Consider the following 55,414-nt stretch of genomic DNA (forward strand, 5'->3'; position numbering starts at 1 on the left):
CCACAGCCACCCCCCCCCCCCCCCCAACCCTCTTAGAGTGGGTTTGTGTGTGTCCTGGGGGGTCTCTGCCGGTCGGGGGGGCGCGGGGGGGGGGGGGGGGGGCGCCCCCCCCCCCCCCCCCGGCCACCCGGCCGCCGAGGTCACCGCTCTGACGTCATCGGCGCTGTTCACCGCGGCGTCCGGCCGTCCCGGCCGTGCCCGGCGGGACCTGAACGAGGCACGCTCGCGGCTGCACGCCGCGGGCATCGCCGCGCTCGCGCCGCAGTGGGAGCAGGCCGCGCTCGTCTGCGACTGGGCGTCCGGCGACCGGGAGGCGGCCCGGGCCCGTACGGCGCGGCTGGAGGAGATGCCGCCGCCGGTGCCCGCGGCCGTGACGCTCGCGATCCGGGCCGAGGTGCTGCGAAAGAGCGGACGGCTCGACGCCGCCCGGCGGATCGCCGGCGCTCTCGACGGCGCGGCGCCCGTCGCGTTGGCCGCCTGGGCGCTCGCCGGGCTGGACCGCGAGCCCGCCGTCGCGCTGAACCGCCTGCGGACCGCGACCGCGGCGGCGTGGCGCGACGGCCACCAGGGAGTCGTCCCGCTGCTGCTGCACCGCACGGCCAAGATCGCCTTCAGCGCGGGCGCGACCGGGACGGTGGCCGAGGCACACGCGGGGTTCGCCCGGCTGGGGCAGGACGACCCGCTGACGCGCGTCCTCGCCGGCCTGACCGAGGCCCGCGCCACCCGGGACGCGGGCGCCGCACGCCGCGCGCACGAACTCGCCACGTCGGCGGGCCTGGGCGCGCTGACCGGCGACTGCCGGGAGGTGCGCGAGCACCTGGGAGACGGCTGCGGTACGGAGCCTCCGGGCGGCGGGGGGCCGCTCCTCACCCCACGGGAGCGGGAGCTCGCGGGGCTGATCCGTGCGGGCCGTACCAACCGCCAGATCGCCGGGGCCATGCACCTGAGCGTGAAGTCGGTGGAGGCCTACCTCACCCGCGTGTACGCCAAGACGGGGTGCGCGTCCCGGCTCGAACTCGCCCTGGCCCTCGCGGAGGGCCGCATCGACGCCGACGGGACACCGGTCTGACGGGGGCTCGCCGCCGCCCCGTGACCCGCGGGGCGACGGCGAGCCGTCTTCATCGGGCGATCAGCGGTGGTCCCAGTGATAGCGGCCGATCCGCGGGTCGTAGCGGTAGTAGCCCCACCGCGTGTCGTGGCGGTAGTAGCCCCAGCGCGGGTCGTAGTGGTCACCGTTGCGCGGGTTCGAGCGGGGGTCGTCGTGGCCCCACCGCGGGTTGCGGCCGTGGTCCCAGCCGTGGTCATGGTCGTGGTCGTGGTGGTTCGAGGCAGAGGAGGCGTGGCTCGCGGGCGCGGCGGCCTGCGCCGCCTGCGCGGCCCCCGCCAGGGCCCCGACGACCATCGCCGGGCCGGCGAGCAGGCCGACGACGGTGGATCGAGCAGACTTCATGGATCCCCCAGATCAGTTGTCTGTACTAACGATCCGCTGTCTACCCAGGGTGACGGAACGGCAAGCCCAAGAATTGTCAATCAAAGTGCGCGATAAAAGTCCGTCATATTCCCCAAGAGGCCGCCATAGGCCACCATTTCTCTGCCCTTTCACCGGACCCGGCCCGCCACTCGCGACCGTCGCACCATCACCGAGGTGCTGGCCGCGTGCGTGCGAGCCCACTCCCAGGACCACCCGCCCATGGGCTCGCCCTCTCGGCGGCCGGCCGGCCGTCGACGTCGAGGCCGACGTCGAGGGTGCCGACCTGACCGGCACGGACCTGACCGGGGCCGATCTACGCAGCGTCCACGGTCTCAGCGCGGCCCAGGTCCGCCGGGAGGCACGGACCGACGCGACGACACGGTTCTGAGCGCGCCGGCTACAGGTCGATCGCCTCGAACGCCGCCGCGTGGCGGGTGCCCATCCGGGCGCCGGCCGGGCGGGTGACCTTCTCCAGGATCTCCTCCGGGTCGCTCGTCGCGTCCGGGCCCAGGCCGGCGAGGTACGCGGCGTGGGCGCGGAGCGAGGCGACGCCCGCGGCGAAGGTCTCGGTGACGTCGGCGCCGTGCGTCGGGTACGGGCTCTCGGCGACCAGAATCCGGCCCGCCCGCCAGGGCGGCAGGCCCTCGTCGAGCAGCTCGCGGAAGACCCAGCGGTTCGCGGCGTCGCGTACCCCGTCTATCACCGCGCGGCCCAGCGCGATGTGGTCGGCCTGGTTGGGCACGCCCGGTGCCCAGACGTCGTGGTGGTTGCCGGTGATCACGACGTCGGGGCGGTGCCGGCGTACGGCGCGGGCGATGTCGCGGCGGAGGCCGAGCCCGTACTCCAGCGTCCCGTCCGGATGGCCGAGGAACTCGACCACGTCCACGCCGACCAGCGCCGCGCTCGCGCATTCTTCGGCCTCGCGGAGCGGGCCGGCCGTCTCCGGCGGGATCGCGTCGATGCCCGCCTCGCCGCTCGTCGCGAGACAGTAGACGACCCGCTTGCCCTGCCCGGTCCACCGGGCGACGGCCGCCGCGGCGCCCCACTCCAGGTCATCGGGGTGCGCGACGACGGCCAGCGCGTTGGACCATGACTCGTCGACCGTCTCCAGGGGCCCGTCCGCGTCGCTCATCCCGCGACCTTACTAAGAGGCGGACGCGGGCTCGTCAGCGCGCCACTGGCCCATAGCACGGGGGAGACCTCCTCCGAACCGGGCGTGGTTCCCCGTTAGAGTCTGATTCTGGAATCGGGCGTGACGGGGTCGACGAGAGGGCAGCGCGGATGACTGACTGGATGGCGAGCGCCGCGGACGCCGAGCCCCCGGAGACGTCCGTGACGCTCGATCCGGACATCCCGAGCGTGGCCCGCATGTACGACTTCTTCCTCGGCGGCAAGGACAACTTCGCCTCCGACCGCCGGGCCGCCGAAGAGGTCAGCCGCGCGCTTCCCAGCGTGGCCGGGGTGGCACGATCCAACCGCCTCTTCCTGCAGCGCGCCGTGCGCTTCGTGGCCGAGTCCGGCATCGACCAGTTCCTCGACCTCGGCGCGGGCCTGCCGACGCAGGGCAACGTGCACGAGATCGCGCAGTCGGTCCACGCGGACGCCCGCGTGGTCTACGTCGACAACGACCCCGTGGTGAGCTCCCACGGGCGGGCGCTGCTCGCCCTCGACGAGCAGACGGCGGTCGTCGAGGCCGACATGCGCGACCCGGACGCCATCCTCGGCGACCCGCACGTGACCAAACTGATCGACTTCGACCGGCCGCTCTGCGTGCTGTTCGTCGCCGTGCTGCACTTCATCCCCGACCAGGAGGACCCGGCGGCTCTCGTGCGCCGCTACCGCGACGCGCTCCGCCCCGGCGGCCAGGTCATCCTCTCCCACGCCGCGGTCGAGGAGCGGCGCAACGTCGAGGTCGGCGCCGCGTACCGCTCCGCGAGCGCGAGCTCTCCCTTCGTCGCCAGGACCCGCGAGCAGGTCACGTCGTTCCTGGACGGCATGGAGATCGTCGATCCCGGGGTCGTCCTGCTGCACGAGTGGCGGCCGGAGGGCGGGGAGTTCCCCACCGACGCCGGCTGGACCGCCGTCGCCCGCAAAACCGTCTGACCTGCCCGCCCGCCAGGAGGCGGCGGACGCGTCCCGCGGTGACACAGGGCGTTAACTGTTAAGAACCTTGACAGAAATCTCGCCTGGTCTGACCATGGTGCGCACGCGGATCCGCAGCCCTGATCGTCCAACGTCGTGACATTCCTCCTGGCCGTGCGCCAGGGCTTCGGCGCGCCCGCCTGCCCCAGGGCGGAGCGCGCCGTCGCGTCACGCCTCTCGATGCGGAGCCCCCTCCATGCGACCACGTACGCTCCCGCGTGCGGTCCTCGCCGCGACCGCCCTGATACTCGCCGCGTTCGGCCTCGTCACCGTCAACGTGACGGCCGCCGTCGCGGCGCCGTTGCCCAGTCATGTGTTCGCCCCCTACTTCGAGGCCTGGACGGGCGACGACCCGGCCGCCCTCGCCCAGCAGTCCGGCTCGAAGTACCTCACCATGGCCTTCATTCAGGCCACCACCAAGGGATCGTGCACGCCGTACTGGAACGGCGACGGCAACAGCCCGATCGCCTCGTCCTCCTTCGGCTCGTCGATCGCCTCGATGCAGGCGGCGGGTGGCGACGTCATCCCCTCCTTCGGCGGCTACACCGCCGACAACACCGGGACCGAGATCGCCGACAGCTGCACCGACGTCGGCCAGATCGCGGCCGCGTACGAGAAGGTCATCACGACGTACGGCATCACCCGCATCGACCTCGACACCGAGGACAACTCCCTGAACAACACCGCCGGGATCGACCGGCGGAACAAGGCGGTCAAGCAGGTCGAGGACTGGGCCGCGAGCACCGGCCGTACGGTGCAGTTCTCCTACACGCTGCCGACCACGACCGGCGGGCTCGGCCAGAGCGGCCTCGCCGTGCTGCAGAACGCGGTCGCCAACGGCGCGCGGATCGACGTCGTCAACATCATGACGTTCGACTACTACGACAACGCCGCGCACGAGATGGCCAACGACACCAAGAGCGCCGCCAACGGCCTGCACGGCCAGCTCGCCGCGCTGTACCCGGGCACGAGCTCGACGGCGCTGTGGAACAGGATCGGCGTCACCGAGATGCCCGGCATCGACGACTTCGGGCCGGCCGAGACGTTCACCACCGCCGACGCCGCACCGGTCGAGCAGTGGGCCGCCGGCACGGGCATCAACACGCTGTCGTTCTGGGCGCTCCAGCGCGACAACGGCGGATGCCCCGGTACGGGGGGCGCGGGCAACTGCTCGGGCATCTCCCAGGACACCTGGTTCTTCAGCCACGCGTTCGAACCGTTCACCGGGGGCGGCGGCACGCCCGGCAACGACTTCTCGGTCTCGGCCTCGCCGTCCTCGGCGGCCGTGAACCCCGGCGGCTCGACCACCGCGACCGTACGCACGGCGGTGACCTCCGGATCGGCGCAGTCGGTCGCGCTGACGGCGAGCGGCGCGCCCTCCGGTGTCACCGCCTCGCTCAGCCCCGCCTCGGTGACCGCGGGCGGCACGTCGACGCTCACGCTGACGACGACGTCGGCCGCCGCGCCCGGCACCTATCCGATCACGGTCACCGGGAAGGCGGCCTCGGGCAGCCACAGCACGACGTTCACCCTGACCGTCAACGGGTCCGGCGGTGGCTCGCTGGTCAACGGCGGTTTCGAGTCGGGCCTGTCTCCGTGGACCTGCCAGCCCGGGGGCACGACCGTCGGCTCGCCGGTGCACTCGGGCGCCCACGCCCTCCTCGTCGCGCCGACCTCCTCCCAGACGGGTGAGTGCGGCCAGACGCTCACGCTGCAGCCGGGCCACGCCTACACGCTCACCGGCTGGGTCCAGGGGAACTACGCGTACCTGGGCGTCTCCGGCGGCGCGACCGCGAGCACCTGGGCCTCCTCCGCGGGCTGGACGAAGCTGACCGTGCCGTTCACCACGGGTTCGTCCGGGGCGGTGACGGTTTACATCCACGGCTGGTACGCCCAGGGCAACGTCTACGCCGATGACCTGGGCGTCTCCTGACAGATCCGGATGCACGCGGATGCGGGCGGCGGCCACGCCGCCCGCATCACGGCGTGCCGATCTTTCTCGATCCGGCGGAATGGTGGAAAACTTCACCCATTGAGTGCTTTCGTACGGTGACAGAGGCAGGAGGCGGAACGTGACACAGGACCCCGGGTGGTTCGTGCATCTCGGCAGGCTGTCGGCGGCGACCGAGGGCGCCGTCGAGACCGCCGGAGGTCTGCGGAAAAGGACCGGCGAGCTGGCGCCGGGCTGTGTGGCCGCGGTCTCGGGCCATGAGGGAATGCAGTGCGCGGCGGCGCTGGCGCAGTGCCACGGGCGCTTCACGAACCATCTGCACGGGCACGCCGACGCCATCCACGGGATCGGCGCCCGGCTGGCGGAGAGCCACACGACCTACACGCTCGCCGAGACGAAATCGGGCGAGGAGACCAGAACCCCGTCAACGAGCGTCTGAATTAGGGATCATGACGGAATGGTCACCTACCGCCAGCTGAAGGACGCCAACCCGGCGATGTTCCACCAGAGTGCCGCCGCGTGGAAGGACTGGGCGGACACGGCCCTCCAGCACGCGGGGTACCTCAACGACCGTGTCGGCCAGCACATCACCGAACCGCACTGGGGCGGCCTCACGTCCGAGCTCGCCCGCGGCAGGGTCGCGGACGCGCACGTCGACCTGTCCGCCTCCGCGAGCCAGCTCAAGACGGTCGAGACCGTGCTCATCCAGGCCGGCCAGGACTTCGAGGAGGCCCAGAACGACCTCGTGACCGCGACGAACGAGGCGACGCAGGCGGGCTTCAACGTCAGCGACTCGGGCGACGTCACGGTGCCCGCGACGCTGACGAAGGACAAGAAGCCGGACGAGGTCACGACGATCAACAACCACGCCTCGACGCTCCAGACCCGCATCACCGCCGCGGTCTACCGGGCGACGCGCGTGGACGCGGGCGTGACCAAGGCGCTCAACGCCCTGGATCCCAGCAAGGCGGGCGGCCGGAACGGCGCGAATGGCGGTGGCAGCGGTGGCAGCGGTGGTGGCCATGGCGGCGCCGGCTGGAACGGCGACTACGGGTCGAGCGGCGCGCCGCCGATGCAGCGTCCCAGCGGGCAGGTGGCGGACTGGATCAACCAGGCGATCCAGATCCTGCGGCAGCAGGGCATCAACCTGAGCCCGCAGGACGCCGGCTACATCGCGACCATCATCCAGTACGAGTCGGGCGGGAACCCCAACTCCATCAACCTCTGGGACTCCAACGCCGCGGCGGGCCACCCGTCCAAGGGCCTGATGCAGACGATCGACCCGACCTTCAACAGCTACGCGCTGCCCGGGCACACGAGCGTCTACAACCCGGTCGACAACATCATCGCCGGGACGAGGTACGCCCTCCACCGGTACGGGTCGCTGTCGAACGTGCCCGGCATCCGCAACATCCTGCACCACTCGGGCGGTTACGTCGGCTACTGAGCCGCGCGTTCCCGCAGGACCTCCATGATGTCCTGGTGGTTGAGGTAGAAGACGACCTGGAGTGACCCGTCCTCGGCGCGATGCAGGACGTACGCCGAGGACAGGGTCAGGCTCTCGTCCGTCACCGGCTCGGTCTCCCACTCGGTGTCGACCAGGACGTAGCGGTCGTCGAGCGGGGTCTCGGCGATGCGGGTCAGCCGCATCCCGGTCGCGCCGATCGAGGCGAAGAGCCTCTCGCGGGCCGGGAGCGCGGCGAGGAAGGCCGCCTTGGGCACCGCCCGTACGCCGCCCGGCTCGGCGCTCATGAACGTCTCGGCGAACTGCCCGGAGATCTCGTCCAGGTCGAGCCGGTTGCCGGCCGTCTCGAACCGGGCGAAGAAGTCCCGTACGTCGTCACTGATCTGGTCGGGCACGTCCCGCTCCTCCTCGTGGTCGTTCACAGGTCGTCCGCGAGCCGTTCGAGCAGCGGGACGACGGCGAGGACCTGCCGCCGCTCCCGGTCGTCGAGGACCCGGTCCATCGACCGGGCGAACTGCGACATGATCGACTGCTCCCGGCTCTCGAGCAGCCGGCGGCCGGCGCCGGTCAGGGCGGCGATCACCCGCCGTCCGTCATCCGGGTCGGGCGACCGGGTGATCAGCGCCCGCTGCTCCAGGCTGGTGACGACCGGGGCGATCGCCTGCGCCGTGACCCGTTCGTCCGCCGCGAGGGCGCCGGGCGTCATCGGCCCGTGGCGCTCCAGGCGGGACAGCACGGCCAGCTCCATGAACGTGACGTCGTCCTCTCCCGATCGGGCCGCGTAGAGCTGCCGCAGGCGCCGTGAGATCCGGCCGATCGTCAGCCGCAGATCCCGCACTGTCTCGTCCATTTTCCTTAATATAGCTTAATTAATCTGGATTAAACAACGTATCTCCGTCCACGGGTCGAACTCCTTTCACCGACGGGACGTCCCATGAATTGCCGGACCCGCCACGGGGCGGACCGGCGGAGATTCGCGTTGGGGGTTGCATGCGTACGGGGGCTTCGCGGTGGCCGCTGGTCGGGTGCGAGGGGGAGCTGGACGTCTTCAAGCGGGTGTGGGCGGACCGGCAGATCCAGGGGGTGGTGATCTCCGGCGGGGCGGGGGTGGGGAAGTCACGGCTGGCCGAGGCGTTCCTCGCCCGCGCCGTACGCCTGGGCGCCCGGGGCGGGCGCGCGACGGCGACCGCCGCCGCCACGCCGGTGCCGCTGGGCGCGATCGCCCACCTGATCCCGGCCGGGGTGGACCTGGCCGATCCGGTACGGGGCTTCGCGGCGGCGGCCGAGGCGCTGGCCGGGCGGCAGCCGTACGCGCTCCTGGTCGACGACCTGCACCTGCTGGACGCCGCGTCGACGGTCCTGCTGCGGCAGCTCATGGACGCCCGGGTCATACGCCTGATCGGCACGGTCCGCTCGGGACAACCGGGCGGCGCGGCATCCGCGGCGCTGGCCGGCGGGAGCGCCGTCCACCGCGTCGACCTGACCGAGCTGGACCCCGTGCGGACCGGGGCGGTGCTCGAAGCGGCCCTCGGCGGCCCCGTCGCGCGCGGCGCCCGGCACGCGCTGCACACCGCCACCCGGGGAAACCTTCGCTACCTGCGGGAACTGGTCACGTGGGCGGTCCAGTCGCAGGCGCTGACCTGCGACGGGGAGATCTGGGAACTCGCCGGGGACCCGCCGGCCGGGCCCGCGCTGACCGACCTCGTCGAGGCCCGGCTGGCCGCCGTACCGGCCGGTCGGCCGGCGCTCGAACTCCTGGCGTTGTGCGAACCGCTCGACGCCTCATCCGTCGCCTCCCCTGAGACGCTGGCCGACCTCGATGCCGCGGGCCTGATCCGCGCCGGCCAGGACCGGCGCCGCACGACGCTGACGCTGGCCTATCCACTGCACGGGACGGTGCTGCGCGCCGGCCTGTCCCCGCTGCGCCGCCGTACCCTGCTGCTGGACCAGTGCGCGCGTACGCGGGCGGCCGGCGCCCGGCGCCGGGGCGACGCCATGCGCCTCGCCGCGTGGGAGCTGACCGCGACCGGCACGGCCGGCCCGGCTCTCCTGGCGGCGGGCGCGGCGCAGGCCCGCGAGGCCGGCGACTTCGGCGCGGCCCTCAGGCTGCTCGGCGCGCTGCCGCCGGAGGAGCACACCGTCGCGACCCGGACCCTGACCGGCGAGGCGCTGTCGCGGCTGGGCCGCTGGGAGCAGGCCGAGGCCGTACTCGCGAAGCTCTCCGACGAGCCGCTCGGTGAGGCCGAGGTGCTCGCCGTCGCGCTGATCCGGGTGATCAACCTACTGTACGGCGGCGCGGGCGTGAGCGAGGTCCTGGAGGTCACGACGGCCGCGCGTGGCCGCGTGGCGACCGCCGCCGGCCGTCGTTCGCTGCGCGTCCACGAGGGGTACGCGCGGATCGCGCTGGGCCAGGTCGGCGCCGGGCTGACGTTGCTGGCCGACCTCGCGCCGGAGACCGTGGACGCCGAGGCGTGGCTCGCGGGGGCGCGGGCGAAGGCCGTCGGCCTGGCCCTGACGGGCCGGAGCGACGAGGCGGCCCGGTGGTCCGAACACGCCCGCGCCGCGTACCGGTCGTGCGCGAGGCGCCCGCTCTCCCACCCGGCGGCGCACGGCACGGACCGGGTCCTGGCGGCGACGGAGGCGGGCCGCCTGACGGAGGCCGTCGGGCTCACGGAGGGCGAGTCCCGCCGCGCGTATCCCCGGCCCGACGGGCCGCCTGCGCGGGGCGGAGAGGATCCCGGCGGCGGCGTCATGCGGCCGGCGGCCGGAGTCGCGTCGATGGGCGAGGCCGGGCCCGATTTGGAGGGCGGCTTCGCGGCCGGTGCCGGCGGTGCGGGGGAGGACCCCGGCGGGGTTCTCGCGCGGGTCCAGACCGGGGTCGTGCTCGGGCGGGCCGCGTGGCTGGCCGGGCGTCCCGGTCTCGCGCGGCGGTGGTGGGCCGAGGCGTCCTCCCTCGCCCGCGGCGCCGGATACGTCCGGGCGCTCCGGCTGCTCAACGCCGGTCTCGCGGCGTGTGCCGCGTCGGTCGGTGACCTGGCCGCCGCCGACGCCGCGCTGGCCGAGAACGCCACGCTGCCCCTCCTCACCCCGCTCTTCCTCTCCGTCGCCGAGGAGCGCATCGGCGAGGCCTGGCTACTCGCCGCGCGCGGACGGCAGGCCCAGGCCCGCGCCGTACTGACCGACGCCGCCGGGATCGCGCGGGCCACCGGTCACGTCGCCAGTGAGGCGCTGCTGCTCACCGACGTCGCCCGGCTCGGCGGCGCCGCCGAGGTCGCGGCCCGGCTCGCCGACCTCGCCGACGTGTGCGACGGAGACCTGGCGCCCGCGCGGGCACGGTTCGCCGCCGCGCTCGCCGCCGGGGACCCCGGCGACCTGCTCACCGCCGCCGGCGTCCTGGCGAACACCGGGCAGGAGCTCGCCGCCGCCGAGGCCGCCGCCGCGGCCGCGGCGCTCTGGCGGCGTACCCGCGAGCCCGGCCGTGCCGCCGCCGCGGCGCGGGAGGCCGCCGCGTACGAGACCCGCAGGCCGGCGGTCCGCACCCCTCTCCTGGCCGGCACCGAGACCCCGGCGCCGCTGAGCGCCCGCGAACAGCAGATCGCGGAGTTCGCCGCGGCCGGCATCGCGAGCAAGGAGATCGCCGAGACGCTCGCCCTGTCCGTGCGCACGGTGCACAACCACCTGCAGAAGATCTACCGCAAACTCGGGATCAACACGCGGCGCGAACTCCGCGAGATCCTCCACCCGCACGCCGTGGTGCCCTGCCGGGTGTTCCCGCCGATGCTCACGATCGGCCCAATAAATCGCACAGACCGCGACCGGCGCCGCCCCTCGCACGGCCGATCGCGATAGTCCTCGTCTGCAACGTGGCGTAGCCGCGCATGTCGTCGCTGGATTGGGGGCGTTCTCCACGGGTACTTGGCGCCTCCGACGAGTTGTAACGCGACGTCGCGGAAGGGGGAGGCACGGTGAGCGAACCAGGCAACGTCCGTCCTGGCCGGAGAACGGCCGGACCGGCGGAGGACGCGTCGACCGGCGAACTCGTCGCTCAGGCGAGCCGGCAGATCAGCGATCTCGTACGGCAGGAGCTGGCGCTGGCAAAGGCCGAACTGGTCGAGAAGGGCAAGCACGCCGGAATCGGCACAGGTCTGTTCGGCGGCGCGGGGGTGGTCGCCGTCTACGGCGGCGCGGTACTCATCGCCGCAGGGGTCGCGGCACTGTCGCTCGTATGGCCGGTGTGGCTGTCGGCGCTGGTCGTCGGCGTGGTGCTGCTGGCCGTCGCGGGCGTGCTGTCGCTGGCGGGCCGCCGGCAGTTCGGGCAGGCGGTACCCCCCATGCCCGAGCAGGCCACCGCGTCGGTGAAGACCGACGTACACGAGATCAAAGACCACCTCAGCGAAAGGCATCAACCATGACGCAGAGCGGTTCCCCGAGCGAGGAACGCCCGGCGACGGAGCCCGCGCGGCCGGACCGCGAGGAGCTCGCCGCCGGGATCGAACAGACCCGGCAGGACCTCGCCGAGACCGTGGAGGCGCTGGCGGCGAAGGCCGACGTGCCCACGCGCGTACGGGGCAAGGCGACCGAGGTGCGTGAGCGGGTCGGCGGGTCGTTCACCTCGCTGACGAACACGGCGCGCGAGAAGGCGCCGCGCGTACGCGAGCGGGCCGGCCGGGCCGTCCCCGAGCCGGCCCGCCGTACGACCCGCAGGGCCGCGAGCGCCGTGGGCGAGCGCCCGGCGGTGCTGTACGCCGTGGCCGGGGCGTTCGCCGCCGCCGGCCTGTGGGTATGGCGGCTGAGGAGGCGCTCATGAGCAGACCCGACTCGATGTCCCGGCCGATCTCGGCGGCGCTCGGCATGGCCGGCGGCCTGATCGCGGGCGCGCTGTTCAAGCGCACGTGGAAGCTGGTCGCGGGGCAGGAGGACACCCCGGACGCCGGCGACCTCGACCGCGGATGGACCGAGATCCTGATCGCCGCGACGATCCAGGGCGCGATCGCGGGCGCGGTGAAGGCCGCCCTCAACCACGGCTATCTCGTGCACCGGCGGAGCGACGGCAAGGCCACCTGACCCTTCGGACACCTGACCCCCCCGGCCGACGGGGCCGACGAGCCGACAGGGCCGCGAGGGCCGGTCCGACCACCGGCCGGCCGGCGGGCCGGACCGAAACCGGCGAACCGCGCCGCGCGAGCGGGGCCTGCCCCTGACCCCACCGCGATCCTCGCGGGCGGGCGCCGGCCGCCGATGGGCGTCTGCGAGGCCGCGCGGCAGGCCGGGCCCCAGGTCCCCGCGTGACCTGAGCGGCGGCGACCGTCACGGGCCGCCGTACACGGCGATCGTCGTACGGCGGTGAGGGCGAGCCGCGCGCCCGGACGTCCCCGCAGCGGACACACGCCGCCGGGCCCGGCCGGCGACGTCGAGCCCGTCGCGTACGACGACGTTCTCCACCCCACCCGATGGCCGGGACCCCGGTCACCGGACGACACCCCCATCAACCCCCCGCCGGTGATCCCGGCCAGACCGGAGGACTCCGGATGAGCGACCGCACCAGCACGGACGACACCACCGACGCGCCCGCCTCCCCGACCGACCTGCCCGCCTCCACCTGGTGGGGCGCGGTCAAACGCTCGGTGTCGGAGTTCCGCCGCGACAACATCACCGACTGGGCCGCCGCCCTCACCTACTACGCCATCCTGTCGATCTTCCCGGCGATGCTCGTGATCGTCTCCCTGGTGGGGCTGGCCGGGAAGTCGGTGTCCCAGTCCCTGATCACCAACGTCGGCGACCTCGCCCCCGGAGCGGTCGAGCAGGTGCTGACGAACGCGATCACCGAACTGCAGCGCAGCCACGGCGGCGCGGGCCTGATCGCGCTGATCAGCCTGGGCGCGGCGATCTGGTCCTCCTCGGGGTACGTCGCGGCGTTCATGCGGGCCTCCAACGCGATCTACGACGTCGGCGAGGGACGCCCGATCTACAAGACCCTGCCGATCCGGGTCGGCGTCACACTGACGACGCTCGTCCTGCTGTCGGCCTGCGCCATCGCGGTCGTGATCAGCGGCCCGATCGCCCAGCGCGCCGGCGAACTGGTCGGCGCGGGCTCGGCGGCCGTCCGGGTCTTCGGCATCGTCAAGTGGCCGATCATGCTCGTGATCACGAGCTTCCTGTTCGCCCTGCTGTACTGGGCGGCGCCCAACGCGAAGCAGAGGTTCCGCTGGGTCACCCCGGGCGGCGTCCTGGCGATCGTCATCTGGCTGGCCGCCTCGGCCGGCTTCGCGTTCTACGTGGCGAACTTCAGCTCCTACAACAAGACGTACGGCAGCCTCGCCGCCCTGATCATCTTCCTGGTGTGGGTCTGGATGTCCAACGTCGCCATCCTGCTGGGCGCCGAACTGAACGCCGAACTCGAACGCGGCCGCGCCATCGCCGCGGGCCTGCCGAAGACCGAGGAACCCTACGTCGAGCTGCGCGACACCCGCGCCCTGGACGACCCGGAGCCGGACGCCAAGTGATCCGCCGAAGCTGAGAATCCGCTGTGAGTCCGTTCCGTACCGCCGCCTCGGTGTTCCCCATCCGCGCTGGTCGGCGCCTCCGTGCGGCCGCGCGGTTCCCAGGGTTCTCACAGGTCTTCCCAGAGCGTGGTCAACGGGCGGGAGCAGCCTGAGGTCCTCCATCGACCAGGAGGAACTCACGCGATGTTCTCGACCAGGACGGTCGCGCGGTGATCGAGCTGCGCGGTCTCACCAAACGCTTCGGGGCCACGGTCGTCGTCGACGATCTGACGTTCACCGTCGAGCCCGGTGCGGTCACCGGGTTCCTCGGCCCGAACGGGGCCGGCAAGACGACGACCCTGCGGATGGTCCTCGGGCTGGCCGCGCCGACCAGCGGCTCCGCGCTCGTGGCCGGGCGGCGTTACGCCGAGCTGGCCGATCCCGTACGGGAGGTCGGCGCGCTGCTCGACGCCAGGGCCGTGCACGGCGCCCGTACCGCACGTGACCATCTCCTCTGCCTCGCCCGCGGCAGCGGCATCGCGCCGGGCCGGGTGGAGGAACTGCTCGGGCTCGTCGGCCTCGAACAGGTCGCCCACCGGCGGGTGGGCGCGTTCTCCCTCGGCATGAGCCAGCGGCTCGGGATCGCGGCGGCGCTGCTCGGCGACCCCGGGATCCTGCTGTTCGACGAGCCGGTCAACGGGCTCGACCCCGAGGGGATCCGCTGGATCCGCCACCTGATGCGCGACCTGGCGGCCGAGGGCCGCACCGTGCTGGTGTCGAGTCACCTCATGTCCGAAATGGCGCTCACCGCCGACCACCTCGTCGTGATCGGCAGGGGCCGGCTGATCACCGACACCGGCGTGGAGGAGTTCACCCGCGCCAACGCGGCCTCCGCGGTGCTGGTCCGTACGGAGGAGGCCGGGGCGTTCGCCGCGCTGCTCGCCGACGCCGGGGGAGAGGTGCGGACCGGACCGGAGGGCGCCCTCACGGTGTCCGGGCTGGACAGCACCCAGATCGGGCGGCTGGCCGCGGCCGGCGGCGTGGCGCTGTCGGAGCTGACGCCGCATCGCACCTCGCTGGAGGAGGCGTTCATGGCGCTCACCCACGACACCGTGGAGTACACGACCGAGGGGGCATCCCGATGACGAGCCGCACCGCCGACGCCGTCCGCTCGGAGTGGACCAAGATGCGTACGCTGCAATCGACCGTCTGGACCGTGCTCGTCACGATCGCCCTCGGCATCGGGTTCGGCGCGCTGCTGAGCCTCGCCGGCGCGCGGAAGTACGCCACGCTCGCGCCCGCGGACCAGGCGCACTTCGACCCGGCCGCGACGAGCCTGGCCGGGCACGTCATGGCCCAGCTCGCCATCGCCGTCCTGGGCGTCCTCGTGATCACCTCCGAGTTCGCGACCGGCATGATCGGGACCAGCCTCACGATCGTGCCGAGACGCGGGCGGCTGCTCGCCGCCAAGACGGTGGTGCTCACCGCGGTGGCGCTCGTCGTCGGGGAGGTCATCGGGTTCGGCGCGTTCTTCGTCGGCCAGGCCGTCCTGGCCGGTCAGGGCGCCCCGCACACCACGCTGGGCGAGCCGCACGTCCTACGCGCGGTCGTCGGGGCCGGCCTCTACCTCGCCGCCGTCGGGCTGCTCGGCGTGGCGGTCGGCACGCTCGTCCGCGCCACGGCCGGCGCGCTCGCGATCATGGTCGGGGCCACGCTGCTCGTGCCCGTGTTCACCCCGGCCCTGCCGGACTCGTGGGCGCGCGTCGTGGGCAGGTTCTGGCCCACGATGGCGGGCGAGCGCGTCATGACGAGCCGGCCCGACGGGCACTTCCCGGGCCCCTGGGCCGGGTTCGTGCTGCTGTGCGCGGCGGTGGCCGTGGTCCTCGCCGTGGCACTCCGCGTCTTCCGGACCCGCGATGCGTGAGGCCGGGGCTCCCGCGACGGCGTACGGGCCATGGCCCGCCGGCCGAGCCGAGGGCGCGATCGCGCTCGCCTGCACCGTGATGCGGCGAGCCGGTGCGGCGGCGAGCGCGTACGAGGCGCTCAACGTCTTGAGGACCCACGATGCGTGAGGCCGGGCGGGCGGCCGGCGCGGTCGCGCTCGCCTACGTCGTGATGGGGCTCGTCGCGGCGGCCGGGCTGTGGCTCATCGGGGCCGGCCCGCCGGGCCGGCTGACTCTCGCCGCCGTGGCGCTGGCCGGCGGCGGCGCGGTCGAACTCCAGGGCGCGCTCCACCCGGCCGCCGGGATGGGCGCGAGCGTGCACGGCGCGCTCCGCGTCATGCCGCTGGGGGTCTCCCTGTCCGGCGCCGTGGTCCTGGCCCTCCTGCTGCGGCGGCGCGCCCCGGACGTGCGGTCGCTGGTCACGACGGCCGTCGCGGTACCGCTCGCCTTCGCGCTGCCGGCCCTCGCCGCGCACGGGCGGCTCACCCTCGCGTCGCCGTGCGCGCACCGCGCGTACGGGCTGGGCGGCTGCCAGAGCGGGCGGGCCGCGCTCGGCGGGATCGCGCTGGACTACCACGCGGACGTCTGGAGGACCGCGCTCGGCGGCCTGGTGTGGGCGCTCGTCGTCATCGCCCTGGCGTCGATCGAGCACGTACGGCTGCCGGGCGGGCTGCGGCCCGCGGTCACGGCCTCGGTCACGGTGCTCCTCTGGGCCGCCCTCGCCACCGTCATCGCGGGCCTGGCCCTCGCGGCCGGCAGCGGGACGAAGTCGGGCGCGGCGCTGCTGCTCGGCCCCAACGCGGCCTTCGCGGGAGCGTCCACGGGGATCGGCGTGCCCTGGGCCGCGGGACCGGCGACCCGTGACACCGGATGGACCCTCGCCGGCATCGCGCACGACCACGGGCTCGCCTGGCTCGTCCCGGTGGCGTTCGCGGCGGTGGTCCTGCTCGCCGCCGGCGCGCTGACCGCCGCGCATACCCCTCCCGGTGCCCCGTGGCCCGCGAGAGCCGGCCGATCGGCCCTCGCCGTGGGGACGCTGGTCGCCGCCATGACCGCGGTGGCCGGCGGCTCGGCTCACCTGAGCGTCTCGGTCCTCGGCTTCACCCTTCCGGTCATCGTGCTGCGCGCCGCCGGTGACATCCTTGTGGCGCTGGTGCTCGGGGCCGCCGCCGGCGCGGTGGCCGGGCTCGCAGGAGGCGCGCTGACAGAGGCCGGCCGCGGACGGGTGAGGGCGAGATGGAACACAGAGAAGGCCCGGAGGTGATCAGCCTCCTCGTGGTCGACGACGAACCGGTCGTACGGGAACTGCTGTCGGCCAGCCTGCGGTTCGCCGGTTTCGCGGTGACCTCGGCGGCCACCGGCGCCGAGGCGGTGACCGCCGCCGTGAGCGAGCGGCCCGACCTCATCGTCCTCGACGTCATGCTGCCCGACATCGACGGGTTCGAGGTGGTCCGGCGGCTGGGCGAGCGCGGCGCTCGTACGGCCGGCGGCCCCGGTCACGTCCCGGTGCTGTTCCTCACCGCACGCGACACGACGCAGGACAAGATCGACGGGCTCACCGCCGGAGGCGACGACTACGTCACGAAACCGTTCAGCGTGGAGGAGCTGATCGCCCGCATCCGGGCGATCCTCCGCCGCGCGGGCGGGCCGGCCGGCGCGGACACGCTGACCGTCGCCGACCTGGTGGTGGACCGCGCCGGGCATCAGGTACGCCGGGCGGGCCGCCCGGTCCGGGTGTCCCCGACGGAGTTCCGGCTGCTGCTCCTATTGGTGGAGAACGCCGGCCGCGTCCTGTCCAAGACCCAGATCCTGGACCGCGTCTGGCAGTACGACTTCGGCGGGGACGAGAGCATCGTCGAGTCCTACATCAGCTACCTGCGCCGCAAGGTCGACACGACCGAGCCGAAGCTCATCCACACCGTCTGGGGCGCCGGCTACGTCCTGCGCCGGCCGGCCCCGTGATGGCCCGGCGCCCGTCGCTGCGCGCCCGGCTCCTCGCGATCACGATGGCCCTGCTGGCGGCCGGGCTGGCGGTGGCGGGCGTTCTCGTCACCGGCGCGCTCCGCGGTCACCTGGTGAAGCGTGTGGACGAGCAGGTGACCCCGCTCGCGACGGCCGTCTCGCGGCTCCCGCCCTCGTTGCTCACCTCGGAGCGCGACGGGACGTTCCCGAGGAAGATCCTGGCCGGGAACACCGACCTGATCGGCGACCTCTTCATCGTCCGCCTCACCCCGGATGGCGGCACGGAAGGCGTGGTGCGCTCGCCGGACACGGCGGGGCCGTCACTTCCCCGCCTGGACGAGCGCGCCGTGGCGGCGCACGGCGGCCGGCCGTTCGAGACGGCGGGCCGAGGCGGAGACCGCTGGCGGGTGATCGCGCTGCACCAGGTCGCGGGTGGCAGCGTCGTGGTCGCGGCCTCGCTGCACGGCGTGAACGCCACGATCGGCCGGCTGCGCGCCGACTGCGCGCTCACCGGGGCCGTGGTCCTGCTGCTGCTCGGCGTCGCGGGCTGGTTCGCCGTACGGGCGGGGCTGCGCCCGCTACACCGCATCGAGGGCACCGCCGCCGCGATCGCCGGGGGCGACCTGTCGCACCGGGTCCCCGACCTCGCCGCGCCCGGCACCGAGGTCGGCCGGCTGTCCGCGGCGCTGAACGGGATGCTCGCCCAGATCGAGTCCGCCTTCGAGGCCCAGGCGGACTCCGAGGCGCGGATGCGCCGCTTCGTCGCCGACGCCAGTCACGAGCTCCGCACCCCACTGTCCGGCATCAAGGGCTTCGCCGAGCTCTACCGGATGGGCGGGCTGCCCGAGCGCGCGGACGTCGACCGTACGATGCTCCGCATCGAGAGCGAGGCCACCCGGCTCGCCCGGCTGGTGGAGGACCTGCTGCTCCTGGCCCGGCTGGACGGCCACCACGGCAGCGGCGACCTCCCGCTGCAGCCGGCCCCGATGGACCTGCGGACCCTCGCCGCCGACGCGCTGCACGACCTGCGCGCCCTCGACCCCGGCCGTCCGGTCCGGCTCACCGGTCCGGAGGGCGGGCCGCCCGCGAGCGCGCCGGTCCTTGGCGATGAGTCGCGGCTGCGCCAGGCCGTGAGCAACCTGGTCGGCAACGCGGTCACGCACACGCCCGCCGGCACCCCGGTACGCGTCACGGTCGGCACGGAGGGCGAGGAGGCGGTGCTGACCGTCGCGGACGAGGGGCCCGGCCTGACCGGGGAGCAGGCCGCTCTGGTGTTCGAGCGGTTCTACCGCGCGGACGTCTCGCGCAGCCGCAGTGGAAACGGCGGCGCCGGTCTCGGCCTGGCCATCGTGCACTCCGTGGTCGCCGCGCACGACGGACGGGTCGAGCTGCGTACGGCGCCGGGCGAGGGCACCGAGTTCCGGCTGGTCCTGCCCGCTCTCACGGACGACCGTGCACGGTGACGTCGCTCTGCTGCTCCACGGGGGCCGCGGGCCGGACCAGGACCGCGCTGCCGAGCACGAGGACCGCGCAGGCCAGCAGCGGCGGGGCCAGCACCATCGGGCGCCCGATCCGGCGCGTCGGCCGCTCGATCAGCGCGAACGACAGGACCCCGAGCGCGAGGGTCACGGCGAGCTGGGCGGCGATCACGGCCGGGCCGCCGGGGTGGGCGGTGTGGGTCGCGTAAACGTGCACGGGCCAGTGCCACAGGTACAGCGAGTAGCTCAGCCGCCCGATCCACACGACCGGTCCCGCGGCGAGGATCCGGGTGGCCACGGCGCCGGGCGCCACCACCAGGTAGGCGATCACCAGTGCGGCGGAGACGCCGGCCAGGACCAGCCCTCCGTCATAGAGCCAGCCGGCCTCGATGCGGCCCACCGTCCAGAGCGCGACCAGTGAGGCCAGCGCCAGCGCGAACACCGAACGCGCCAGCGCGCGGCGGCGGCCGGTCAGCGTCCGGTCCCAGGATCCGTTCGGCCCGGGCGCGTCGCGAGTGAGCGCGAGGGCGCACAGCACTCCGAGCAGGAGCGCCCCGCTGCGGGTGTCGGTGCCGAGGTAGGCGCGGTCGACGCCGTCCGTGCCCTGGAGCACCGCCGCCGCGGTGTAGGAGACCACCGCGCCCGCGCCCGCAGTCATGGCCAGGACCCGCCGCGAACGGGTGAGCGTCATGATGAGGATCAGCAGCGGCGGCCAGACCAGGTAGAACTGCTCCTCGACCGCCAGTGACCACAGATGCGTGAGCGGGGTGGCGTCGGCGAGCGCGCCCCAGTAGCCGAGGTTCGTGAAGATCGCGTACCAGTTCGAGACGTACGCCAGCGCCGCCACGGTCTGCGCGTCGGTCGTGGCCCGCAGCTCGGGCAGCGCGCCGAGGCGGAGCCACAGCTGGACCACGACGAGGAGCGCCATGACGGTCGGCAGCAGCCGCCGGGCCCGGCGTGCCCAGAACCGTTTCCAGTCGATCGCAGCGGTACGCCGCCACTCGATCAGCAGGAGACGGGTGATGACGTAGCCGGAGATGACGAAGAACAGATCGACGCCGAGGAAGCCGCCGGGGACGCCCATCCCGAAGTGGAAGGCGATCACCCCGGCCACCGCGACCGCGCGGAGCCCGTCGACGGCGCCGATCCTCACCGACGTGTGCGTACGGGCCACACGAGGCGGGGCGCGGTCCACCCTGACCGATTCGATCATTCAGGCCCGCCCTGCTTCGTGGTCATCGGCGTCTCAGCGCACGTACAGGTCGAAGGCGGGGACGCCCGCCTTGTCATAGTCGTTCTCGCAGCGGAAGCCACGGGCCTGCCGGTGGGAGACCATGACCTGGCCCGCGGTCTGGCAGGCGGCGATCGCTTTGTAGAAGCGGACGAAACGCCACCCGTCGGTGCCCGCCCGCGCCCCGGCCGCGGAGCCGAGCACGGACGCGAAGGCCATCGCGCCGGCGAGCGCGAGAGCGGTTCTGCGGAAGTTCATCTGACGGTCCCCTCGTCGAGTTGAGTCGTCTGGTCTAGGACCTGCCGCCGTTCTTGCGCCGGTCGAGCAGATCGGCGTGGATGGAGTTGAGGAGCCAGCGGCCGAGCCGGTCGTGCGTGGTGCCCGACGGATGGCCCGTCTCGTCGTAGACCTGGATGCCGGAGACCTGCCGGGGACACACCTTGGCCGCCGTGCAGAGCTGGCCGTGCAGATCCAGCAGCGCGGCGTTCGGATGCCGGCGCGCCGCCGCCTGGATCGCGGCGTTCATGGCGTCGGAGTTCGCCCGGCTCGCGGCTTCGTTGTCGACGACGGTCGGCAGGTAGACCCGTGCGCCGCCGGCGCCGAGAACGCCGATGGCCCGGTCGATCTGCGCGTCGAATCGCCGCCGGAAGCCCGGATCGGTGATCGAGCTGACGCCCTTGCCGCCGGGAAGCTCCTGGGAGTCCTGACCGTCCCAGTAGCCCACCTCCAGCAGCGCGGCCGCCGGCCGGTACTTCGACACCAGATCGCGCCAGCGCTCGGGCCACCGGTTGCACTCCGCGGGCGCCGCGACCATCTTGCCCCGCCGGCGGATGCGGACCGGCTGCATCAGCCCGCAGCCGGGCCGTCCCGCGTTCACGACGACGTTGCGGCGGTCGCGGTCGGCGTCGGCCGCGCCGACACCGAGGTTGCGGGCCCACGAGTCACCGACCACGAGCAGCGTCAGTCCCCGTACCGCGGGGGACAGGGCCGTGTCACCGACCGGAACCGGCATCGGGGTCGGCTCCCGCGGCCCCCCGGCCCGTCCCGTGCAGCCCGTCAGCGTCAGTGCGGCGGCCACGGAGACGAGAATGCTTCTTGGACGAAGCACGCCATTTCCCATGGTCACCCCCGTGACGTCGACTTCGGCTGACCCAACGTATGCGAGGCCGAATTCTTCGCGGGCAAATGAGGGCGATATTTCGGGTCAACACTCTTTCAAAACCTGACGGCGACTCACCGGAACGGCCCGGGAATGGAGAGTGAGACCGCCCATTGATGATTGTCGAGAAAGGTCATCCGGTAATGGTCGGACATAAGCTGCTTATGGTCTCTTCCGCCTGCTGATGGGAATATGCGGGTCGCTCGCCGCGGCGTCGGCGGACCCGAGCCCGCCGCACCAGATGAACCTGCCCAAACCGGCCCCTCCGGGGCGGCGACACCGGCCTGGACTTCCGGCCGGACACGACGCACCACGACGACCCTGGAGGCGTCCAGGCCGGCGCCTACCTCCGCGCCCACGTCCCGGAACTGGCCGGCCTGGAAAGCTGAGGAGGCTCAGAGCCGCTCGACGGTCTCCGCGGCCTGCAGCACTCCCCGCGTGTCCAGTACCAGCGCGGCCCGCAGCGCGACCATCGACAGGTCGAACGTCCGGTGCGGCTGCAGCAGGATGACCAGATTGGCCGCTTCCAGCGCCTCGTCCAGGTCGTCGGCACGGGTCACGGGGACGCCGTCGGCCGACCAGTCCCGGATGAGCGGGTCGAAGTAACTCACCTGCGCCCCGGCGGCCCGCAGCCGCCGTGCCAGCGGCGTGGCCGGCGACTCGCGGCCATCGGCGATGTCGGGCTTGTAGGTGACGCCGAGCAGCAGGATGGTGGCCCCGTTGGCGCAGCGCCCGTGCCGATGCAGCATGCGCATCGCGCGCTCCGCGACGTACGCCGGCATCCCGTCGTTGACCTGCTGGGCCAGCTCGGCGAACCGGAACTGCCGCCCCAGCCGCCGCACGCGGTGCGACAGGTAACTCGGGTCGATCGGGATGCAGTGGCCTCCGACGCCGGGGCCGGGGCGGAAGGGCTGGTAGCCGAACGGTTTGGTGGCCGCCGCCGCGATGGTGTCCCACACGTCGATCGCCAGTTCGTCGCACAGTACCGCGATCTCGTTGACCAGCGCGATGTTGACCTGCCGGTAGGTGTTCTCCAGCAGCTTGGCCATCTCCGCCTCGCGGGTGCCGCGCACCGGCACGACCTGCTCCACGAGCTTGCCGTAGAAGGCCATGGCGCGGTCGAGGCACGCGCTGGTGACCCCACCGACGATCTTCGGTGTGTTGTGCAGTGCGTAGTCCGGGTTGCCCGGGTCGATGCGTTCCGGGGAGTACGCCAGGTGGAAATCGATCCCCGCCATGAGCCCGCCCTTCTCCAGCAGCGGGCGTACGACCTCCTCGGTCGTACCGGGCCAGGTGGTCGACTCCAGCACGACGAGAGTGTCGGGGCCGAGATGCTCGGCGAGCATCCGCACGGCCCCGGTCACCGCGCCGAGGTCGGGCCGCCGGTCCTCGTCCAGCGGCGTCGGCACGCAGATCACGACCGTGTCGGCCGCCGCCAGGACGCGTTCGTCCGTGGTCGCGCGGAACCCCTGCGCGAGGAACGTCGCGACGTCGCCGTCGGATATGTCGTCCACGTGTGAGATGCCCGCGTTGAGCAGGTCGACGAGGCGGGAGTCGATGTCGAGCCCGACGACCCGCATCCCGCCGCGAACGGCCTCGCGGACCATCGGCATCCCGACGTATCCGAGCCCGATCACCGCGAGGTCCCACTCGATGACCCGGTCGCCTCGTGTCTGGTCCATTACGCCCCCCGGTATCGTCTACCGGCCCACGTCTCTCGCGGGCCGTAGCTGACTTCGTCTCTGCCCGCCTCGGTCAGGGCATCGCCGCGTTCTCGGCGTACGCCTCCTGCTCGCGGAACCACGCCACGGTCCGCGCCAGCCCGGCGTCCAGTGGTACCGCGGCGGCCGACGGGAACAGGTGCCGGAGGCGGGCGTCGGCCGCCTGAGAGTCGCGTACGTCCCCGGCCCGCGCCGGCCCGTGCCGCACCTCGACCGCCCGGTCGAGGACGCCGGCCAGCCGCCGGGTCAGCTCGGAGATCGACAGCCGGGTGCCGAACGCCAGGTTCACCGGCTCGTCGCTCACGACCCGCCGCATCACGGCGTCGGCGAGCACCGCGGTGACCGTCCCGACGAACGTGAAGTCGCGCGTCTGCGCGCCGTCGCCGTGAATCAACAGAGGCTCGCCGCGCAGCGCCGCGTCGACGAACGCCGGGATCACCGCCGCGTACGCGTGCCCGGCCGGCTGCAGCGGGCCGTAGACGTTGAAGAAGCGGAACGGCAACACCGGCAGACCGAAGCTGGCACCGTACGCGAGCGTGTAGGCCTCGGCGGCGAGCTTGGCGGCCCCGTACGGGCTGAGCGGCCGGGTGGGCAGGTCCTCGTGCTTGGGCAGCGTCGGCACCGCGCCGTACACCGACGAGGACGAGGCCGCCACCACGTGGACCGACGCACGCCGGCAGGCCTCCAGGACGCGGACCGTCCCGGTGGCGTTGACCTCGTGGCTGGCCATCGGATCGGCCAGCGAGCGGGGCACGGAGGGGCGGGCCGCCAGGTGGACGACCGCGTCCGCGCGGTCCACGAGCGGCGTGAGCACGTCGGGGTCGAGGATGCTCGCCCGTACGAGCCTCGCGCCGGTGCCGTGGAGGTTCTCGGCCCGGCCGGTGCTGAGGTCGTCGAGCGCGACGACCTCCTTCACCTGCGGCCGTGCCAGCAGCTCACGGCAGAGATTCGCGCCGATGAAACCGGCACCCCCGGTGATGAGGACTCTCATCGCGCCTCCTCTTTCTCTCGAGCGGGCCACCCGCCCCGTTCTTCGGTGATGGACGTGTAGATCGCGGCCACGTCGGAGACGAGGCGGCCGGGACCGAACCGCTGCTCGGTCCACGCGCGCGCCCGCAGGCTCATCTCGCGCCGCGTCGGCTCGTCCAGAAGCAGCCGCGCCGCGCGGGCGGCGAGTTCGCCGGCGTCGCAGGGGCCGAGCAGGCCAGTGACGCCGTCCACGACGACCTCGCCGACGCTGCCGACGTTCGTCGCCACGACGGGCACACCGGCGAGCCCGGCCTCGATCAGCGAGACCGGCATGCCTTCGTTGTCGGAGGTGAGCAGCACCAGGTCGGCCGCCGCGTACACCGTCTCGACGTCGGCGCGCCAGCCCACCGTCCGCAGAGCGGTCCCGAACTCGCCGGCCGCGGCGGTCACCTCGCCGGCCGCGTCGCCGCTGCCGCACACGACGAACCGCACGCCCGGTACGAGACGGCGCAGCTCACGCGCGACGCGGACCAGCCGATCGGGCCGCTTGACACGGGTCAGCCGGCCCACATACGCGACGACCGGCTCCTCACCGGGGACGCCCAGCGCGAGCCGGGCGGCGGCGCGGTCGGGCAGCGGCCCGAGGGCGGTCCCCGGCGGCACCACGGCGTACTGGTGGGGACGGCCGATGCCCGCCGCGACCAGCTCGTCGCGGACCTGCGCGCCGACGGCGACCAGGCGGTCGCACCGCCGTGCGGCCAGCCGTTCGGCGGCCACCACGAGACGCGTCCTGCCGGGTGAGAAGTAGCCGTACAGCAGATGGCCGTGGAACGTGTGCACGCGGGCGGGCACGCGCGCCAGCACCGCCGCCGCACGCCCGAGGAAACCGGCCTTGGCCATGTGCGTGTGCACGATGTGCGGCCGGAACCTGCGCATCTCGGCGGCCAGGGACGCGACCGCGCGCAGGTCGTCCGCCGGGCGCACCGAGCGCCCGAGCGCCGTCATCCGGCGCGCCTCGACGTCGGTGCCCCGCAGGTCCAGGTGGTCGGCCTCGCCCGGCTCGACGAGGCCCGTGTAGAGCCGCTGGTCGAAGCGGCCGGGATCCAGGCCGCGCATGAGGACGCTCGCCTGCAGCGCCGGGCCGCCGACGTTCATGCGCGTGATGACGCGCATCACCCGGATCCGCTCGGCGCCGCTCACGGCGAGACCAGGTCGGGTCGGGGAGCGGCCTCGATGCGGGCCTCCGCGATGGTGTCGTCGAGCACGTCGGCGAGCGTGTACCGGGGCCTCCAGCCGAGGAGCCCGCGCAGCTTGGCGGTGTCCGGGACCCGCCGCTTCATGTCCTCGAAGCCGCCGCCGTACGCCTGGTCGTAGGGGATCAGCTCGACCCGCGACCGGCTCCCGGAGCGTTCGATGATCGTCTCGGCCAGCCGGCCGATGCTGATCTCCTCGGACGAGCCGATGTTGAACGTCTGCCCGATCGCCGCGTCGCTGTCGAGCAGCCCGAGCAGCGCCTCCACGACGTCGAGCACGTGGGCGAAGCAACGAGTCTGGAGCCCGTCTCCGAAGACCGTCAGCGGCTCGTCGCGCAACGCCTGCCGCACCAGCCGAGGGATGACCATGCCGTACGCCGGGCTCTGCCGCGCGCCGACGGTGTTGAACAGGCGCACCACGATCGTCGGCAGGCCGCGCTCGCGGTGATAGCAGTTGGCGAGGATCTCGTCGACCGCCTTGGCGGTGCTGTACGCCCAGCGCACGATCGACGGGTTACCGAGGATGCGGTCGGCCGTCTCGTGCAGCGGGCCCAGGCAGTTCTTCCCGTAGATCTCCGACGTGCTCGTCATGAGGATCTTGCGACGGTAGCGGTGCGCGGCCTCGATCATGACCTGCGACCCGCGGATATTGGTGGTCAGCGACTTCAGCGGCTGCTCCACCACCAGCCGGACGCCGACCGAGGCCGCCATGTGCACGACCACGTCGCACTGGTGCACGAGTTCGTCGACCAGGAGTTCGTCGAGCACCGATCCGTGGACGAAGTGGAAGGCCGCCGACTTGCTGGCCTCATCCAGGTTGGCGAGTCGTCCCGTCGTGAGGTTGTCCAGGGCGACGACCGTGTCTCCGCGGGCGAGTAAGGCGTTGACCAGGTAGGAACCGATGAAACCGGCGCCACCCGTCACCACGTATCTCGTCTTGGTCCTGACTGCCATGGCACGCCCTCTCGAGATCCGGGGCGCTCCACCGAGGGTTCGGCCACCCTTCGCGATCATGTCTTCACATCAGGTTAGGTAGTGAAGATCAAAAACTGGGTCATCGGGTCACACGGCCAAGACATGTTCCGGGGCGCGGGGTCAAAGAGAGTCCGTGCCGTGGGGTACGCGACGATGCGCAACGGTGATATGACCCGGTCCGGAATCGGCACCGCCACCAGGCACCCATGGTGGGTGCCGCTGCTCGCCGTACCGGTCCTCGCGTCCTGCTCGCGAGCCGGTCCTGGCACGGCGTCGCCGCGGTGGCGCTGCTCGTCGCGGTCACCGCCGCGCGTCCTTCGCCCGGCGCGCTCACCCGCGTCGTGGCAGCGACGGGAGGCGTCACCGCCGCGTACGCGTCGGCGTTCGAGCTGGATGGGCGCCCGGATCCGCGTGCTGTGGTCACCGCCCTCACCGTGCTCGCGGAGTAGCCGCGCGACCGTTGGCAGCCATCCGGTGACGGCTCGTTTCAGCGGGTACTCGGTGCGGCCGGATCTGACCTTCAGGTCGGCGGGCAGTTGTGGCCGGGGCGGGTCGGCGACGCTCGCAGTGTCGCGTGGTCGTACAGCTCGCCGTGCCGTCCGGCCCGAGCCGCCCGGGCAGCAGGCGGACGCGGCCGGGCCGGTGACCGCCGGAGGCCGGGGCACAGGAGACCTCCGGCGAGCGAGATGCGCTCCTTCGTACGGAGCTCGGCCGCGCCGGTCAGCGTCTCCGTCGCCGTGTGCGCCGGAGCGTTACGCTCCGGCGCACGGTCGGACCGGCTCTCGGTGTCAGCCGGTGCAGAGGGCGACGGAGCCCGCGGGCGCACAGTTGTTCGGTGTGTTCAGCACGACGAGGCTGCCGACCAGCGTCACCCGGCTCAAGATCCCGGCGTTGAAGACCCCGCCGCCGTTCCCGGCGATGTTGCGTCGCACCAGCGTGGTCTGGAGGACCAGCCGGCCGTCGGCGGCGGTGTACAGCCCGCCTCCGGTGGCGGTGGCCGAGTTGGCCTCGAACGTGGTGCGGATCGTCTCGGTCTTTCCGCCCTGGCCGTTGTAGAGGGCGCCGCCGTTCGTGCTGGCGTGGTTGCCACGCAGGATGCTGAACGCGATCCGGATGCTGCCGTCGTTGTAGAGACCGCCTCCACCGCCTCCGCCGGCCCGCGTGGTGTTGTTCTCCACGAGCGTCCGCATGACGCTCAGCCGGCCGCTGTCGTTGGAGATGCCGGCACCGCTGTCCGCCGTGTTGCCCGATACCGTCACACGGCTCAGCCTGATGGTGCCGCGGGAGTTGAGGATGCCGCCGCCCGTGTCGTTGGCGGGGACGACGGCCTCGGCGTTTCCGCCGGAGACGAAGAGGCTCGACAGTTCGAGCGTGGCGCCCGGCGCCACCTCGATGACGCGGAAGGGCGCGGCCGTCGCCGAACGGGAGATGAGCGTCGAGGCTCCGCCGGTGATCCGGAGGCTACCGGTAATGACCGGCAGCCCGTCAGGCCCGCGCCCGGAGCCGGCCGCGGCGGTCAGAACGTAGTTGCAGCGGGAGGCGAGCAGGAGGGTTCCCGCGCCGGCGGTGTTGGCCGCGTTGACCGCGGAGATCAGCGACGCCGTGCTACAGGGTACGTGCACGGTCGCGGCGTGCGCCACGCTCGCCGTGACGGGTATTCCGGTCAAAGCAAGGGCGATGGCGGTGGCCCCCCCGAATCTTCCTTTTCTCGAACTCATCAGGCTCCCCCGAATTATTGGACATATCGATTCAGTATGCGATGGTATTTCGTCTCGCGGCCCGAGAAATCTCGTTTTTATAAAGCAAGATCGCAGACTAGCACGCGATTTGGCAGGAGTGAAGTATTCAATTCTTTGACGCTGTTTGAAGACGCTTTATCGGGTGCAGCGTTTGGACTCTGACCTGCTATAAGATGTCCGGTAGTGTGCCAAGGCGACCGGTTGTGTGGCCAGTGTCATTGCGGTGGTCGATGTGTTTTGCGGGTAACGTCGGGCGGTAGCAAACAAGAGGGGGTTATGGCATCGACGGGAGATCAGATAAATGACAATTGTGTGGGTGGGATTCGCGGCTTTCATGATGGTTGGGGGATTGACTGAGTTCGTACGCAAATTGGCTGTTCAGCTGGCTCTGACCGACTGCCCTGGCGCGCACAAGGGGCATCGGCGGCCGACGCCGTACCTCGGCGGGGTCGTCATCGTCGCCGGGGTCCTGGGCCCTGCGGCCCTCGCGGTGGGAGGGGGAGACCCGCGCATGCGGGTGGTCCTCGTGGCCGCCGCGGCGGTCGCGCTGCTCGGCCTGGTCGACGACCTCCGGCCGCTCACCCCGTTCGTGCGGCTCATGGTCGAGGGCGCGGCGGCGAGCGTCGTGGTCGCGGCGGTCGGCGAGGTGCGGATCTTCGGCAACGGGCTCGACTACGTCGTCCCGGTGCTCTGGATCGTCGTCATGACCAACTCCTTCAACCTCCTCGACAACATGGACGGCGCCGCGGCGGGCATCGCCTGCGCGACCGGCGCCGCGCTCGCGATCCTGGCGTTCATGGTCGGGCAGCGTGGCGTCGGCGTGCTCCTGCTGGCCCTCACGTGCGGGTGCGCCGGATTCCTACCGCACAACTGGACACCGGCCCGGATCTTCATGGGCGACGCCGGCTCGCTCTTCATCGGCTTCGTCATCGCGTCGTCGGCGCTGCTGGTCTTCACTCCGACGACGAGCCACGCGAGCCTCGCCGGCCCGCTCCTGGTCACCTTCGTCGCCACGGTCGACACCTGCGTCGTCACGGTCTCCCGGCACCGCGCCGGCCGGTCGCTGATGCTCGGGGGCACGGACCACGTCTCGCATCGGCTACGCCGCCTCGGCCTCAGCACCTGGCAGGTCGCGCTCACCCTCTCCGGGGCGGCCGCGGTCACCTGCCTGGCGGCGATCCCGGTCGTACGCGGCTGGGTCCCGGCGGCGGTCCCGCTGGCCGCGGCCGCCATCCTGGGAGCGGTGCTCGTCTGGCTGCTGCAGAAGGTGCCGGTTTATGACCACCATCTCGCCCCCAGCCCGTGAGTTCTCTGTGAAAGGCGGCGCGACAGGCCTGGGACCGCTCAGTTACGTCCGGGTCCTCGGCACGGCGCCGAGCTTCGTCCCGGTGGCGGGCCGGGACATCACCGGCATGGACCTCGTGCGCGGGCCCGAACCCGCCGGCCGGCGCGACCTGGCCGGCCCGCGGTAGGTGGCGGCCGTCACAGGGTCGACAGGTCCACGGCCCATCCCATGGCCTCGTAACCGGCGTCGCCGGGGTGCAGATGGTCGCCCGAGTCGAACGCCGGCAGCATACGGTCCGGGTCGGACGGGTCGCGGAGGGCGGCGTCGAAGTCGATCACGGAGTCGAACACGCCGCTGCGCCGGATCCAGGCGTTGACGGCCTGCCGTGTCGCCTCGCCGCGCAGGGAGTAGCAGATGCAGCCCTTGAAGGGGGTCAGGGTCCCGCCGATGACGCGCAGGCCGTGCGCCCGGGACCGCGCGGCGAGGTCGGCCAGCTCCGCGGTGATCTTCGTCGGGTCGAACTCGTGTGGCTTCTCCTGGATGTCGTTGATCCCCTCCAGCAGGATCACGGTGCGTACGCCGGACCGCGAGAGCACGTCGCGGTCGAACCGCCGCGCCGCGGACGGGCCGTGCGTGCCTCCGTCGCGGAGGACGCGGTTTCCGCCGATGCCGGCGTTGAGCACGCCGAACCGGCGGGACGCCGGGCCGCGCAGCAGGCGCCCGGCGAGGACGTCGGGCCACCGGCGGTTCAGGCTCTCGGTGGACCGGTAGCCGTCGGTGATCGAGTCGCCGAACGTCACGATCGCGCCGGGCGGCCCGGACACGTCGACGCCGGAGACGAAGTGCCGGACGAACGTCTGGTCCGGGAACGCGCCCGCGGTGGTGGCGTCCGCCTCGTCCGCGCCGCTCAGGAAGAAGGAGCGTTGCAGCGCGACCGGGTGGTAGCTCATCGGCGTGGCGTACCCCGGGGTGTACGTCGTGACGAGCAGGTCGCCGCCGGCCGGTACGGCCAGGCGCACCGGGTCGCTGACCGCCTCGGCGCCGGGCGCGATGGTGACCGCCGCCCGTCCGCCGAACGTGACCTCCCGGAGCATGCCCGGCGCCACGTCGGCGCCGCCCGCGATGGCGGGAAGGGCGACCGTGGTGTGCTCGACGGGCAGGGGAGCGGTACCGAAGGCGTTGGACAGCCGTACGCGGACGGCCGTCCCGCCGGCGCTCAGGTGGATGACGTCGCGGATCGTGCAGTCGATGCAGCCGTTGTCGACCGAGGAGGCCATCGGCGCCTCCCACGTGCCGACCCACCGCGGCACCACGTGGGTGCGGAGCGTCTCCTGCGCGGAGGCGACACTGCCGATGAGCAGGAGGAGGACGCCGGACACGTGAGCCACAGGCTTACGGAATGTGGTCTTCCACCCCAACGTCGCCCATCCCCCACTCGGCCCTTCCTGACGACAAAAGAGTGCCAGAAACCGCGAGAGGTGTCTTCTCGCCCTGCCCTAACCGCCGGTCCCGGGTGAGGTTATCCGACGTACGCCGGAGCGAGCGCGGCGGTCGTCATCCGGCGCGCCGCGCCCGTCCCGTCGGAGGGCACGGTCCACAGGTCGGTGCCGTAGTCGCCCGCCAGGGCGTACACGACCGTGTAGGGCCCGGACCAGACGACCTGGTCGTCCACGCTGCGCCGCTCGGCGAGCGGAGTCTCGCGCATCGTGGCCAGGTCGAGGGCGTACAGCCGCCACGGCGCGTCCGCCGAGAGCCCGGGCACGCGCTTCTTGAACACCAGGCGGGTGCCGTCGGGGGACAGGGACGGGCACTCGACGTTGGCGCGCAGGGTACGGACGGTGCGGGCGGCGGTGTCGCCGCGTACGAGGTAGGTACGGCCGCCGGTGGCCAGCGTCGCGTAGAAGCGCGTGTCGTCGGCGAAGGTGATGCCCCAGAAGTTGACGTCGGCGGCGTGGAGGCCGTGCCCGTCCTTGGTGATGCCGTACGACTCCAGGCTGCTCTGAAGCGTCCACGTGCGGGTGTCGAGGATCGAGGTACGGGTGGAGAAGTCCGTCCCGGCATAGGTGTCGCCGCTGACGAACACCGTCCAGGCGACCATGCGGCCGCTGGGGGAGACCCGCGCGCGGGTCGGGACGCCGGCGACCGGATAGCGGCGCAGCTCGCGCAGGCGGGAGTCGAGGATGACGGCCCGGTAGGTGTCCTGGACCGCGCCGTGGACCGCCTGCAGGCACACGCCGGTGCCGGACGCGGCGTAGAACCGCAGGCACGTGACGCCGGAGGCGGTGCGCGGGCCGCCGGGGGCGGCGGCCGGGACGGTCGCGAGCTCGTCGCGGTGCGGGCCCCAGGCCATGTTGCGGAAGACCATCAGCCGCCGGGCGCTCGCGGCGAGCGAGACGGACCCGGTGGCGATCGGCGGGCCGCCCGCCTGCTGCCGGTCCTTGCGGCCGGCCCGGTCCGCCGCGTGCAGGACCGACATCGTGGCGACGGTGGCCAGGACCGCGATCGCGGCGAGGAGCACGAGGAGCCGGTCACGGTACGTCACGCGGCCGCCTCGGCGGGACGCGCCCACGCGGTGCCCGCGACGCAGACCGCCAGCGCGAGGGCGGTCGCGGTCAGCGCGGTCCGGTCGCCCCACGCCGTCCAGGCGGCGCCGAAGGCGAGGGAGCAGGCGAACCGCGCCGCCGCCTGACCGGTCTGGACGAGCGCCAGGCCGCTGGAGCGCAGGGCGGAGGGCACGGTCGCGGCCGCGGCGGCCATCAGCACGCCGTCGGTGGCCGCGTAGAACGCGCCGTGCAGGGCGAGCACGGCGTAGGGCAGCGCGCCGGAGTGCCAGGGCGTGAGCAGCAGCCCGTACGCGGCCAGCAGGGCGACGTGCCCGCCGAGGAACACCCGCCGGCGGCCGGCCCGGTCCGCGAGCCGGCCGAGCGGCACGGTGAGCGTGAGGAAGGCGGCGGCCGTGCCGATCGGGAGCAGCGCGAACCACTGGACCGGCACGTCGAAGCGGTGCTGGAGCACCAGGTAGACGAACGAGTCGCTGACCGTGGCCAGCCCGAGCAGCAGCGCGCAGACCGCCAGGCGGCGCAGGTCGCGCCGGCCGAGCAGGGTGAGCGCGGCGCGCAGGGAGGCGCGGGACGCGGCCGGCGTGGCGCTCCGGCCCGGGGCGCGGCCGGGCACGAAGAGCAGGAGCACGAGCACGCCCGTGACCGCCACGCACGTGCTCACCGTGAAGACCGCGTCGTAGCCCTCGGCGGCCTGCCGGAGGATCGCGAACGCGACGAGCGGGCCCATCAGCGCCCCGGCCGTGTCCATGGCCCGGTGGACGCCGAACGCGCGGCCGTGCGTCTCGGGCGCGGACGACAGGGAGATGAGCGCGTCGCGCGGCGCGGTGCGCAGGCCCTTGCCCGTACGGTCCGCGGCCAGCACGGCGCCGATCAGCGGCAGGGTGTGCGCGAGGAGCAGCAGGGGCTTGCAGGCGGCCGACAGCCCGTACCCGATGGCCGCGACGGTCTTGTGCCGGCCGCGCCGGTCGGCGAGGTGGCCGCCGGCGAGCCGGACGACGGCGCTGAACCCGTTGTAGACGCCGTCGAGGAGGCCGAAGCCGAGCGGGGACAGCCCCAGGCCGGAGACGAGGTAGAGCGGGAGCACCGCGGTGACCATCTCCGAGGAGACGTCGGTGACCAGGCTGACGGCGCCGAGGGCGATGACCGTGGGGGCGATGGCGGCGGCGCGAGGCGCGGGACGCGGCGCGCCCCGGACCTCGGCGGTGCCGCGGGCGTCCGCGACGTACATCCGGTCAGCTCGCCCAGATACCGGTGATGTCCGCCGCCGAGGCGGCGTTCCCGGCATGGGACGTGCCGTACATGTCCTCGATGGTGCGCAGGACGTTGTAGTGGTTGTACCGGGTGGCGGATGTACCGCCCGCCGTGACCGGCTGGCCGTAGAGCACGGTGGCGATCCGGTTGCCGTTCAGCAGGTTGTCCTCGTCGAAGGTCACGATGAGCACGCTGTTGTGGGTCCTGGCCCAGGTCGCGTACGCGCCGAGGTGGTTCTTCAGCCACGTGTCGCCGGTCGCGACCGAGCAGTCGTGCATGTCGCTGCACAGGTTCGGCGTGACGAAGGAGACCTTCGGCAGGGTGGTGTAGTCCGTCGGGAACTGCGCGAACGTCCTGGCGCTGGAGGCCGGGACGTTGGAGAACCCGAACCAGGGGTTGTGCTTGCGCGCGTAGTCGCCGCTCGAGCAGACGGTCGAGCCCTGGCTCGGCAGGGACTCGTTGTAGCTGCCCCAGGTCTTGCCGGCGGCGGTGAGCTCGGAGGCGAGGTTCGGCGCGGAGCTGAACCCGGCGGTGTAGCAGCCGTCGTCGGTGATGCCCTGGGTCGCGCCGGAGAACAGCGTGAAGTAGTTGGGCTGGCTCGGGTGGGTGATGGCGTAGGAGGAGGTCAGGATCGCGCCGCCGGTCTTGAGCGCGTTGATGTACGGGGCGCTGGAGCTGCCGATGATCTGGCTGTACGCGTGGTTCTCCATGACGGCGACCACGACGTGGTCGGGTGTCGGGACACCGGCGGCCGCGCGTGCGGTACCGCCGGCACCCGCCCAGACCCCGGCCGCCGCGGCGGCGAGACCGATGGCGGAGGCGAGGGCGGTGAGGGTACGGCGGGTGGGTCTACTGCGGCGGGTCGGTCGTCCGGCCTGTGGGCTCACATGGACCTCCGGTCGAGGCGATGGCGGAGCTGGGGTGCTGCCCCGCCGCAGTGTGAATCCCTTTTCCGGGCCGAGGAAGCGCCTCCCGGTTAACCACGGGCGAACCTTCGGTTAAGGCGTCTGTCAGCGCGTGCCGCAGGCCAGGAGCGCGTGGGCCGGGACCACCACGCTGCCGTCGCCGGCGGCGTACGGCGCGAGCAGGCGGTCGTAGGCCCGCCGTACCTCGGCGATGGTCGCGGGGCCCTGCCGCAGCAGGACGACGCCGTTGGAGCCCACCCCCGCCATGGCGCCCGTCTCCCACCACTCGCCGGCGTCGAAGGCGAAGTCCCAGCTCAGCTCCTCCGCCGTGCCGTCGGCGAAGGCGCCGGCCACGAGCGCGGCGAAGGCGTCCCGCCGGCCGTACGCCATGAACGGGCTCAGCGGCACGTCGTCCGGCCAGGGGACGCCGACCTGTTCCATCGCGTCGCGTACGACGGCCAGCACGCCGCTGCCCGGCATCACCCAGCAGGTCAGCGCGAGCCGGCCGCCCGGCCGCAGGACCCGGTGCATCTGCTCGATCGCCGCCGGTGGATCGCCCACGTGGTTGACCACGAAGTTTCCGACCACCGCGTCGAAGCTCTCGTCCTCGTGGGGCAGGCCGGGCAGCACCGCGACCCGTACGTCCGCCTGCGGGACGTTGCGCGCCGCGGTCTCGGCCATCTGCGGGTCGGCGTCGACGGCCGAGACCGTCGCGCCCCGGCGTACCGCCTCGGCCGACACGAACCCGGGGCCGGTGCCGAGGTCGAGCACCCGGCTCCCCACCCCGACCCGCGCGGCGTCCAGCAGCGGGCCGATGGCGTGCGCGGTCAGGCGGGCGAAGCCGCGCTCGTACGCGCCGGCCCGCCCGGCCCACAGCTCGCGTTCGTACACGTCGAAGTCGGTCATGGCGGCAGCATACGTGGAGGTGCGTACGGAACCCCTGGTCGACGTCGCCGGGAGCCTTGTGATTGAGAATTCAACTTACAGTGTAAAGGCGGGCGGCGATGGCGTCCTCCCAGGACTGCAGATACTCCGGGTAGCCGCGGGCGAAGTCCTCCAGGCCGGGCGCGGCGGACGGTCGTAGCGCGGTGAGGGCGTACGTGACGCTCACGTCGCTGTGCCCGCCGGCGTCGTCGAGGGTCACCGCGACGGTGCCGGCCCACACGTCCGGTGTGACGCGGGCGTAGGAGATGTGCCGGCCCGGCCGGCGGTCGAGGACCAGCCACGTGGTCGTCGCGCCGTGCGCGCCGGTCTCGAAGACCGTGCCCGGGTCGGCGTCGTCCGCAGTGGGAGAGGGGAAGTGCGGCTCCCACCCCGGTGCCCAGTCGCGCTCGCCGAGCGGCGTGAACAGCCGGAACGCCTCCTCGGGCGGCAGTGCGACCCGGACGCGCCCGGTCAGGCGTACCTGTTCGCCGCTCATCGGGTCTCGTCCAGCTTGTGCGCGTCGGTGGCGGTCAGCTCCAGCCCGTAGACCGCCTTGAGCTGCTCGATCTTCGCGAGCGTCTCCGGGCCGAACGGCGCCTTGCCCTCGAAGGCGTGCAGCACGACGCCCTCCACCAGGTCGCCGAGCGACAGGTCGAGGTACTCCGCCAGGCCCTTGAGGACCTTGAGCGTGTTCCGCTCCATCCGCAGCCCGGTCTGGGTGCGTTCAATTGTTACCATGGTAACAAGTTACCACCCGTGTCGTCGTTCCGCCCAGGCGACCGCGCCTCGGGCGCTCGTGCCAGGATCAAGGTGTCGGCAACCCAGAGGAGGTCGCGCCAATGGAGAACCCGGGCGGAGAGCTGTTCAGCGAGGAACGCTCGGCCGACGTCGTGATCGCGAGCATGGACGGCACGCCCGACCCGCGTGTGCGGGAGGTGCTCGGGTCGCTCGTCCGTCACCTGCACGCCTTCGTCAAGGACGTCGAGCTGACCGAGGAGGAGTGGAACGCCGCGATCGCCTTCCTCACCGCGACCGGACACAAGAGCGACGACCTGCGGCAGGAGTTCGTCCTGCTCTCCGACGTCCTCGGGGTCTCCATGCTGGTCGAGACGGTCAACCACCGAGCGGGCGGCGTCGGCACCGAGTCGACGGTGCTCGGCCCGTTCCACGTCGTCGAGTCCCCGCCGCGGCCGCTCGGCGCGGACATCGCGCTGACCGACGGGGGCGAGCCGTGCCTGGTCACGGGGCGCGTCGTCGGCCCGGACGGCGAGCCGGTCGGCGGCGCGACGGTCGACGTGTGGCAGGCGGACGCCGACGGGTTCTACGACGTGCAGCGGCCGGACGAGGTGCCGCGGACGAATCTGCGCGGCCTGTTCACGACAGAGCCGGACGGGACGTTCTGGTTCCGTACGATCATGCCGCGCTACTACCCGATCCCCGACGACGGACCGGTCGGCACGCTCCTGGCCGCCACCGGGCGCCACCCGAACCGGCCGGCGCACATCCACTTCATCGTCCAGGCCGCAGGGTACGCCCCGGTGACCACGCACGTGTTCGCCGCCGACAGCCCGTACCTCGAGTCCGACGCCGTCTTCGGCGTCAAGCCGAGCCTCGTACGCGAGTTCGCCGTGGTCGAGGACCCGGAGCGCGCCGCCTCGCTGGGCCTGCCGGACCGCTTCCGCACGGTCGACTTCGAGGTCGTCCTGTTCCGCTCCGCCGAGGGCTGAGGGCGGCTCAGGTCCGGGTCAGACGGGTCAGCAGGAGGGCGTGGTCGGAGGCCGGGGCGTTCCGCCGGGCCGGCGCGTCGTCGGTGACCGACGGCAGGGACCGGCCGTGCACCATGTGGACCTCCTGCGTCTGCGCGAGGAGGGTCTGGCTGGCGAGGATGTGGTCGATGAGCTCGCCCCGGCCACGGTAGATCCGGGAGTACCGCTCATCATCGGGGATGCGCGGCGCCAGGTTCCACAGCCGGGACGCGTCGCCGCCGTCCGGGCGGTCGGCGCCGGCCGTGCCCAGCTCGCTGCCCGGCGGGCCGAGCAGGATCTGCGTGGTGGCGGCCTGCGGCTCGTCGTTGAGGTCGCCGAGCACCATGACCGGCCGCGTACGGCCCTCGCCGTCGAGCAGCTCGTCGGCCAGGGCACGTACGGTGACCGCCTCGGCGGTGCGCCGGTTGAGCGCGTACGCGGCGTACCGGGCGCGCTCGCCCTCGTCCTTGGGGGAGAAGCGGCTCCGCCCGCCCGCCGAGGGGAAGCTGAGCAGCTTGGACTTGAGGTGGCACGCGACCAGGACCAGTTCCTGACCGGGCGCCGACACCCGTACGGCGAGGGCGCCCCGGCCCATCTGACGCGTCAGCGTGCCCGCGTCGTCGGACTGGGTCCCGCTCAGCTCCACGGGGAACGCGGCGGTGTCGGCGAGGATCTCGAGCGGGAAGCGGCTGATGAAGCCGACCCGGATCGGATGCGCCTTCTCGAAGTGCTCGGAGGTGACGTGCTGCCAGTCGCCGCGCAGCAGGCCGATGAGGTCGGTGAGCGCGTCCGGGTCGCCGACCTCCTGCACCGCGAGGACGTCCACGCCCGCCTCGTCGATGGTGGCCGCCAGCCCGCGCAGCTTCTCGGCGTACACCGCCTGGCTCGCCGGGCCGAAGTCGGCACCGGGTCTGAACAGGTTCTCCAGGTTCCACGTCCCCACGACGGTCATCCCCGCCCCCTTGCCGCCTGGCGCCCCCGCCCGCCGGCCGAGCTCGGCCCAGGCCCGTGCGTTCACCGTGGCAGATCAATCGCGTTATAGGGGGATATGGCCGTGTCAGGCCTGATTGTTCTGTCGTGTGAGTGAGGGCGTCTACTCGGTGAGGGTCGCGCAGAGCCGGGCGAGGGCGCCGGTGTAGGAGTGGTCCGGCGGCGTCGCGTAGCCGACGACGAGGGCGGGCCCCCGGTCGTCGTCCGGGTTGTACGTCCGGAGTCCTTCGAGGGCGAGACCGTGGCCGGCGGCGCGGGCGACGACCGCGTCCTCGTCCGTGTCCGGCGGGAGATCGAGGAGCGCGTGCAGGCCGGCGGCGACGCCGGTCACGCGCACCTCCGGGACCTCGCGGCGCAGGGCGGTGACCAGCCGGTCGCGGCGGCGGCGGTACGCCGTCCGGCACCGGCGTACGTGCCGGTCGTAGTCCCCCGAGGCGATGAACTCGGCCAGCGTGAGCTGCTCGAACGTGCTCGTGTGCGCGTCGGCGAGCCGCTTGGCCTCGGCGACCTCCTCCACGAGACCGGCCGGGAGGGCGAGCCAGCCCAGCCGCAGCCCCGGCGCGAGGCTCTTGCTCGCGGTGCCGGCGTAGACGACGTGGTCGGGGGCGAGCGCCTGCAGCGCGCCCACGGGCTGGCGGTCGTACCGGAACTCCCCGTCGTAGTCGTCCTCGACGACCAGCCCGCCGGTGTCGTGGGCCCACTGGACCGCCCTCGTACGCCGGTGTGCGGCCAGCGGCACCCCGAGGGGGAACTGGTGCGCCGGGGTCAGCAGCAGCGCCTCGGCCCTGGAGACGACGGGGTCCTCGAGGACGGCGCCGTCGTCGTCGACCGGGATGGAGACGACCCGCAGGTCATGAGCGGTGACGACCTCGCGGTGGTGCCGATGGCCGTACGCCTCCACGCCGACGTTCGCGGCGCCGCGGGACCGAAGTACGCGGGCGATCAGGCCCAGGGCCTGAGTGAATCCCGAGCAGACGACGATGTGCTCGGGGCCGGCGTGAACGCCGCGGGCGCGGGAGAGGTAGCCGGCCAGCGCGGTTCGCAGCTCCGGCAGCCCGCGCGGGTCGCCGTAGCCCAGCGACTCGGCGGGCGCGGCGCTCAGCGCCCGGCGCCCCGCCGCCAGCCAGGCCGTACGCGGGAAGGACGACAGGCTGGGCGAGCCCGGGCGCAGGTCGTACCGCACCGGGGCCGGCGGGGGCGCGGCGGCCGGCTTCGGCCCGCCGCGGCCGGTCGCCGGACGGGCGGCGACCCACGTGCCCGAGCCGGACCTGGCGGTCAGCCAGCCCTCGGCGACGAGCTGGCTGTAGGCGTCCGCGACCGTGTTGCGGGCGATGCCCAGGTCGGCGGCCAGTGCGCGGGAGGAGGGGAGGCGTACACCCTCGGCCAGCCGCCCGGAGCTCACCGCCTCCCGCAGCGCGGATTCCAGCGTCGCGCGCACCCGCGTGCCGGTCAGATCGAGGTGCAGGTCGACTCCGGATACGGCCCATGTTCTCACCACAAAAGTGGACCATACTCTTGGGCTGCTCGGGCCGTGGATTCGATTGTTCGAACACCCGTCTCGACCAGAGATCCAAGCCTCTCAGCTCCACGGCTGTGCGTAATGCACCGACATGCGCACCAAGCCATCAATGCCATCGGCGTCGTCACCCGGGCCCGGGGAGCCGGGCTCGTGCGGGCCCTGACAGGCGGGCCGCCTCGGCGCCGCTCGCCGGGCCGAAAAATATTTCAGCCGCGTTTCACGTCGATAATGGGGTGGCGGACAACAAATAGCCTGGCCAGGGCATATATCGGAGATGTCCGGCAACTGAGTGTGATCTCCGTTATCGAACAGTTATCATCCATCGCTCTTGACGCAAGTCAGAAACCCCGCCACCGTCTCCGTGAGAGCGCTCTCAAGAACGTACGCCAGACTCCCGACCCGTCCCGCTCTCCGTTCACACCGCGATCCCGGCGGCCGCCACCGCCGGGGCCGTGGCGCCTCATCTCCCTACCCCCAGAAAGGGAGCCGTCATGAATCTCCGCCCAGGGGCGCGCCGCCACGCGCCCGCACCCCTCCTCCTGATCGCGGCCGCCGCGATCATGCTCCTCACCGGTCTCCTCGTCGGCACCCCGCTCCGGGCCGGCGCGACCCCGAAGGCCGCGGCCTGCAACACCGCCAACGCGGCGCAGAACCGCCCCGCCACCGCCTCCTCGGTCGAGAACTCCGGCACCCCCGCCTCGGCCGCCGTGGACGGGAACACCGGGACCCGCTGGTCCAGCGCGTTCAGCGACCCGCAGTGGCTCCAGGTCGACCTGGGCTCATCGCAGACGATCTGCCAGGTCACCCTCAACTGGGAGGCGGCGTACGCGACGTCCTTCCAGGTCCAGGTCTCGGCCACCGGCACCGGCGGCTGGACCACGGTCTACACCACCACGGCCGGCACCGGCGGCAACCAGACCCTCAACGTCACCGGCACCGGACGGTACGTGCGGGTGTACGGCACCGCGCGGAGCACCCCGTACGGCTACTCCCTGTGGGAGTTCGGGGTCCACACCACCGGGACGACCACGCCGCCCCCGGCCGATGACTTCTGGGGCGACACGAGCGGCATCCCCGCCGCCCAGAACGTCCTCGAGTTGAAGATCCTCAACCGGACGAACGGCCACTACCCCGACAGCCAGGTCTACTGGAACTTCAACGGCCAGACGCACTCCATCGCCGAGCAGCCCTACCTCGACATGCCCGCCAACTCCGCCGGCCGCATGTACTTCTACCTGGGCTCACCGACCGGCCAGTACAAGGACTTCATCGAGTTCACGGTCGGGCCGGACGTCTTCAACGGCAACACGACGCGCGTCGACGGGTTCGGCCTGAAGCTGGCCCTGCGGCTGCACGCGCACGACGGGTACGACACACAGGTCGGCGAGGACCAGGCCACGTTCGCGGAGGACCGCGCGGCGACGTTCCAGAGGTTCCAGAACGAGGTGCCGACCGAGTTCAAGCACCTGGCGACGGTCCAGGCGCCGTACTACATCCCCGCGCCGGGCAGCGACGGCGCCTTCCGTACGGGCGGGCAGTACGCGAACTACTTCACCGCCTACGCCCAGGCGAACGGCGTGAACGAGCCCACCTCCAACATCTTCGGATGCGCGGGCTCGATGGCGAGCAACCCGAACATGTGCGCGGCCCTGAACCGGCACGTCGCGGGCCAGTCGCAGCAGTCCGACCCGAGCCAGTACTACAAGGCCGCCCCGGCCAACTACTACGCCAAGTTCTGGCACGACCACGCGATCAACCACCTGGCCTACGGCTTCCCCTACGACGACGTCGCGGGCCAGTCCTCCTTCATCTCCCACGGCGACCCCCAGTACCTGCTCGTCGCCGTCGGCTGGTGAACCCGGTTCCTTAGGAGCTCCCGACAGACCGTCACGCCAGACGGGGCCGTACGGGTGGGTCTGTACGGCCCCGGTAAGGAGCACACGTGTTCGACAACAGGCACGAAAGGTATCTCCGCGAGACACGCCCCGCCTCATGGGCGCGCCGGCTCAGAGTGGGCGCCGGCGCCCTGGTCCTCGCCGTCGGCGTCGTCGCGCCGGCCACCATGGCGGCCGGCGCCGCGGCGGGTACGGCGAAACCCGCCGCGGTGCCGGCCCCGCCCGCCGGCTTCACCACCACCTGGAGCGACGACTTCACCGGCGCGAGCGGGACCGGCCTGAACACCGGGACCTGGAAGTACGACACCGGGCCGGGCAGCAGCTTCGGCACCGGTGAGATCGAGACGATGACCAACAGCACGGCCAACGTCTTCCAGGACGGCGGCGGGCACCTCGTGCTCAAGGCGCTGCACTCCGGCTCGGACCCGCGCGGAGGCTGGACCTCCGGGCGGGTCGAGACGCAGGCCGCGACCTTCGGCGCGCCCGCCGGCGGCGTCGTGATGATGCAGGCCTCCATCCAGCAGCCCAACGTCAACACCACCAACGGCGCCGGGTACTGGCCGGCCTTCTGGATGCTCGGCTCGCCGCTGCGTACGGGCACGCCGTGGCCGACCTCCGGCGAGGTCGACATCCTGGAGGACATCAACGGCCGCAGCTCGGTCTTCGGCACACTCCACTGCGGCACCAACCCCGGCGGGCCCTGCAACGAGTCCACCGGCATCGGCAGCGGCGAACGCGCGTGCGGCGGCTGCCAGACCGGCTATCACACGTACGCGGTGCAGATCGACCGGTCGGTCTCGCCGGAGCAGATCCGCTGGTACCTCGACGGCAGCAACTACTTCACCCTCGCCGCCGACCGCGTGGACGCCACCACCTGGGCGAACGCCGTCGACCATCCGTTCTTCATCATCTTCGACCTGGCGATGGGCGGCGGGTTCCCCGACGCGTTCGGCGGCGGGCCCACCTCCGCGACCGTCTCGGGCGGCCAGCTCAACATCGACTATGTCGCCGTCTACAACAAGGCCCCGGGCGGAGGCGGCGGCACCGGCACGCTTCTGTCCCAGGGGCACACGACGACGGCCTCCTCCACCGAGGCGGCGGGCACGGCGGCGGCGAACGCCACGGACGGCAACACCGGCTCCCGGTGGTCCAGCGCGTTCAGTGACCCGCAGTGGCTGCAGGTCGACCTCGGCTCGGTGCACCAGCTCAGCCACGTGCTGCTGAACTGGGAGGCCGCCTACGGCAAGGCGTTCCAGATCCAGACCTCCGCCAACGGCACGAGCTGGACGACGGTCTACTCGACGACGACCGGCACCGGGGGAGTCCAGGACCTGAACGTCTCCGGCTCCGGCCGCTACGTGCGCGTGTACGGCACCCAGCGCGGCACCGCCTACGGCTATTCACTGTGGGAGTTCCAGGTCTTCGGCACCTGACCCCCTCGTTCGCCGGCCGGCGGTGGCCCCTTGCCGCCGGCCGGCGAACCTTTTCCCGCTTACTCGGCCTTCTCCTCCGCGAGGGTCATGAGCAGGTCGTTGAGTCGCTCGACGAACGCGGCCGGCTCGTCGATGCGGGCACCGAGGGTGAGCACGGACTGGCTGTACAGGACGTGCGCCCAGTCGGACAGGCGCTGCTCGTCGGTCTCGCGGTCGAGCCGCCGGACCAGCGCGTGCTCGGGGTTGATCTCCAGGACCGGCTGGCTCGGCAGGCCCGAGCCCCGCATGCGGCGGGCGAGGTTCATCTCGATGTCCGGCTCGTCGGCGACGATGCAGGCCGGCGAGGTGGTGAGCCGGTTCGTGGTCCGTACGTCGGTGACCTTGTCACCGAGCGCGGTCTTCAGGCGCTCGACGAGCCCGACGAGCTCGGTGCCGGCCTTCTCGCTGGCCTCCTTCTCCTCCTCGTCCTCCATCGCGCCGAGGTCGGACACGCCCTGGGCGACCGACTGCAACCGCTTGCCCTCGAAGTCGGGCAGGCTCGTGATCAGCCAGTTGTCGATGGCCTCCCCGAGCAGGATCACCTCGATGCCCTTCTTGCGGAAGATCTCCAGGTGCGGGCTGCTCTTCGCGGCGGCGGGGGAGGGGGCCAGCAGGTAGTAGATCTTCTCCTGGCCCTCCTTCATGCGGCCGACGTAGTCCTCCAGCGAGGTGTCCGCCGTGTCGGCGGCCGACTTGGTCGTGGTGAACCGCAGCAGCTTGGCGATGTCGTCGCGGTTGGAGTAGTCCTCGGCGACGCCTTCCTTGAGGACGTCGCCGAACTCCTTCCAGAAGGTGGCGTACTTGTCCGGCTCCTTCTCCGCGAGGTCCTTCAGCAGGCGCAGGACCTTCTTGACCGCGCTGGAGCGGATGGAGTCGACCACCCGGCTGCTCTGGAGGATCTCGCGGGAGACGTTGAGCGGCAGGTCGGCCGAGTCGATCACGCCGCGGACGAACCGCAGGTAGTTCGGCATGAGCTGGCCGGTGTCGTCCATGATGAAGACGCGCTGGACGTGCAGCTTCACGCCGTGGCGGGCCTCGGGCATCCACAGGTCGAACGGAGCGTTCGCCGGGACGAACAGCAGCAGCGTGTACTCATAGGTGCCCTCCATCTTGCTGTGCAGATGGGTGAGCGGGTCGGCGAAGTCGTGGGCGACGTGCTTGTAGAACTCGTTGTAGTCCGCCTCGCTGATCTCGCTCTTCGGGCGGGCCCACAGCGCGGAGGCCCGGTTGACGACGGCGTCCTCGCCGGGCTCGTCGTCCCCGCCTGCAGCTGTTCGTTCCTGTGCCATGAGGATCGGCAGGCTGATGTGGTCGGAGTACTTCTGGATGATCGTGCGCAGCCGGTGGGAGTTGAGGAAGTCGTCCTCCTCCTCGCGCAGGTGCAGCACGATCTCGGTGCCGCGCTCGGCACGTTCGACCGGCTCCAGGGAGTAGTCCCCGCGGCCGTCGGACTCCCACCGGACCCCGTCGGAGGCCGCCAGCCCGGCCCGGCGCGTCGTCAGCGTCACCCGGTCGGCGACGATGAACGAGGAGTAGAACCCGACGCCGAACTGGCCGATCAGGGTGGCGTCCTTGCGCTGGTCGCCGGTCAGGGCCTGGAAGAACTCCCGGGTGCCGGACTTGGCGATGGTGCCGATGTTGTCCATCACCTCCTGCCGGCTCATTCCGATGCCGTTGTCGGAGATGGTGATCGTGCGCGCGTCCTTGTCGTACGCGACGCGGATCTCCAGCGACTCGTCGCTCTCGTCGGCGAGCTCGGCCTCGGTCAGCTTGGCGAACCGGAAACGGTCGATCGCGTCCGAGGCATTGGAGATCACCTCCCGCAGGAAGATCTCCTTGTTGCTGTAGAGCGAATGAATCATCAGGTCGAGAAGCTGGACGACCTCGGCCTGAAAGGTGTACCGCTCTTCTGTCGGCGCGCTCATCGGGTAACTCTGCTCCCCTGAGTGAATTCGTCTCCCGGTCTCTCCGTGCCGATGTGGGACGGAGACCGTCTGAAATGGCAGGACATCAGGGTATCGAGATTTTGCCGACCGCCGTGTCAGCCGAGGAGTTTCGCGGGTGTGATGGGAAGGTCGCGGATACGCCGTCCGGTCGCGTGGTGGACGGCGTTGGCGATGGCGGCGGCCGCGCCCACGATGCCGATCTCCCCGATGCCCTTGGAACCCATCGGGTTGAGGTAGGGGTCCTCCTCCTCGATCCACACCGCCTCGATGCCGAGGACGTCCGCGCAGGTCGCGACGTGGTACTGCGCGAGGTCGTGGTTGAGGAAACTCCCGGACGGCTCATCGAGGACGGTCGCCTCCAGCAGCGCCATTCCCAGGCCCATCGTCATGCCGCCGATGAACTGGGACCGCGCGAGCGTCTCGTCGAGAATGTGCCCGGCGGCGAAGACGCCGAGCATCCGCGGCACGCGCACCTCGCCCGTGTCGACGTCGACGTGCACCTCGGCGAACTGCGCGCCGAACGCGTGACGGGCGAAGCCCGTGTCGGCCTCGACGTCCTCGGTGGTGTCGGCGGTCCCCGTGTCGCCGTTCTTCAGCAGCGCCTCGCACGCCAGTACGACGGCCGAGCCCCACGAGGCGGTGCCCATCGAGCCGCCCGCGAGCGAGGCGCGCGGCAGAGTGCTGTCGCCGACCTCGACCCGGACCCGCTCGGCCGAGGTGCCCAGGGCCTCGGCGGCGATCTTGGTCAGCACCGTACGCGCGCCGGTGCCGATGTCGGCGGCGGCGATCCGGACGAGGAACTCCCCGTCCTCGGCCGTCGCGGTGGCGGTCGAGGCCAGGCGCCGCGCCGGATAGGTGGAGGCGGCCACGCCCGTGCCGGTCAGCCAACGCCCGCTCAGGCGGATCCCCGGCTCGGGATCGCGGCTCTCCCAGCCGAAGCGGCGTGCGCCCTCGCGCAGGCAGGCGACGAGGTTGCGGGAGCTGAACGGCAGCCCGCTCTCCGGCTCGGTCCGCGGCTCGTTCCGCAGGCGCAGCTCGATCGGGTCGATGCCGGCGGCGATCGCGAGCTCGTCCATGGCCGACTCCAGCGCGAACATCCCCGGCGCCTCGCCGGGCGCGCGCATCCACGACGGCGAGGGCACGTCGAGGCGCGCCAGCCGGTGCGTCGTACGGCGCGCGGGCGCCGCGTACATGATCCGCGTCGGCGTGGCCGTCTGCTCGGCGAACTCCACGAGCGTCGAGGACTGCTCGACGACGTCGTGCGCGATCGCGGTCAGCCGGCCCTCGGCGTCCGCGCCGAGCTGGATCCGCTGGATCGTCGGCGTGCGGTACCCGGTGAGGGCGAACATCTGCTGCCGGGTCAGCACGGCCTTGGCCGGGCGGCCCGCCGCCCTGGCCGCGAGCGCGGCGAGGATGGCGTTCGGGCGCGTGTGGCCCTTGGACCCGAACCCGCCGCCGACGTGCGGGGCGACCACCCGTACGCGCTCGGGCGCGAGCCCGAGCACGCTCGCGATGGCGTCGCGGTCGGCGTACGCGCCCTGTGTCGCGTCGTAGACCGTCAGGTCGCCGTTCTCCTCCCAGACCGCGAGGGTGGCGTGCGGCTCCATCGGGTTGTTGTGCGTCGTGGCCGTCGTGTAGGTCGCGTCCAGGGTCAGCGCCGCGTCGCGCATGGCGGTCTCGACGTCGCCCCGCCCGGTGTCGGAGGGGAACGCGGGTTCGACCTTCTCGGGCCGGTAGAGCCCCGGATGGTCCGTCCGCAGCCGTACGTCGTGCGGCTCCTCGTCGTAGGTGATCCGCAGGCCGTGCTCGGCCGCCTCCCGCGCGATCTCGAGCGTACGGGCGACGACGGCGGCGACGATCTGGCCGTTGTAGGCGATCTCCGGGGTCTGGAAGAGCGCCAGCTCCGGGTTGTCGCGCGAGCCGAGAGGTGGCGGGTCCGCGCTCGACAGGACGGCGAGCACCCCCGCCGTCGTGAGGGCCTCGCTCGCGTCGACCGACCGGACCCGTCCACGCGCGATCGGCGACTGGACGGCATGGACGTACGCGACGTCCGCGGCCGGGTACTCATAGGCGTATCTCGCGTGCCCGGTGACCTTCTCGCGCCCCTCGATGCGTTTCACGGGACCAGCTCCTGGAGCGTACGGACGATGAGGTTGCGGGCCAGCGGCACCTTGTAGGCATTGCGCGGCAGCGGCCGCGCCTGCGCGAGTTCGGCGTCGGCGGCCAGCGCGAAGCTCTCCTCACCGGCACGCGTCCCGCGCAGCGCGTCCTCGGCGAGCCGTGCCCGCCACGGCGTGTGCGCCACGCCACCGAGCGCGATCCGGCAGTCGCGGACCGTCCCGTCCGCGACGTCGAGCACGGCGGCGATGGACACGAGCGCGAACGCGAACGACGCGCGCTCGCGTACCTTGCGGTACTTCGAGGTGCCGGCGGGCGGCGCGGGCAGTTCGACGGCCGTGATCAGCTCGCCCGGCTCCAGCACGGTGTCGCGCTCGGGCTGTTCGCCGGGCAGCCGGTGGAGGCCGGGAATCGGCACCGTACGGTGGCCGCCCGGCCCGGTCACGCGCACCCGGGCGTCGAGCGCGGCCAGCGCCACCGCCATGTCGGAGGGGTGGGTCGCCACACACCGCTCGGAGTGCCCGAGCACGGCCAGGCCGCTGTGGTCGCCCGGGATCGCGGGGCAGCCCGAGGCGGGCCGCCGCTTGTTGCACGGCTGGGACACGTCCTGGAAGTACGGGCAGCGGGTGCGCTGCAGGAGGTTGCCGCCGACCGTCGCCATGTTGCGGACCTGCCCGGAGGCGCCGCTCAGAACGGCCCTCGCGAGCATCGGATAGCGCTCGCGGACCACCGGATGCGCGGCCAGGTCGCTGTTGCGCACCGCCGCGCCGATCCGCAGCCCGCCGCCGTCCTCCTCGATCAGGTCACGGGCGAGCCGGGAGACGTCCACGAGCGTGTCCGGCCGGGCGACGCCGAGGCGCATGAGGTCGACGAGGTTGGTGCCGCCGCCGAGGTACATCGTGCCGGGCCGGAACAGCGCGACGGCGCTCCCCTCGTCGTCGGCGCGGGCGTAGGTGAACGGCCTCATCGGGACACCTCTTCGATGGCCGCGACGATGCTGACGTACGCGCCGCAGCGGCACAGGTTGCCGTTCATGCGCTCGCGGATCTCCCCGGGCGTCAGCGGCGGGTCCGTGGTGAGGTCGTCGGTGACGGCGCTCGGACCCGGCTCGGACAGCATCCCGGCGGCCGAGCAGAGCTGGCCCGGGGTGCAGTAGCCGCACTGGAAGGCGTCCAGGTCCAGGAACGCGGCCTGCAGCGGATGCAGCGCGCCATCGTCGGCGAGCCCCTCGACCGTCGTGATCCGGGTGCCGTCGCAGGCGACCGCGAGCGCGAGGCAGGCGTTGGACCGGCGTCCGTCGATGAGGACCGTGCAGGCGCCGCACTGGCCGTGATCGCAGCCTTTCTTTGTGCCGGTCAGGCCGAGATGCTCCCGCAGCAGATCGAGGAGAGATGTGCGGGTATCGACGCTCAGCGCGTTTTCTACCCCATTGACCTGCAGTGTTATCTCCGCCATGGGCGCGGCGTACCCGTGCATCGGCCACCGCTAACCGTTCGGCGGCGCGTCACGTCGTTCGATACGGACGACAAAGATCATTATTCGCATTTACGAAATGACCGGCATAGGTCTGTTTCATGCGTTGTAGACGGGTAGGGGAAATTTGAAGCAACCGGCAAGGAGGTAGTACGGCGATGGCTGGAAAGTTCGTCATGAAGAAGACCGGCAACGGTAAGTTCCACTTCAATCTGGTCGCCACCAACGGCCAGGTGATCGCCACCAGCGAGAAGTACGAGACCAAGAAGTCGGCTTTGAATGGCATCGAGTCGGTGCGGAAGAACGCCCCCGAGGCCGGGATCGACGATCAGACCGCCTGATCCCCGCCGTTCCGGAGCCAGCGAGTCGGTGCCGGTGCACCCACGGCGGGTGTCCCGGTGCCGTCGCGTCCCGGATCTTGACCTCACTTATCGCCTCATTGCGCGTTTTAGCCCGATAAGGCGTTATTCCGCCTTTGCGTAACCGTGGGCGCGGCCTTTAAGCGGCTTTTCGGACTTGCGGGTATTCCTTGCTTATGCCGCTAAATCTGCGCTATGGAGCGCCCGAGTGACCGCGCGCGGCGGTCTCACCCGTACACCACCACCGGCGAGGCGCGGGCCCGCCGCCCGGCACCGCGACCGAGGCGGATCGCGCGTCGCCCGGATCATCGGACCGGCGTTCGTCGCCGCGATCGCGTACGTCGATCCGGGGAACGTCGCGACCAACCTGACGGCGGGGGCGACGACCGGCTACCTGCTCGTCTGGGTGGTCGTGGCCGCCAGCCTCGTGGCGATGCTCGTCCAGTTCCAGGCGGCCAAGCTCGGCATGGCCACCGGGAAGAGCCTGCCGCGGCTGTGCCGGGACCGGTTCCCGCGCTGGGGGAGCCGCCTGGTGTGGTTCCAGGCCGAGGTCGTCGTGCTCGCCACCGACCTGGCCGAGTTCGTCGGCGCGGCGATCGGCATGCGGCTGCTGTTCGGCATGCCCGTGCTGGCCTCGACGGTGCTGACGGCCGTGGTCTCCCTGCTTCTGCTGGAGCTGCGCCGCCGCGGCCGTACGCGCGGGTTCGAGCTGATGAGCGCGGCGGCGCTGCTGCTCGTCGGCGCCGGGATCGGCTACGACATCGTGTTCGTCGGGCACCAGTCGGCCGGCGGCCTCGCGAGCGGGCTGCTGCCCGGCCTGGGCGGCACGGGAACGCTGGTGCTGGCCATGGGCATCGTCGGCGCCACGGTCATGCCGCACGCGATCTACCTGCACTCCGCCCTGGTGCAGAGCAGGGGCATGCCGGTGGACGCGGCCTGGCGGCAGCCGGGCCTGGTCCGCCGGGCACTCACGCTGGACTGCGTGCTCGCGCTGGGGGCGGCGACGTTCGTCAACGTCTCGATGATCGCGCTCGGGGCCGGGCTCGGTCGGGCGACTGGGGGGACCTGGACCGGCGACCTGGTCGCGGCGCACGGCGAGCTGGCGGGCCGGATCGGGGGCGGCGCCGCGCTGGCGTTCGCGATCGCGCTGCTGTCCTCCGGCGTGTCCTCCGCGGGGGTGGGCACGCTCGCCGGCGACGTGGTCATGCGCGGCTTCCTCGCCCGGCGGGTGCCGGTGCACCTGCGCCGGCTCGTGACGATGACGCCGGCCGTGTTCGCCCTGCTCTCCGGAGTACCGCTGACCGGCCTGCTGATCGTCAGCCAGGTGGTCATCTCGCTCGGCGTGCCCATCGCGCTGTTCCTGCTCGTCCACTTCTGCCGCGACCGTGCGGTGATGGGACCGCTCGTCAACGCACCGCTGACCACGCGGGTCGCGGCCGTGTCGGCGACCGTGGTGGCCGGCCTCGGCTGCTGCCTGCCGTTCACGCTCTGACCCGCCTTACGAGAGGAATCGCCGATGACACGTTTCAATCCCATGAGGCGCGACCGGATGAGGGACATCCCCCAGCCGCAGCGGAACGGCCAGGGGGGCATCGACACCGGCCCGCGCAACGTGGAGATCGACCGCCAGAACCCCGACCTGCTCACGCCGCCGCCCACGGACCACGGCACGCTGCCCAACATGAAGTTCCCCTTCTCGCTCGCGCACACCCGGATCGAGGAGGGCGGCTGGACGCGCGAGGTGACCCAGCGCGAGCTGCCGGTCGCCACCACGCTGGCGGGCGTGGACATGAAGCTCAACCCCGGCGCGTACCGCGAGCTGCACTGGCACAAGGAGTCAGAATGGGCCTACGTCCTGGAGGGAAGCTGCCGGATCGGCGCGGTGGACCAGGCGGGCTGCAACTTCCTCGACGACGTCGAGAAGGGTGACCTGTGGTTCTTCCCGAAGGGGGTACCGCACTACATCCAGGCGCTGGACGAGGGCGTGGAGTTCCTGCTCGTCTTCGACGACGGCGCGTTCTCGGAGAACTCCACGTTCATGCTGAGCGACTTCTTCGCCTGCACGCCGAAGAGCGTGCTCGCCAAGAACTTCGGCTGGACGCCCCAGCAGATGGAGGCCATGCCGGAGAAGGAGAAGTACATCTTCAAGGGTCAGGTCCCGCCACCGCTGGATGACCGGGAGCGGCTCATCAGCCCCACCGGCGACGTGCCCCGGACGTTCAAGCACCGGATGCTCGCCCAGACGCCGCTGAGGTTCGACGGGGGTACGGTCCGGATCACCGACTCCACGAACTTCGCGGCGGCGACCACGATCTCGGCGGCCCTGGTGGAGCTCGAACCGGGCGCGCTGCGCGAACTGCACTGGCACCCGACCGACGACGAGTGGCAGTACTACATCTCCGGGTTCGGCCGGATGGGGGTGTTCGCCGGCTCGGGGCTGGCCCGTACGTTCGACTTCCACGCCGGCGACGTCGGTTATGTGCCCTTCGCGTACGGGCACTACATCGAGAACCTCGGCTCTGAGCCGCTGGTGTTCCTGGAGATGTTCCGCAACCCGCGCTTTGAGGACATCTCGGCGGCGCAGTGGATGGCCAACACCCCGGCGCAGGTCAGCGCGGACACGCTCAACATGCCGCGCCGGATGATCGAGGCGATCCCCAAGGAGAAGCACAGCATCCTGCCGGGGACGCGATAGGGCGAAGGGGCGAGGACCCGCTCCGGAAGGTCCTCGCCCCCGCTCTGGGGTCAGGGGGACTCGAAGCCCGCCTGCGTCAGGACGGACTTGCCCTGCGCGGAGAGGACGAGCTGGACGAACTGGCCGGCGAGGTCGGCCTGCGGCGCCTTGGCCAGCGTGGCGATCGGGTAGTCGTTGATCGCCTTGGCGGCCTCGGGAAAGTCGATGCCGGTCACCTTTCCGGCGGCGGACTTGACGTCGGTGCGGTAGACCAGCGCGGCGTCGGCCTCGTTGAGCTGCACCTTCGTCAGCGCCGCCTTGACGTCCTGCTCCTGGGAGACCGGCTTGACCTTGAGGTTCGCCGCGGCGAGGGCCTTGATGGCGGCGGCGCCGCAGGGCACCTCGGGCGCGCACTCGACGACCTTGAGCTTGGGGTCGGTCAGGTCCTTGAGCGTCTTGACCTTGCCTGGGTTGCTCGGCGGCACGGCGATCTCGAGCCGGTTGCGGACGAACGTCGTCGGGGTGCCGGACGCGTCCTTGGCGTCGGTCACCGTCTTCATCGTCGCCGGGCTCGCGGCGGCGAACACGTCGGCCGGCGCGCCCTGGGTGATCTGCTGGGCCAGCGCCGAGCTGCCGCCGAAGTTGAACTTCACCTTCACACCCGGGTGTGCGGTCTCGAAGGTCTTGCCCAGAGAGGTGAACGTCTCGGTCAGCGACGCGGCGGCGAACACGAAGAGCGTCTTGCCGCTCTTGCCCGAGGAGCCGGAGGACTTGTCGTCGTCGGTGCTGCCGCACCCGGCCGCGAGCGTCAGGCTCGCTCCGAGAGTGGCGGCGAGCAGTACCCGGAAGGGCCGGGGGAGACGTTCGATCACCTTGAGTTCTCCTCGTGCAGTGCCCCTCTCGGGGAGGGGCGGGGGGCGGCGGCCCGTCGGGACGTGTCCGAAGGCCGCCACCCGTACTATCGCATATTCCAGATTCGAGGCTAGACAGGCGGAGCACCTGCGAGCCTTAAGAGGTTCTTACACCTGTATCTGCCTACTCCGGAACGGCGAGGATCACGTCCGAGGCCTTGATCATGGCGACCACCTCGCTGCCCTCGGAGAGCCTCAGCTCCCGCGCCGCCTCGACGGTGATGGCCGCCACCATCCGCACGCCGCCGGCGTCCAGCTCGACGTTGGCGGTGGCGTCCCCCGTGGTGACCGCCGTGACTCTGGCCTGGATCTGGTTACGTGCGCTCAATCGCATGATGCTCGCCCCCCGGCGTTTCGTCGATGTCCACGACCTGCCCGTCGTCCGCCCTGCTCAAGCCCGTGCGGCGGTCCGCGCGGTTCCGTGGCGGAGCAGGCCGGGAAGGGCGACGGCGGCCAGCACGATCACGGCGATGCCGTACTCGCGGGCGGTGACGAGCAGTCCGCCGCCGTGCACGACGAGGACGCCGGCGACGACCGCGGGCACGCCCATGCCGAGGTAGGACACGACGAACACGAGAGACAGGACGCCGGCGCGCTCACCGGCCGCCACCGTCGGAATGACGATGCGGATGCCGCCCTGGAACCCGCTGCCGAAGCCGACGCCCGCGACGGCCGTACCGGCGAAGAACCAGCCGGGAGAGGAGGCGTCCACCGCGGCGAGCGTCACGGCCACGCCCGCGATCAGGGTGGTGACGCCGATGAGCATGACCATACGGGCGGCGAGCCCGCGCAGGAGCAGGATCGAGACGGCCGCGGTCCCGGCCAGGACGAACAGGCTGAGCCCGCCGAGGACGACCGAGGAGGAGCCGGAAGAGACACGGACCAGCGCGGGCCCGAGTGATCCGTACAACCCGGCCAGCGCCCAGACCGCGAACAGGACCGGGGCGGCGAGGCGCATCGCGGGCCGTACGTGGCCGGGAAGCCGGATCTCGGGCCGCAGCGTGGCGAGCGCGCCCGGCCGGCGGGGTGCCGTCTCCGGCATCAGCAGCACACCGGCGGCCTGGACGGCGAACACCCCGACCAGCGCCACGTAGACCAGGTGGGTGGGCGCCGGGAGGTATCGCACGAGCAGGCCGGACATGAGCGCGCCGGTCGCCGTGCCCATGCCCGGGGCGACCGCGTTGGCGGTGGCGCCGCGCGCGCGGTCGACGTCCAGCATGCCGGCGCCGATCGCGCCGAGCGCCGCCCCGGTCGACAGCCCCTGCACGACGCGCGCGGCGAGCAGCTCGGGGACGCCGGCGGCCGTGGCGAAGATGACCATCGCCACGACCTGGACCGCCATCGCGGTCAGGAGGACGGGACGGCGGCCGAGGTGGTCCGAGAGACGGCCGAGGGTCAGCAGCGCGGCCAGCACCGCGAGGGCGTACACGCCGAACACGACCGTCGTGGTGATCGGCGTGAAGCCCCATTCGGCCTGGTAGATCGCGTACAGCGGGGTCGGGGCGGAGGAGGCGGCGAGCAGTGAGACGACGATCGAGGCGAGCAGGGTCAGGCTCGCGATGGGGGCCGGGAGCCGGGTGGGCGTGGCGGTGACGGGAGCAGGGGCGAGGGCGCGGTCGGTCATGGGGTTGGTTCTCTGTTTTCTCTGGGGGTTCAGACGGCGGTACGGCCACCGTCGGCGGCGATGACCGCGCCGGTGACGTAGCCGGCCTTGGGCGAGGCCAGGAACGCGACGACGTCGGCGATCTCCTCGACGCGCGCGCCCCGGTCGAGCAGCGTGGTGGAGCCGAGCTGTTCGATCCGGCCGCGGTCGGCGCCCTCCGTGAAGGTCGGGCCGGGCGCGACGGCGTTGACCCGCACGCCCTTCGGGCTGAACTCGGCGGCCCACGCGCGGGTCATCGCCTCCAGCGCGACCTTCGTGGCGCCGTACGCGGCGCCGCCGGCCAGACCGACCTGCGCGGCCATGCTGCTGATGCTGATGACACTGCCCCTGCCGCGCTCGGCCATGGCCGGTACGAGCGCGGCGACCAGGTAGTACGCGGCGCGCACGTTGGCGGCGAACATCGCGTCGTACGTGCCGGTGTCCAGGTCGGAGGTGGGGCCGAACCACGAGCGCCCGCCGTTGTTGACCAGCACGTCCACGTCACCGGCCTCGGCGGCCAGGCGGCGTACGCCGGCCACGTCGGTGAGGTCGGCGGCGACGAACCGGGCGTGCCCGCCGGCCTGTTCGATCACCTCGACGGTGGCGGCCCCCCGGGCGGGGTCACGGCCGTGCACGATCACGTGGTGCCCGTCCGCGGCGAGCGCCAGCGCGATCGCGCGGCCGATGCCCGACGTCGCTCCTGTGACCAGAGCCGTGCTGTTGTCCGTCATCGTCATCTTCTTCGGGGTCGTTGAGTAGACCAGTTTGTCTACTGTGTGAGGACATTAGACAGGTCGGTCTAGCACTGTCAACTTCTCCGTTGCCGCGAACTAGCTATGTTTGTTTTTTCTAGACAGATCTGTTCAGTCACGTTCGCCGTGCTTCGATAGACAGATCGGTCTGCTAGGGTGCCGGTATGGGCGAGACGACTCTGGACCGGGCCTCGGCCCGGGAGCGCCTGCTGGCCGCCGCCACCGAGCTGTTCTACCGGGAGGGCGTGCGCTCGGTCGGCATCGACCGGGTGATCGAGCGCGCCGGGGTGGCCAAAGGATCGCTGTACAACACGTTCGGCAGCAAGGAGGCCCTGGTCCGCGCCTACCTCGAGGGCCGGCACACCCGCACCCGCGAGCGCATGGCACGCGAACTCGCGGCGCGCTACAAGACGCCGCGCGAGCGCCTGGTGGGCGTGTTCGCGGTGCAGGGCATCGCCTTCGCCGAGCCCGGCTTCCGCGGCTGCGCCTTCGTCGGCGCGAGCGCCCAGTCCGAGCCCGGGGGAGCGGTGGAGCAGGTGTCGGAGGAGTACCGCGTCTGGGTACGCTCGCTGTTCCTCGACCTGGCCTACGCCGCCGAGGCCCCCGACCCGGAGGGTCTGGCCCGGCAACTGGTCATGCTCTACGACGGCTCCGGCATCTCCGCCTGGATGGACCACGACCCCAAGGCCGCCGAAACCGCCACCACGATCGCCACCACCCTGGTCGACGCCGCCTTCGCCCGCTGACCTGACGATCCACGTGCCGGCGGCGTCGCCGGGTGGTTGACACCGAGCGTGATCCGCCCGGCGGGTCGACCCCCGGCACACCCGTCGGCTCCTCGACGACGTCCGCGTAACGATCCTCCACTGCGACCACGTCATCCACCTTCTGCTTCCGGGCGTGGCCGGGATCGTTCTGGCCATCGTCGTCGTGGCGGTGCCGTGGTGGGCGGTGAGCCCACCTGGCAGTCGCCGCGCGTCTACAAGTACCGCCTGCGGGTGAGCGTCCCCGGCCGCGAGCCGTACGAGGCCGACTGCGGCATCTGCCCGGC

General features: G+C 72.2%; 58 protein-coding genes (1 of these 58 cut by a window edge). 28 read left to right on the forward strand and 30 right to left on the reverse strand.

The window, feature by feature from the left end:
* The first annotated feature begins 49 nt into the window (after window positions 1-49).
* On the forward strand, window positions 50-1,069 hold the full coding sequence (locus QWU11_RS43765) for a helix-turn-helix transcriptional regulator (RefSeq protein WP_290120506.1): 1,020 nt from the start codon (window positions 50-52) through the stop codon (window positions 1,067-1,069).
* 60 nt (window positions 1,070-1,129) lie between these two features.
* On the opposite strand, the gene QWU11_RS43770 is transcribed toward QWU11_RS43765, so the two are convergent.
* The gene (locus QWU11_RS43770; RefSeq protein WP_290120507.1) at window positions 1,130-1,450 is read right to left on the reverse strand and encodes a hypothetical protein; all 321 of its coding nucleotides are present in this window, start codon (window positions 1,448-1,450) and stop codon (window positions 1,130-1,132) included.
* Here QWU11_RS43770 and QWU11_RS47580 point away from each other — a divergent pair.
* Window positions 1,449-1,859, forward strand: a complete 411-nt coding sequence (locus QWU11_RS47580) for a pentapeptide repeat-containing protein (protein ID WP_354670953.1) — start codon at window positions 1,449-1,451, stop codon at window positions 1,857-1,859. The genes QWU11_RS43770 and QWU11_RS47580 overlap by 2 nt on opposite strands.
* A gap of 9 nt (window positions 1,860-1,868) precedes the next feature.
* On the opposite strand, the gene QWU11_RS43775 is transcribed toward QWU11_RS47580, so the two are convergent.
* Window positions 1,869-2,603, reverse strand: coding sequence for a PIG-L deacetylase family protein (locus tag QWU11_RS43775; protein WP_290120508.1), 735 nt, complete (start codon window positions 2,601-2,603; stop codon window positions 1,869-1,871).
* A 149-nt stretch (window positions 2,604-2,752) separates the two neighbouring features.
* Between QWU11_RS43775 and QWU11_RS43780 the strand changes: the two genes are divergently transcribed.
* From QWU11_RS43780 to QWU11_RS43795, 4 genes are all read left to right on the forward strand, one after another.
* Window positions 2,753-3,574, forward strand: coding sequence for an SAM-dependent methyltransferase (locus QWU11_RS43780; protein ID WP_290120509.1), 822 nt, complete (start codon window positions 2,753-2,755; stop codon window positions 3,572-3,574).
* A gap of 235 nt (window positions 3,575-3,809) precedes the next feature.
* Window positions 3,810-5,546 carry a carbohydrate binding domain-containing protein gene (locus QWU11_RS43785; protein WP_290120510.1) on the forward strand — a complete coding sequence of 579 codons (1,737 nt, stop codon included), beginning with the start codon at window positions 3,810-3,812 and terminating at the stop codon, window positions 5,544-5,546.
* 139 nt (window positions 5,547-5,685) lie between these two features.
* Window positions 5,686-6,003 carry a hypothetical protein gene (locus tag QWU11_RS43790; RefSeq protein WP_290120511.1) on the forward strand — a complete coding sequence of 106 codons (318 nt, stop codon included), beginning with the start codon at window positions 5,686-5,688 and terminating at the stop codon, window positions 6,001-6,003.
* Between the two features lie 18 nt (window positions 6,004-6,021).
* Window positions 6,022-7,011, forward strand: a complete 990-nt coding sequence (locus QWU11_RS43795; protein ID WP_290120512.1) for a transglycosylase SLT domain-containing protein — start codon at window positions 6,022-6,024, stop codon at window positions 7,009-7,011.
* Here the strand turns inward: QWU11_RS43795 and QWU11_RS43800 are convergent.
* Window positions 7,005-7,451 (reverse strand): hypothetical protein, encoded by a 447-nt coding sequence (locus QWU11_RS43800; protein WP_290120513.1) that lies wholly within the window; start codon window positions 7,449-7,451, stop codon window positions 7,005-7,007. The genes QWU11_RS43795 and QWU11_RS43800 overlap by 7 nt on opposite strands.
* Entirely contained in the window at window positions 7,448-7,879 is a 432-nt protein-coding gene (locus QWU11_RS43805; RefSeq protein ID WP_290120514.1) for a MarR family transcriptional regulator, read from the reverse strand. Before QWU11_RS43805 ends, QWU11_RS43800 begins: the two co-directional genes overlap by 4 nt.
* 140 nt (window positions 7,880-8,019) lie before the next feature.
* Here QWU11_RS43805 and QWU11_RS43810 point away from each other — a divergent pair, with 140 nt between their 5' ends.
* From QWU11_RS43810 to QWU11_RS43825, 4 genes are all read left to right on the forward strand, one after another.
* Entirely contained in the window at window positions 8,020-10,878 is a 2,859-nt protein-coding gene (locus tag QWU11_RS43810; RefSeq protein ID WP_290120515.1) for a LuxR family transcriptional regulator, read from the forward strand.
* A gap of 116 nt (window positions 10,879-10,994) precedes the next feature.
* Entirely contained in the window at window positions 10,995-11,441 is a 447-nt protein-coding gene (locus QWU11_RS43815) for a phage holin family protein (RefSeq protein WP_290120516.1), read from the forward strand.
* A complete protein-coding gene (locus QWU11_RS43820) occupies window positions 11,438-11,836 on the forward strand; it encodes a DUF3618 domain-containing protein (RefSeq protein WP_290120517.1) in 399 nt (132 codons plus the stop codon). The genes QWU11_RS43815 and QWU11_RS43820 overlap by 4 nt, the downstream gene beginning before the upstream one ends.
* On the forward strand, window positions 11,833-12,093 hold the full coding sequence (locus QWU11_RS43825) for a DUF4235 domain-containing protein (protein WP_290120518.1): 261 nt from the start codon (window positions 11,833-11,835) through the stop codon (window positions 12,091-12,093). The genes QWU11_RS43820 and QWU11_RS43825 overlap by 4 nt, the downstream gene beginning before the upstream one ends.
* A gap of 243 nt (window positions 12,094-12,336) precedes the next feature.
* On the opposite strand, the gene QWU11_RS43830 is transcribed toward QWU11_RS43825, so the two are convergent.
* Window positions 12,337-12,471 (reverse strand): hypothetical protein, encoded by a 135-nt coding sequence (locus QWU11_RS43830; protein ID WP_290120519.1) that lies wholly within the window; start codon window positions 12,469-12,471, stop codon window positions 12,337-12,339.
* 86 nt (window positions 12,472-12,557) lie between these two features.
* Here QWU11_RS43830 and QWU11_RS43835 point away from each other — a divergent pair, with 86 nt between their 5' ends.
* From QWU11_RS43835 to QWU11_RS43865, 7 genes are all read left to right on the forward strand, one after another.
* On the forward strand, window positions 12,558-13,532 hold the full coding sequence (locus tag QWU11_RS43835) for a YihY/virulence factor BrkB family protein (protein WP_290120520.1): 975 nt from the start codon (window positions 12,558-12,560) through the stop codon (window positions 13,530-13,532).
* Window positions 13,533-13,741: 209 nt separating this feature from the next.
* A complete protein-coding gene (locus QWU11_RS43840; protein ID WP_290120521.1) occupies window positions 13,742-14,656 on the forward strand; it encodes an ATP-binding cassette domain-containing protein in 915 nt (304 codons plus the stop codon).
* The gene (locus QWU11_RS43845; protein WP_290120522.1) at window positions 14,653-15,435 is read left to right on the forward strand and encodes an ABC transporter permease; all 783 of its coding nucleotides are present in this window, start codon (window positions 14,653-14,655) and stop codon (window positions 15,433-15,435) included. The genes QWU11_RS43840 and QWU11_RS43845 overlap by 4 nt, the downstream gene beginning before the upstream one ends.
* Window positions 15,428-15,583: a hypothetical protein gene (locus QWU11_RS43850; protein WP_290120523.1), complete on the forward strand. Its 156-nt coding sequence runs from the start codon at window positions 15,428-15,430 to the stop codon at window positions 15,581-15,583. Before QWU11_RS43845 ends, QWU11_RS43850 begins: the two co-directional genes overlap by 8 nt.
* Window positions 15,576-16,718, forward strand: a complete 1,143-nt coding sequence (locus tag QWU11_RS43855; RefSeq protein ID WP_290120524.1) for a streptophobe family protein — start codon at window positions 15,576-15,578, stop codon at window positions 16,716-16,718. Before QWU11_RS43850 ends, QWU11_RS43855 begins: the two co-directional genes overlap by 8 nt.
* Window positions 16,691-17,416 carry a response regulator transcription factor gene (locus tag QWU11_RS43860; protein ID WP_290120525.1) on the forward strand — a complete coding sequence of 242 codons (726 nt, stop codon included), beginning with the start codon at window positions 16,691-16,693 and terminating at the stop codon, window positions 17,414-17,416. The genes QWU11_RS43855 and QWU11_RS43860 overlap by 28 nt, the downstream gene beginning before the upstream one ends.
* Window positions 17,416-18,879 (forward strand): HAMP domain-containing sensor histidine kinase, encoded by a 1,464-nt coding sequence (locus QWU11_RS43865; protein ID WP_290120526.1) that lies wholly within the window; start codon window positions 17,416-17,418, stop codon window positions 18,877-18,879. Before QWU11_RS43860 ends, QWU11_RS43865 begins: the two co-directional genes overlap by 1 nt.
* On the opposite strand, the gene QWU11_RS43870 is transcribed toward QWU11_RS43865, so the two are convergent.
* From QWU11_RS43870 to QWU11_RS43900, 7 genes are all read right to left on the reverse strand, one after another.
* Entirely contained in the window at window positions 18,857-20,107 is a 1,251-nt protein-coding gene (locus QWU11_RS43870; RefSeq protein WP_290120527.1) for an acyltransferase, read from the reverse strand. The two genes, QWU11_RS43865 and QWU11_RS43870, sit on opposite strands and share 23 nt — an antisense overlap.
* A gap of 33 nt (window positions 20,108-20,140) precedes the next feature.
* Window positions 20,141-20,383, reverse strand: coding sequence for a hypothetical protein (locus QWU11_RS43875; protein ID WP_290120528.1), 243 nt, complete (start codon window positions 20,381-20,383; stop codon window positions 20,141-20,143).
* A gap of 34 nt (window positions 20,384-20,417) precedes the next feature.
* The gene (locus tag QWU11_RS43880) at window positions 20,418-21,203 is read right to left on the reverse strand and encodes an SGNH hydrolase domain-containing protein (RefSeq protein ID WP_290120529.1); all 786 of its coding nucleotides are present in this window, start codon (window positions 21,201-21,203) and stop codon (window positions 20,418-20,420) included.
* A gap of 476 nt (window positions 21,204-21,679) precedes the next feature.
* The gene (locus QWU11_RS43885) at window positions 21,680-22,966 is read right to left on the reverse strand and encodes a nucleotide sugar dehydrogenase (RefSeq protein ID WP_290120530.1); all 1,287 of its coding nucleotides are present in this window, start codon (window positions 22,964-22,966) and stop codon (window positions 21,680-21,682) included.
* A 73-nt stretch (window positions 22,967-23,039) separates the two neighbouring features.
* A complete protein-coding gene (locus QWU11_RS43890; RefSeq protein WP_290120531.1) occupies window positions 23,040-23,996 on the reverse strand; it encodes an NAD-dependent epimerase/dehydratase family protein in 957 nt (318 codons plus the stop codon).
* Complete coding sequence (locus QWU11_RS43895) at window positions 23,993-25,174, reverse strand: glycosyltransferase (RefSeq protein ID WP_290120532.1); 1,182 nt, start codon at window positions 25,172-25,174, stop codon at window positions 23,993-23,995. The genes QWU11_RS43890 and QWU11_RS43895 overlap by 4 nt, the downstream gene beginning before the upstream one ends.
* Window positions 25,171-26,181 carry a GDP-mannose 4,6-dehydratase gene (locus QWU11_RS43900; RefSeq protein WP_290120533.1) on the reverse strand — a complete coding sequence of 337 codons (1,011 nt, stop codon included), beginning with the start codon at window positions 26,179-26,181 and terminating at the stop codon, window positions 25,171-25,173. The genes QWU11_RS43895 and QWU11_RS43900 overlap by 4 nt, the downstream gene beginning before the upstream one ends.
* 227 nt (window positions 26,182-26,408) lie before the next feature.
* Here QWU11_RS43900 and QWU11_RS43905 point away from each other — a divergent pair, with 227 nt between their 5' ends.
* Window positions 26,409-26,651, forward strand: a complete 243-nt coding sequence (locus tag QWU11_RS43905) for a hypothetical protein (RefSeq protein ID WP_290120534.1) — start codon at window positions 26,409-26,411, stop codon at window positions 26,649-26,651.
* 339 nt (window positions 26,652-26,990) lie between these two features.
* Here the strand turns inward: QWU11_RS43905 and QWU11_RS43910 are convergent, their stop codons facing one another.
* A complete protein-coding gene (locus QWU11_RS43910) occupies window positions 26,991-27,869 on the reverse strand; it encodes a hypothetical protein (RefSeq protein WP_290120535.1) in 879 nt (292 codons plus the stop codon).
* A gap of 442 nt (window positions 27,870-28,311) precedes the next feature.
* Here QWU11_RS43910 and QWU11_RS43915 point away from each other — a divergent pair, with 442 nt between their 5' ends.
* The gene (locus QWU11_RS43915) at window positions 28,312-29,247 is read left to right on the forward strand and encodes an MraY family glycosyltransferase (RefSeq protein WP_290120536.1); all 936 of its coding nucleotides are present in this window, start codon (window positions 28,312-28,314) and stop codon (window positions 29,245-29,247) included.
* Window positions 29,219-29,413 carry a hypothetical protein gene (locus tag QWU11_RS43920; RefSeq protein WP_290120537.1) on the forward strand — a complete coding sequence of 65 codons (195 nt, stop codon included), beginning with the start codon at window positions 29,219-29,221 and terminating at the stop codon, window positions 29,411-29,413. The genes QWU11_RS43915 and QWU11_RS43920 overlap by 29 nt, the downstream gene beginning before the upstream one ends.
* 10 nt (window positions 29,414-29,423) lie before the next feature.
* On the opposite strand, the gene QWU11_RS43925 is transcribed toward QWU11_RS43920, so the two are convergent.
* The 7 genes from QWU11_RS43925 to QWU11_RS43955 form a co-directional block, all read right to left on the reverse strand.
* Window positions 29,424-30,614 carry an SGNH/GDSL hydrolase family protein gene (locus tag QWU11_RS43925; protein WP_290120538.1) on the reverse strand — a complete coding sequence of 397 codons (1,191 nt, stop codon included), beginning with the start codon at window positions 30,612-30,614 and terminating at the stop codon, window positions 29,424-29,426.
* A gap of 131 nt (window positions 30,615-30,745) precedes the next feature.
* Window positions 30,746-31,768 carry a hypothetical protein gene (locus QWU11_RS43930; protein WP_290120539.1) on the reverse strand — a complete coding sequence of 341 codons (1,023 nt, stop codon included), beginning with the start codon at window positions 31,766-31,768 and terminating at the stop codon, window positions 30,746-30,748.
* Window positions 31,765-33,015 carry an MFS transporter gene (locus QWU11_RS43935; protein ID WP_290120540.1) on the reverse strand — a complete coding sequence of 417 codons (1,251 nt, stop codon included), beginning with the start codon at window positions 33,013-33,015 and terminating at the stop codon, window positions 31,765-31,767. Before QWU11_RS43935 ends, QWU11_RS43930 begins: the two co-directional genes overlap by 4 nt.
* Window positions 33,016-33,019: 4 nt before the next feature.
* Window positions 33,020-33,925, reverse strand: coding sequence for an alkaline phosphatase family protein (locus tag QWU11_RS43940; RefSeq protein ID WP_290120541.1), 906 nt, complete (start codon window positions 33,923-33,925; stop codon window positions 33,020-33,022).
* A 123-nt stretch (window positions 33,926-34,048) separates the two neighbouring features.
* Window positions 34,049-34,849, reverse strand: a complete 801-nt coding sequence (locus QWU11_RS43945; RefSeq protein ID WP_290120542.1) for a class I SAM-dependent methyltransferase — start codon at window positions 34,847-34,849, stop codon at window positions 34,049-34,051.
* Window positions 34,850-34,919: 70 nt separating this feature from the next.
* On the reverse strand, window positions 34,920-35,363 hold the full coding sequence (locus QWU11_RS43950) for an SRPBCC family protein (protein ID WP_290120543.1): 444 nt from the start codon (window positions 35,361-35,363) through the stop codon (window positions 34,920-34,922).
* Complete coding sequence (locus QWU11_RS43955) at window positions 35,360-35,605, reverse strand: hypothetical protein (RefSeq protein WP_290120544.1); 246 nt, start codon at window positions 35,603-35,605, stop codon at window positions 35,360-35,362. The genes QWU11_RS43950 and QWU11_RS43955 overlap by 4 nt, the downstream gene beginning before the upstream one ends.
* Before the next feature lie 101 nt (window positions 35,606-35,706).
* Here QWU11_RS43955 and QWU11_RS43960 point away from each other — a divergent pair, with 101 nt between their 5' ends.
* Window positions 35,707-36,594, forward strand: coding sequence for an intradiol ring-cleavage dioxygenase (locus tag QWU11_RS43960; RefSeq protein ID WP_290120545.1), 888 nt, complete (start codon window positions 35,707-35,709; stop codon window positions 36,592-36,594).
* A 7-nt stretch (window positions 36,595-36,601) separates the two neighbouring features.
* Here QWU11_RS43960 and QWU11_RS43965 read toward each other — a convergent pair whose 3' ends face one another.
* Entirely contained in the window at window positions 36,602-37,564 is a 963-nt protein-coding gene (locus QWU11_RS43965; protein WP_290120546.1) for an endonuclease/exonuclease/phosphatase family protein, read from the reverse strand.
* Between the two features lie 141 nt (window positions 37,565-37,705).
* On the reverse strand, window positions 37,706-39,100 hold the full coding sequence (locus QWU11_RS43970) for a PLP-dependent aminotransferase family protein (protein WP_290120547.1): 1,395 nt from the start codon (window positions 39,098-39,100) through the stop codon (window positions 37,706-37,708).
* 512 nt (window positions 39,101-39,612) lie between these two features.
* Here QWU11_RS43970 and QWU11_RS43975 point away from each other — a divergent pair.
* Window positions 39,613-40,977, forward strand: a complete 1,365-nt coding sequence (locus QWU11_RS43975; protein ID WP_290120548.1) for a beta-1,3-glucanase family protein — start codon at window positions 39,613-39,615, stop codon at window positions 40,975-40,977.
* An 86-nt stretch (window positions 40,978-41,063) separates the two neighbouring features.
* Window positions 41,064-42,449, forward strand: a complete 1,386-nt coding sequence (locus QWU11_RS43980; RefSeq protein WP_290120549.1) for a discoidin domain-containing protein — start codon at window positions 41,064-41,066, stop codon at window positions 42,447-42,449.
* Between the two features lie 59 nt (window positions 42,450-42,508).
* Here the strand turns inward: QWU11_RS43980 and htpG are convergent, their stop codons facing one another.
* The 4 genes from htpG to QWU11_RS44000 all read right to left on the reverse strand — a co-directional run bounded on the left by htpG (window position 42,509) and on the right by QWU11_RS44000 (window position 48,007).
* Window positions 42,509-44,413 (reverse strand): molecular chaperone HtpG, encoded by a 1,905-nt coding sequence (gene htpG, locus QWU11_RS43985; protein WP_290120550.1) that lies wholly within the window; start codon window positions 44,411-44,413, stop codon window positions 42,509-42,511.
* A 116-nt stretch (window positions 44,414-44,529) separates the two neighbouring features.
* The gene (locus QWU11_RS43990; protein ID WP_290120551.1) at window positions 44,530-46,554 is read right to left on the reverse strand and encodes a xanthine dehydrogenase family protein molybdopterin-binding subunit; all 2,025 of its coding nucleotides are present in this window, start codon (window positions 46,552-46,554) and stop codon (window positions 44,530-44,532) included.
* Complete coding sequence (locus QWU11_RS43995; RefSeq protein ID WP_290120552.1) at window positions 46,551-47,519, reverse strand: xanthine dehydrogenase family protein subunit M; 969 nt, start codon at window positions 47,517-47,519, stop codon at window positions 46,551-46,553. The genes QWU11_RS43990 and QWU11_RS43995 overlap by 4 nt, the downstream gene beginning before the upstream one ends.
* On the reverse strand, window positions 47,516-48,007 hold the full coding sequence (locus QWU11_RS44000) for a 2Fe-2S iron-sulfur cluster-binding protein (RefSeq protein WP_290120553.1): 492 nt from the start codon (window positions 48,005-48,007) through the stop codon (window positions 47,516-47,518). Before QWU11_RS44000 ends, QWU11_RS43995 begins: the two co-directional genes overlap by 4 nt.
* Window positions 48,008-48,183: 176 nt before the next feature.
* Between QWU11_RS44000 and QWU11_RS44005 the strand changes: the two genes are divergently transcribed.
* The 3 genes from QWU11_RS44005 (at window position 48,184) to QWU11_RS44015 (ending at window position 51,079) form a co-directional block, all read left to right on the forward strand.
* Entirely contained in the window at window positions 48,184-48,366 is a 183-nt protein-coding gene (locus QWU11_RS44005) for a YegP family protein (protein ID WP_290120554.1), read from the forward strand.
* A 226-nt stretch (window positions 48,367-48,592) separates the two neighbouring features.
* Window positions 48,593-49,876: an Nramp family divalent metal transporter gene (locus QWU11_RS44010; protein ID WP_290120555.1), complete on the forward strand. Its 1,284-nt coding sequence runs from the start codon at window positions 48,593-48,595 to the stop codon at window positions 49,874-49,876.
* 57 nt (window positions 49,877-49,933) lie between these two features.
* Window positions 49,934-51,079 (forward strand): oxalate decarboxylase family bicupin, encoded by a 1,146-nt coding sequence (locus QWU11_RS44015; protein WP_290120556.1) that lies wholly within the window; start codon window positions 49,934-49,936, stop codon window positions 51,077-51,079.
* Window positions 51,080-51,129: 50 nt separating this feature from the next.
* Here QWU11_RS44015 and modA read toward each other — a convergent pair whose 3' ends face one another.
* The 4 genes from modA to QWU11_RS44035 all read right to left on the reverse strand — a co-directional run bounded on the left by modA (window position 51,130) and on the right by QWU11_RS44035 (window position 54,342).
* Window positions 51,130-51,930 (reverse strand): molybdate ABC transporter substrate-binding protein, encoded by an 801-nt coding sequence (gene modA / locus QWU11_RS44020; RefSeq protein WP_290120557.1) that lies wholly within the window; start codon window positions 51,928-51,930, stop codon window positions 51,130-51,132.
* A 163-nt stretch (window positions 51,931-52,093) separates the two neighbouring features.
* Window positions 52,094-52,297, reverse strand: coding sequence for a TOBE domain-containing protein (locus tag QWU11_RS44025; RefSeq protein ID WP_290120558.1), 204 nt, complete (start codon window positions 52,295-52,297; stop codon window positions 52,094-52,096).
* A 63-nt stretch (window positions 52,298-52,360) separates the two neighbouring features.
* Window positions 52,361-53,593 (reverse strand): MFS transporter, encoded by a 1,233-nt coding sequence (locus QWU11_RS44030; RefSeq protein WP_290120559.1) that lies wholly within the window; start codon window positions 53,591-53,593, stop codon window positions 52,361-52,363.
* Between the two features lie 29 nt (window positions 53,594-53,622).
* Complete coding sequence (locus QWU11_RS44035; RefSeq protein WP_290120560.1) at window positions 53,623-54,342, reverse strand: SDR family oxidoreductase; 720 nt, start codon at window positions 54,340-54,342, stop codon at window positions 53,623-53,625.
* A 185-nt stretch (window positions 54,343-54,527) separates the two neighbouring features.
* Between QWU11_RS44035 and QWU11_RS44040 the strand changes: the two genes are divergently transcribed.
* Both QWU11_RS44040 and QWU11_RS44045 read left to right on the forward strand, forming a co-directional pair.
* Window positions 54,528-55,109: a TetR/AcrR family transcriptional regulator gene (locus tag QWU11_RS44040; RefSeq protein ID WP_290120561.1), complete on the forward strand. Its 582-nt coding sequence runs from the start codon at window positions 54,528-54,530 to the stop codon at window positions 55,107-55,109.
* A 198-nt stretch (window positions 55,110-55,307) separates the two neighbouring features.
* Window positions 55,308-55,414 carry the start of an SHOCT domain-containing protein gene (locus QWU11_RS44045; protein WP_290120562.1) on the forward strand. It continues 244 nt past the right edge of the window, so the window shows 107 of its 351 coding nt (coding positions 1-107); it begins with the start codon at window positions 55,308-55,310; the stop codon falls past the right edge of the window.

Source organism: Actinomadura sp. DC4 (assembly GCF_030406325.1).
Classification (GTDB): domain Bacteria; phylum Actinomycetota; class Actinomycetes; order Streptosporangiales; family Streptosporangiaceae; genus Actinoallomurus.

Bases quoted from the DNA above. Each gene is read 5' to 3' on its own strand.
- QWU11_RS47580 (WP_354670953.1), top strand. From the start codon at position 1,449: ATGGATCCCCCAGATCAGTTGTCTGTACTAACGATCCGCTGTCTACCC.
- QWU11_RS43770 (WP_290120507.1), bottom strand. From the start codon at position 1,450: ATGAAGTCTGCTCGATCCACCGTCGTCGGCCTGCTCGCCGGCCCGGCG.
- QWU11_RS43775 (WP_290120508.1), bottom strand. From the start codon at position 2,603: ATGAGCGACGCGGACGGGCCCCTGGAGACGGTCGACGAGTCATGGTCC.
- QWU11_RS43780 (WP_290120509.1), top strand. From the start codon at position 2,753: ATGACTGACTGGATGGCGAGCGCCGCGGACGCCGAGCCCCCGGAGACG.
- QWU11_RS43785 (WP_290120510.1), top strand. From the start codon at position 3,810: ATGCGACCACGTACGCTCCCGCGTGCGGTCCTCGCCGCGACCGCCCTG.
- QWU11_RS43795 (WP_290120512.1), top strand. From the start codon at position 6,022: ATGGTCACCTACCGCCAGCTGAAGGACGCCAACCCGGCGATGTTCCAC.
- QWU11_RS43805 (WP_290120514.1), bottom strand. From the start codon at position 7,879: ATGGACGAGACAGTGCGGGATCTGCGGCTGACGATCGGCCGGATCTCA.
- QWU11_RS43810 (WP_290120515.1), top strand. From the start codon at position 8,020: ATGCGTACGGGGGCTTCGCGGTGGCCGCTGGTCGGGTGCGAGGGGGAG.
- QWU11_RS43820 (WP_290120517.1), top strand. From the start codon at position 11,438: ATGACGCAGAGCGGTTCCCCGAGCGAGGAACGCCCGGCGACGGAGCCC.
- QWU11_RS43825 (WP_290120518.1), top strand. From the start codon at position 11,833: ATGAGCAGACCCGACTCGATGTCCCGGCCGATCTCGGCGGCGCTCGGC.
- QWU11_RS43835 (WP_290120520.1), top strand. From the start codon at position 12,558: ATGAGCGACCGCACCAGCACGGACGACACCACCGACGCGCCCGCCTCC.
- QWU11_RS43845 (WP_290120522.1), top strand. From the start codon at position 14,653: ATGACGAGCCGCACCGCCGACGCCGTCCGCTCGGAGTGGACCAAGATG.
- QWU11_RS43850 (WP_290120523.1), top strand. From the start codon at position 15,428: ATGCGTGAGGCCGGGGCTCCCGCGACGGCGTACGGGCCATGGCCCGCC.
- QWU11_RS43855 (WP_290120524.1), top strand. From the start codon at position 15,576: ATGCGTGAGGCCGGGCGGGCGGCCGGCGCGGTCGCGCTCGCCTACGTC.
- QWU11_RS43860 (WP_290120525.1), top strand. From the start codon at position 16,691: ATGGAACACAGAGAAGGCCCGGAGGTGATCAGCCTCCTCGTGGTCGAC.
- QWU11_RS43865 (WP_290120526.1), top strand. From the start codon at position 17,416: ATGGCCCGGCGCCCGTCGCTGCGCGCCCGGCTCCTCGCGATCACGATG.
- QWU11_RS43870 (WP_290120527.1), bottom strand. From the start codon at position 20,107: ATGATCGAATCGGTCAGGGTGGACCGCGCCCCGCCTCGTGTGGCCCGT.
- QWU11_RS43875 (WP_290120528.1), bottom strand. From the start codon at position 20,383: ATGAACTTCCGCAGAACCGCTCTCGCGCTCGCCGGCGCGATGGCCTTC.
- QWU11_RS43885 (WP_290120530.1), bottom strand. From the start codon at position 22,966: ATGGACCAGACACGAGGCGACCGGGTCATCGAGTGGGACCTCGCGGTG.
- QWU11_RS43890 (WP_290120531.1), bottom strand. From the start codon at position 23,996: ATGAGAGTCCTCATCACCGGGGGTGCCGGTTTCATCGGCGCGAATCTC.
- QWU11_RS43900 (WP_290120533.1), bottom strand. From the start codon at position 26,181: ATGGCAGTCAGGACCAAGACGAGATACGTGGTGACGGGTGGCGCCGGT.
- QWU11_RS43905 (WP_290120534.1), top strand. From the start codon at position 26,409: ATGGTGGGTGCCGCTGCTCGCCGTACCGGTCCTCGCGTCCTGCTCGCG.
- QWU11_RS43920 (WP_290120537.1), top strand. From the start codon at position 29,219: ATGACCACCATCTCGCCCCCAGCCCGTGAGTTCTCTGTGAAAGGCGGC.
- QWU11_RS43935 (WP_290120540.1), bottom strand. From the start codon at position 33,015: ATGTACGTCGCGGACGCCCGCGGCACCGCCGAGGTCCGGGGCGCGCCG.
- QWU11_RS43945 (WP_290120542.1), bottom strand. From the start codon at position 34,849: ATGACCGACTTCGACGTGTACGAACGCGAGCTGTGGGCCGGGCGGGCC.
- QWU11_RS43950 (WP_290120543.1), bottom strand. From the start codon at position 35,363: ATGAGCGGCGAACAGGTACGCCTGACCGGGCGCGTCCGGGTCGCACTG.
- QWU11_RS43955 (WP_290120544.1), bottom strand. From the start codon at position 35,605: ATGGTAACAATTGAACGCACCCAGACCGGGCTGCGGATGGAGCGGAAC.
- QWU11_RS43960 (WP_290120545.1), top strand. From the start codon at position 35,707: ATGGAGAACCCGGGCGGAGAGCTGTTCAGCGAGGAACGCTCGGCCGAC.
- QWU11_RS43965 (WP_290120546.1), bottom strand. From the start codon at position 37,564: ATGACCGTCGTGGGGACGTGGAACCTGGAGAACCTGTTCAGACCCGGT.
- QWU11_RS43975 (WP_290120548.1), top strand. From the start codon at position 39,613: ATGAATCTCCGCCCAGGGGCGCGCCGCCACGCGCCCGCACCCCTCCTC.
- htpG (WP_290120550.1), bottom strand. From the start codon at position 44,413: ATGAGCGCGCCGACAGAAGAGCGGTACACCTTTCAGGCCGAGGTCGTC.
- QWU11_RS43995 (WP_290120552.1), bottom strand. From the start codon at position 47,519: ATGAGGCCGTTCACCTACGCCCGCGCCGACGACGAGGGGAGCGCCGTC.
- QWU11_RS44000 (WP_290120553.1), bottom strand. From the start codon at position 48,007: ATGGCGGAGATAACACTGCAGGTCAATGGGGTAGAAAACGCGCTGAGC.
- QWU11_RS44005 (WP_290120554.1), top strand. From the start codon at position 48,184: ATGGCTGGAAAGTTCGTCATGAAGAAGACCGGCAACGGTAAGTTCCAC.
- QWU11_RS44015 (WP_290120556.1), top strand. From the start codon at position 49,934: ATGAGGGACATCCCCCAGCCGCAGCGGAACGGCCAGGGGGGCATCGAC.
- QWU11_RS44030 (WP_290120559.1), bottom strand. From the start codon at position 53,593: ATGACCGACCGCGCCCTCGCCCCTGCTCCCGTCACCGCCACGCCCACC.
- QWU11_RS44035 (WP_290120560.1), bottom strand. From the start codon at position 54,342: ATGACGGACAACAGCACGGCTCTGGTCACAGGAGCGACGTCGGGCATC.
- QWU11_RS44040 (WP_290120561.1), top strand. From the start codon at position 54,528: ATGGGCGAGACGACTCTGGACCGGGCCTCGGCCCGGGAGCGCCTGCTG.